At 61.7% G+C, this 57324-nt stretch carries 56 protein-coding genes and 2 riboswitches (2 of these 58 running past the window's edge); of the genes, 28 read left to right on the forward strand and 28 right to left on the reverse strand.

Annotated elements, in window-relative coordinates; all coding sequences use genetic code 11:
* On the forward strand, nt 1-552 hold the 3' portion of the coding sequence (locus OHD58_RS22195; protein WP_263805671.1) for a cobalt-precorrin-6A reductase. The gene continues 216 nt to the left of window position 1, outside the view; the window shows 552 of its 768 coding nt (coding positions 217-768); its start codon lies off the left edge, out of view; its stop codon occupies nt 550-552.
* Here the strand turns inward: OHD58_RS22195 and OHD58_RS22200 are convergent.
* Genes OHD58_RS22200 through OHD58_RS22230 form a run of 7 tightly spaced genes read right to left on the reverse strand, consistent with a single transcriptional unit; the run spans nt 513 to nt 8958 of the window.
* Nucleotides 513-1280 (reverse strand): precorrin-3B C(17)-methyltransferase, encoded by a 768-nt coding sequence (locus OHD58_RS22200; protein WP_263805672.1) that lies wholly within the window; start codon nt 1278-1280, stop codon nt 513-515. The two genes, OHD58_RS22195 and OHD58_RS22200, sit on opposite strands and share 40 nt — an antisense overlap.
* A complete protein-coding gene (locus OHD58_RS22205) occupies nt 1277-2014 on the reverse strand; it encodes a precorrin-2 C(20)-methyltransferase (protein WP_263805673.1) in 738 nt (245 codons plus the stop codon). The genes OHD58_RS22200 and OHD58_RS22205 overlap by 4 nt, the downstream gene beginning before the upstream one ends.
* On the reverse strand, nt 2011-2643 hold the full coding sequence (locus OHD58_RS22210; RefSeq protein ID WP_263805674.1) for a precorrin-8X methylmutase: 633 nt from the start codon (nt 2641-2643) through the stop codon (nt 2011-2013). Before OHD58_RS22210 ends, OHD58_RS22205 begins: the two co-directional genes overlap by 4 nt.
* Nucleotides 2643-4037 carry a precorrin-3B synthase gene (gene cobG / locus OHD58_RS22215; RefSeq protein WP_263805675.1) on the reverse strand — a complete coding sequence of 465 codons (1395 nt, stop codon included), beginning with the start codon at nt 4035-4037 and terminating at the stop codon, nt 2643-2645. Before cobG ends, OHD58_RS22210 begins: the two co-directional genes overlap by 1 nt.
* Nucleotides 4034-7480 carry a cobaltochelatase subunit CobN gene (gene cobN, locus OHD58_RS22220; RefSeq protein WP_263805677.1) on the reverse strand — a complete coding sequence of 1149 codons (3447 nt, stop codon included), beginning with the start codon at nt 7478-7480 and terminating at the stop codon, nt 4034-4036. Before cobN ends, cobG begins: the two co-directional genes overlap by 4 nt.
* Before the next feature lie 15 nt (nt 7481-7495).
* Nucleotides 7496-8533 (reverse strand): cobalamin biosynthesis protein CobW, encoded by a 1038-nt coding sequence (gene cobW, locus OHD58_RS22225; protein WP_263805678.1) that lies wholly within the window; start codon nt 8531-8533, stop codon nt 7496-7498.
* Complete coding sequence (locus OHD58_RS22230) at nt 8530-8958, reverse strand: DUF1636 family protein (protein WP_263805679.1); 429 nt, start codon at nt 8956-8958, stop codon at nt 8530-8532. The genes cobW and OHD58_RS22230 overlap by 4 nt, the downstream gene beginning before the upstream one ends.
* Nucleotides 8959-9068: 110 nt before the next feature.
* A riboswitch (cobalamin riboswitch) is annotated at nt 9069-9275 on the reverse strand.
* 62 nt (nt 9276-9337) lie between these two features.
* Nucleotides 9338-9532: riboswitch (cobalamin riboswitch) on the forward strand.
* A gap of 36 nt (nt 9533-9568) precedes the next feature.
* Between OHD58_RS22230 and OHD58_RS22235 the strand changes: the two genes are divergently transcribed.
* The 4 genes from OHD58_RS22235 to cobO are packed head-to-tail and all read left to right on the forward strand — an operon-like array spanning nt 9569 to nt 11645.
* Nucleotides 9569-9748 (forward strand): CbtB domain-containing protein, encoded by a 180-nt coding sequence (locus OHD58_RS22235; protein ID WP_263805681.1) that lies wholly within the window; start codon nt 9569-9571, stop codon nt 9746-9748.
* 14 nt (nt 9749-9762) lie between these two features.
* Nucleotides 9763-10524, forward strand: a complete 762-nt coding sequence (locus OHD58_RS22240; protein WP_263805683.1) for a CbtA family protein — start codon at nt 9763-9765, stop codon at nt 10522-10524.
* The gene (gene cobU / locus OHD58_RS22245) at nt 10517-11032 is read left to right on the forward strand and encodes a bifunctional adenosylcobinamide kinase/adenosylcobinamide-phosphate guanylyltransferase (RefSeq protein WP_263805684.1); all 516 of its coding nucleotides are present in this window, start codon (nt 10517-10519) and stop codon (nt 11030-11032) included. Before OHD58_RS22240 ends, cobU begins: the two co-directional genes overlap by 8 nt.
* A 1-nt stretch (nt 11033) precedes the next feature.
* Nucleotides 11034-11645: a cob(I)yrinic acid a,c-diamide adenosyltransferase gene (cobO, locus tag OHD58_RS22250; RefSeq protein WP_263805685.1), complete on the forward strand. Its 612-nt coding sequence runs from the start codon at nt 11034-11036 to the stop codon at nt 11643-11645.
* 20 nt (nt 11646-11665) lie between these two features.
* Here cobO and cbiB read toward each other — a convergent pair whose 3' ends face one another.
* Nucleotides 11666-12631: an adenosylcobinamide-phosphate synthase CbiB gene (cbiB, locus tag OHD58_RS22255; RefSeq protein WP_263805686.1), complete on the reverse strand. Its 966-nt coding sequence runs from the start codon at nt 12629-12631 to the stop codon at nt 11666-11668.
* Between cbiB and cobD the strand changes: the two genes are divergently transcribed.
* The 9 genes from cobD (at nt 12630) to OHD58_RS22300 (ending at nt 21127) form a co-directional block, all read left to right on the forward strand.
* The gene (cobD, locus tag OHD58_RS22260) at nt 12630-13664 is read left to right on the forward strand and encodes a threonine-phosphate decarboxylase CobD (protein WP_263805687.1); all 1035 of its coding nucleotides are present in this window, start codon (nt 12630-12632) and stop codon (nt 13662-13664) included. The two genes, cbiB and cobD, sit on opposite strands and share 2 nt — an antisense overlap.
* Before the next feature lie 14 nt (nt 13665-13678).
* Complete coding sequence (locus OHD58_RS22265) at nt 13679-14194, forward strand: tyrosine phosphatase family protein (protein ID WP_263805869.1); 516 nt, start codon at nt 13679-13681, stop codon at nt 14192-14194.
* Nucleotides 14195-14276: 82 nt separating this feature from the next.
* Nucleotides 14277-14777, forward strand: a complete 501-nt coding sequence (locus OHD58_RS22270) for an anthrone oxygenase family protein (RefSeq protein WP_263805690.1) — start codon at nt 14277-14279, stop codon at nt 14775-14777.
* 205 nt (nt 14778-14982) lie between these two features.
* Nucleotides 14983-15969, forward strand: coding sequence for a sulfate ABC transporter substrate-binding protein (locus tag OHD58_RS22275; protein ID WP_263805691.1), 987 nt, complete (start codon nt 14983-14985; stop codon nt 15967-15969).
* A gap of 81 nt (nt 15970-16050) precedes the next feature.
* On the forward strand, nt 16051-16872 hold the full coding sequence (gene cysT, locus OHD58_RS22280; RefSeq protein WP_263805694.1) for a sulfate ABC transporter permease subunit CysT: 822 nt from the start codon (nt 16051-16053) through the stop codon (nt 16870-16872).
* Nucleotides 16873-16875: 3 nt separating this feature from the next.
* On the forward strand, nt 16876-17769 hold the full coding sequence (gene cysW, locus OHD58_RS22285) for a sulfate ABC transporter permease subunit CysW (RefSeq protein WP_263805696.1): 894 nt from the start codon (nt 16876-16878) through the stop codon (nt 17767-17769).
* Nucleotides 17766-18800, forward strand: coding sequence for a sulfate/molybdate ABC transporter ATP-binding protein (locus OHD58_RS22290; protein ID WP_263805698.1), 1035 nt, complete (start codon nt 17766-17768; stop codon nt 18798-18800). Before cysW ends, OHD58_RS22290 begins: the two co-directional genes overlap by 4 nt.
* Nucleotides 18801-19263: 463 nt before the next feature.
* Nucleotides 19264-19713 carry an RrF2 family transcriptional regulator gene (locus OHD58_RS22295; RefSeq protein ID WP_263805699.1) on the forward strand — a complete coding sequence of 150 codons (450 nt, stop codon included), beginning with the start codon at nt 19264-19266 and terminating at the stop codon, nt 19711-19713.
* 43 nt (nt 19714-19756) lie between these two features.
* On the forward strand, nt 19757-21127 hold the full coding sequence (locus OHD58_RS22300) for an FAD/NAD(P)-binding protein (protein ID WP_263805700.1): 1371 nt from the start codon (nt 19757-19759) through the stop codon (nt 21125-21127).
* Between the two features lie 39 nt (nt 21128-21166).
* Here the strand turns inward: OHD58_RS22300 and OHD58_RS22305 are convergent, their stop codons facing one another.
* From OHD58_RS22305 to OHD58_RS22315, 3 genes are all read right to left on the reverse strand, one after another.
* Nucleotides 21167-22258, reverse strand: coding sequence for an LLM class flavin-dependent oxidoreductase (locus tag OHD58_RS22305; protein WP_263805701.1), 1092 nt, complete (start codon nt 22256-22258; stop codon nt 21167-21169).
* Nucleotides 22259-22347: 89 nt separating this feature from the next.
* Nucleotides 22348-22491: a hypothetical protein gene (locus tag OHD58_RS22310; protein ID WP_263805702.1), complete on the reverse strand. Its 144-nt coding sequence runs from the start codon at nt 22489-22491 to the stop codon at nt 22348-22350.
* 164 nt (nt 22492-22655) lie between these two features.
* Complete coding sequence (locus OHD58_RS22315) at nt 22656-23549, reverse strand: DMT family transporter (protein ID WP_263805703.1); 894 nt, start codon at nt 23547-23549, stop codon at nt 22656-22658.
* Between the two features lie 89 nt (nt 23550-23638).
* On the opposite strand from OHD58_RS22315, the gene OHD58_RS22320 reads away from it, so the two are divergent.
* Nucleotides 23639-24562, forward strand: a complete 924-nt coding sequence (locus tag OHD58_RS22320) for a LysR family transcriptional regulator (RefSeq protein ID WP_263805704.1) — start codon at nt 23639-23641, stop codon at nt 24560-24562.
* A gap of 122 nt (nt 24563-24684) precedes the next feature.
* Here OHD58_RS22320 and OHD58_RS22325 read toward each other — a convergent pair whose 3' ends face one another.
* Nucleotides 24685-25293 carry a helix-turn-helix transcriptional regulator gene (locus OHD58_RS22325; protein ID WP_263805705.1) on the reverse strand — a complete coding sequence of 203 codons (609 nt, stop codon included), beginning with the start codon at nt 25291-25293 and terminating at the stop codon, nt 24685-24687.
* A 268-nt stretch (nt 25294-25561) separates the two neighbouring features.
* Between OHD58_RS22325 and OHD58_RS22330 the strand changes: the two genes are divergently transcribed.
* The 7 genes from OHD58_RS22330 to OHD58_RS22360 all read left to right on the forward strand — a co-directional run bounded on the left by OHD58_RS22330 (nt 25562) and on the right by OHD58_RS22360 (nt 32918).
* The gene (locus OHD58_RS22330) at nt 25562-27487 is read left to right on the forward strand and encodes a BTAD domain-containing putative transcriptional regulator (protein ID WP_263805706.1); all 1926 of its coding nucleotides are present in this window, start codon (nt 25562-25564) and stop codon (nt 27485-27487) included.
* A gap of 13 nt (nt 27488-27500) precedes the next feature.
* Nucleotides 27501-27911: a hypothetical protein gene (locus OHD58_RS22335; RefSeq protein WP_263805707.1), complete on the forward strand. Its 411-nt coding sequence runs from the start codon at nt 27501-27503 to the stop codon at nt 27909-27911.
* Between the two features lie 70 nt (nt 27912-27981).
* Nucleotides 27982-29145, forward strand: coding sequence for a YcaO-like family protein (locus OHD58_RS22340; RefSeq protein WP_263805708.1), 1164 nt, complete (start codon nt 27982-27984; stop codon nt 29143-29145).
* Between the two features lie 72 nt (nt 29146-29217).
* Nucleotides 29218-29895 (forward strand): TfuA-like protein, encoded by a 678-nt coding sequence (locus tag OHD58_RS22345; protein ID WP_263805710.1) that lies wholly within the window; start codon nt 29218-29220, stop codon nt 29893-29895.
* Nucleotides 29892-31037, forward strand: coding sequence for a hypothetical protein (locus tag OHD58_RS22350; RefSeq protein ID WP_263805711.1), 1146 nt, complete (start codon nt 29892-29894; stop codon nt 31035-31037). Before OHD58_RS22345 ends, OHD58_RS22350 begins: the two co-directional genes overlap by 4 nt.
* Before the next feature lie 158 nt (nt 31038-31195).
* The gene (locus tag OHD58_RS22355) at nt 31196-32008 is read left to right on the forward strand and encodes a DUF2189 domain-containing protein (RefSeq protein ID WP_263805712.1); all 813 of its coding nucleotides are present in this window, start codon (nt 31196-31198) and stop codon (nt 32006-32008) included.
* 211 nt (nt 32009-32219) lie between these two features.
* Nucleotides 32220-32918 (forward strand): metallophosphoesterase family protein, encoded by a 699-nt coding sequence (locus OHD58_RS22360; protein ID WP_263805713.1) that lies wholly within the window; start codon nt 32220-32222, stop codon nt 32916-32918.
* Nucleotides 32919-32948: 30 nt separating this feature from the next.
* On the opposite strand, the gene OHD58_RS22365 is transcribed toward OHD58_RS22360, so the two are convergent.
* The 9 genes from OHD58_RS22365 to galE all read right to left on the reverse strand — a co-directional run bounded on the left by OHD58_RS22365 (nt 32949) and on the right by galE (nt 43009).
* Nucleotides 32949-35288, reverse strand: coding sequence for a polysaccharide biosynthesis tyrosine autokinase (locus OHD58_RS22365; RefSeq protein WP_263805715.1), 2340 nt, complete (start codon nt 35286-35288; stop codon nt 32949-32951).
* 134 nt (nt 35289-35422) lie between these two features.
* Nucleotides 35423-36322, reverse strand: a complete 900-nt coding sequence (locus tag OHD58_RS22370; protein ID WP_263805717.1) for a UTP--glucose-1-phosphate uridylyltransferase — start codon at nt 36320-36322, stop codon at nt 35423-35425.
* A gap of 60 nt (nt 36323-36382) precedes the next feature.
* Nucleotides 36383-37336 carry a glycosyltransferase family 2 protein gene (locus tag OHD58_RS22375; protein ID WP_263805719.1) on the reverse strand — a complete coding sequence of 318 codons (954 nt, stop codon included), beginning with the start codon at nt 37334-37336 and terminating at the stop codon, nt 36383-36385.
* A complete protein-coding gene (locus tag OHD58_RS22380) occupies nt 37333-38280 on the reverse strand; it encodes a glycosyltransferase (protein WP_263805720.1) in 948 nt (315 codons plus the stop codon). Before OHD58_RS22380 ends, OHD58_RS22375 begins: the two co-directional genes overlap by 4 nt.
* Complete coding sequence (locus OHD58_RS22385; RefSeq protein WP_263805722.1) at nt 38277-39275, reverse strand: glycosyltransferase family 2 protein; 999 nt, start codon at nt 39273-39275, stop codon at nt 38277-38279. Before OHD58_RS22385 ends, OHD58_RS22380 begins: the two co-directional genes overlap by 4 nt.
* A gap of 20 nt (nt 39276-39295) precedes the next feature.
* A complete protein-coding gene (locus OHD58_RS22390; protein WP_263805723.1) occupies nt 39296-40474 on the reverse strand; it encodes a glycosyltransferase in 1179 nt (392 codons plus the stop codon).
* A 140-nt stretch (nt 40475-40614) separates the two neighbouring features.
* Nucleotides 40615-41463 (reverse strand): family 16 glycosylhydrolase, encoded by an 849-nt coding sequence (locus OHD58_RS22395; RefSeq protein WP_412177279.1) that lies wholly within the window; start codon nt 41461-41463, stop codon nt 40615-40617.
* Nucleotides 41464-41610: 147 nt separating this feature from the next.
* Complete coding sequence (locus tag OHD58_RS22400) at nt 41611-41988, reverse strand: hypothetical protein (RefSeq protein ID WP_263805724.1); 378 nt, start codon at nt 41986-41988, stop codon at nt 41611-41613.
* A gap of 28 nt (nt 41989-42016) precedes the next feature.
* Nucleotides 42017-43009, reverse strand: a complete 993-nt coding sequence (gene galE / locus OHD58_RS22405; protein ID WP_263805726.1) for a UDP-glucose 4-epimerase GalE — start codon at nt 43007-43009, stop codon at nt 42017-42019.
* Between the two features lie 362 nt (nt 43010-43371).
* On the opposite strand from galE, the gene OHD58_RS22410 reads away from it, so the two are divergent.
* Both OHD58_RS22410 and OHD58_RS22415 read left to right on the forward strand, forming a co-directional pair.
* A complete protein-coding gene (locus OHD58_RS22410) occupies nt 43372-44376 on the forward strand; it encodes a glycosyltransferase family 2 protein (RefSeq protein ID WP_263805728.1) in 1005 nt (334 codons plus the stop codon).
* Nucleotides 44377-44422: 46 nt separating this feature from the next.
* A complete protein-coding gene (locus OHD58_RS22415; protein WP_263805730.1) occupies nt 44423-45370 on the forward strand; it encodes a polysaccharide pyruvyl transferase family protein in 948 nt (315 codons plus the stop codon).
* Here the strand turns inward: OHD58_RS22415 and OHD58_RS22420 are convergent.
* Both OHD58_RS22420 and OHD58_RS30620 read right to left on the reverse strand, forming a co-directional pair.
* Nucleotides 45361-46374 carry a glycosyltransferase family 2 protein gene (locus OHD58_RS22420; protein WP_263805731.1) on the reverse strand — a complete coding sequence of 338 codons (1014 nt, stop codon included), beginning with the start codon at nt 46372-46374 and terminating at the stop codon, nt 45361-45363. The two genes, OHD58_RS22415 and OHD58_RS22420, sit on opposite strands and share 10 nt — an antisense overlap.
* Nucleotides 46375-46537: 163 nt before the next feature.
* Nucleotides 46538-46822 (reverse strand): exopolysaccharide production repressor protein, encoded by a 285-nt coding sequence (locus OHD58_RS30620; RefSeq protein WP_318528282.1) that lies wholly within the window; start codon nt 46820-46822, stop codon nt 46538-46540.
* 634 nt (nt 46823-47456) lie between these two features.
* On the opposite strand from OHD58_RS30620, the gene OHD58_RS22430 reads away from it, so the two are divergent.
* The 4 genes from OHD58_RS22430 to OHD58_RS22445 all read left to right on the forward strand — a co-directional run bounded on the left by OHD58_RS22430 (nt 47457) and on the right by OHD58_RS22445 (nt 51805).
* A complete protein-coding gene (locus OHD58_RS22430) occupies nt 47457-48137 on the forward strand; it encodes a sugar transferase (RefSeq protein WP_263805732.1) in 681 nt (226 codons plus the stop codon).
* 66 nt (nt 48138-48203) lie between these two features.
* Entirely contained in the window at nt 48204-49472 is a 1269-nt protein-coding gene (locus tag OHD58_RS22435; protein WP_412177280.1) for a polysaccharide biosynthesis/export family protein, read from the forward strand.
* A 17-nt stretch (nt 49473-49489) separates the two neighbouring features.
* Nucleotides 49490-50755, forward strand: a complete 1266-nt coding sequence (locus OHD58_RS22440) for an O-antigen ligase family protein (RefSeq protein ID WP_263805735.1) — start codon at nt 49490-49492, stop codon at nt 50753-50755.
* A gap of 24 nt (nt 50756-50779) precedes the next feature.
* Nucleotides 50780-51805, forward strand: a complete 1026-nt coding sequence (locus OHD58_RS22445; protein WP_263805736.1) for an acyltransferase family protein — start codon at nt 50780-50782, stop codon at nt 51803-51805.
* A 7-nt stretch (nt 51806-51812) separates the two neighbouring features.
* Here OHD58_RS22445 and xth read toward each other — a convergent pair whose 3' ends face one another.
* The 5 genes in view from xth to ligD are tightly spaced (at most 25 nt apart) and all read right to left on the reverse strand, a layout consistent with a single transcriptional unit that may run on beyond the window.
* Nucleotides 51813-52586, reverse strand: coding sequence for an exodeoxyribonuclease III (xth, locus tag OHD58_RS22450; RefSeq protein ID WP_263805737.1), 774 nt, complete (start codon nt 52584-52586; stop codon nt 51813-51815).
* 13 nt (nt 52587-52599) lie between these two features.
* On the reverse strand, nt 52600-53241 hold the full coding sequence (locus OHD58_RS22455) for an alpha/beta fold hydrolase (RefSeq protein WP_263805738.1): 642 nt from the start codon (nt 53239-53241) through the stop codon (nt 52600-52602).
* Complete coding sequence (locus OHD58_RS22460) at nt 53241-54329, reverse strand: tetratricopeptide repeat protein (protein ID WP_263805739.1); 1089 nt, start codon at nt 54327-54329, stop codon at nt 53241-53243. Before OHD58_RS22460 ends, OHD58_RS22455 begins: the two co-directional genes overlap by 1 nt.
* Entirely contained in the window at nt 54326-55201 is an 876-nt protein-coding gene (locus OHD58_RS22465; RefSeq protein WP_263805740.1) for a Ku protein, read from the reverse strand. The genes OHD58_RS22460 and OHD58_RS22465 overlap by 4 nt, the downstream gene beginning before the upstream one ends.
* A 25-nt stretch (nt 55202-55226) precedes the next feature.
* Nucleotides 55227-57324, reverse strand: the 3' portion of a protein-coding gene (ligD, locus tag OHD58_RS22470) for a DNA ligase D (protein ID WP_263805741.1). Its footprint extends 371 nt past the window's final position; 2098 of the gene's 2469 nt are visible here — the last part of the coding sequence; its start codon lies off the right edge, out of view; the stop codon is at nt 55227-55229.

Genomic DNA, 57324 nt, shown 5'->3' on the forward strand with positions numbered 1-57324 from the left:
ACGCATCCCTATGCGGCGCAGATTTCGCGCAACGCCGAAGCGGCTGCGCGGCTTTCCGGCGTGCCGGCTTTTGCGCTGCGCCGTACGGCCTGGGAGCCGGTCGCCGGCGACCGCTGGCACCTCGTCGCTGACGCAAAAGAGGCGGTGGCTGTTTTGGGCAACGAACCGCGCCGTGTCTTTCTGGCGCTTGGACGCCAGGAGATCGGCCCGTTCGCCAAGGCGCCGCAACACAGCTATGTCATTCGAAGTGTCGACCCGATCGAGCCGCCGCTCAATGTGCCCGACGCAGAATACATTCTGGCGCGTGGGCCGTTCGCCGAAGCGGACGAACGCCGATTGCTTGCCGAGCGGCGCATCAACACGATCGTCGCCAAGAACAGCGGCGGCAGCGCCACCTACGGCAAGATCGCGGCCGCACGGGAACTGGGCATCGACATGATCCTGTTCCGGCGACCGGATGTACCCGACATGCCGTCGGTCGAGACGGTCGCGGAGGCCGTCACGATGGTAGATCATCTCACCGCCTCCGCCACCAGGAAGCGTGGCGTATAGACCAGCGGACCGCGCTCGCCACGCTCGATGATACGCGTCTCGGGCGAACCGATGATGACGCAGGTCGCCATGTCAGCGCGCGCGGCGTCGGCTTCGGCAAGTCTCATCACCGCCATGCGCTCGTCCGGCCGGCCGGCCGCGCGGCCGAGGATCACCGGCGTTGTGCCAGGCAGGATCCGGCGCAAATTCTCGAACGCCTTGCCGAGTTGCCAGGGTCTGGCACGGCTGATCGGGTTGTAGAGCGCAATGACGAAACCGGCGCGAGCGACCGCTTCCAGCCTGGCTTCGATAACCTCCCAGGGCTTGAGATTGTCGGAGAGCGAAATGGCGCAAAAATCGTGGCCGAGCGGCGCTCCGATGCGCGCGGCGACCGCCAACATGGCGGTGACACCGGGAACGACGACGAGATCGATATCCCGCCATTCGGCCGGCCCCGCTTCAATCGCCTCGCACACCGCCGCGGCCATGGCGAAGACGCCGGGATCGCCGCCGGAGACGACGCAGACATTCTTCCCCTCGGCGGCGCGCTTCAGTGCGGCGGAAGCGCGGTCCAGTTCTTCGCGGTTGTCGGAAGCATTGCTGACCTGGTCCGGCCTGAGATTCAGACGATCAAGGTAAGGCGCATAGCCGAAGAACTCCTGTCCCTCCGCCACCAGCCGAGCAGCTTCCGGCGTCACCTGCTCCGGGCTACCGGGGCCGAGGCCGATGACGGCGATACGGCCAGTCACGGCTTGTTCCTCCAGCCGGGGACCAGCACAATGGCAAAGTAAGGCGCCTGGTCGTCGCCCTTGTCGGCAAGTCGCATCGACAGGGAATTTGCCATGGTTCCGCGTTCGACATAGATCGCGTCGGCAAGCTTGCCGGCGGCTTCCAGCGCCCGGCGGACTTTCGGCAGGTTGCGGCCGATCTTCATGATGACGGCCGCGTCGGTGTCGGCCAGCCGCCGTGTCAGTTCGAATTCGCTCATCGTGCCAGGCAGCACCGACAGCACATCGTCGCCCTGGACGATCGGCGTTCCGGTCTCCGACCAGCATCCCGACATGGCTGTCACACCGGGAATGACCTCGGTCGGGAAACGATGCGACAACCGCACATGCAGGTGCATGTAGGAACCGTAGAAAAGCGGATCGCCTTCGGACAGAACGGCGACAGTTCGGCCTTGTTCGAGGTGTCCGGCCACGGTGTGGGCGGACTCTTCATAGAAATCGGCGATCTGTATGCGGTAGTCGTTGTTTTCCTTGTCGATTTCCGTGGTCACAGGATAGAGCAGCGGCAATTCTATCCACGTCGGCCGAACATGAGCCTCGACGATGGCACGAGCATTGCTGTTGTTGCCCCGCTTGGCGAAATGCGCCACGACATCGGCCTCGGCCAGCGCACGCACCGCCTTCAACGTCAGCAATTCCGGATCGCCGGGACCGGTGCCGACGCCGACGAGGCGACCTTTTGCAAGCGAATTCAAAGGCCCGGCCTCGCCAAGGAGTTGAGGGCAGCAGCCGTCATCGCGCTGCCGCCCATGCGTCCGCGCACGATGGTGAACGGGATGCCGAGATCGCTTTCAGCCAGCGCCTCCTTCGATTCGGCCGCACCGACGAAGCCGACCGGCATGCCGATGATCGCGGCGGGCTTCGGCGCGCCAGACCGCAGCTTGTCGAGCAGGTAGAACAGCGCTGTCGGCGCATTGCCGATGGCGACGACGGAGCCTGCCAGCCTGTCGCCCCACAATTCGATCGCGGCGGCCGAGCGCGTGTTGTCGATTTTCGCGGCAATTTCAGACGTTTGCGGGTGTCGCAACGTGCAAACCACCTCGTTGCCGGCCGGCAGGCGTGCACGGGTAACGCCATGCGCCACCATTTCGGCATCGCAGAAGATCGGCGCACCGGACTTCAACGCAGCGCGCGCGGACGAAACGAAATCCGGTGAGAAAACAAAATGCTGCGCTGCCTCGACCTGGCCGCAGGCGTGGATCATGCGAATGGCGACATCGGCCTCCGCTTCGGTGAAGCGCGACAGGTCGGCCTCGGCGCGGATGATGGCGAAGGATTTTTCGTAAATCGCCGTACCGTCGCGAATATAGTCGTTTGCGGTCATCATGGTCCCTGAAAAGCTGCGGCGACACGTTGGACGCCGAGCCGGGAAAAACACGTCCTAGCATCTTCCCCCGGCCGCCGCATGTCGCGGTATAGGCCGGCAAGGCGCTGAAAACCATGCCTGATTTCGGCATTCGGGAGTCGCACATCGGCCACGTCCGATGCCGTGCCGCCGACGACCAGGCCGATGCCATCCGGGTAGCCGACAAATGTCAGGTCGGCGGTCGTCGGATGCGCGCAGCCCTTTCCGCAGCCTGATGCGTGGAAACTCAGCGAATTGTCGAAAAGCCCGGTGCCCAACGCCGCAAACTGCTCGGCCACGACGCGCGCCGCCATGTTGCCCGACGCGCAGGCAGGGCTGCCCGGACAGGCTGCGATGCAAAGCCGCGTATCGCCGGGGTCGCCGATGAAACCATGGCGTGGGGCGATATCACGCAGACCAGCGCAAACGGAAAAGTCGGATGCGATGGCGAGGAGCGCACGACCCGGTGCGAGGCGAAACTCACTGACGCCTGCGGCTTCGGCTTCGCGGCAGAAACCGGCGAGGCGCGAGGCCTCGATCTGGCCGAACGGCAACCCGACCCCGAGCGCGGCTCGCCCATCTCGAAGCTCGAAGACGCCAATCGGCAGAGCACTCTGGAGGCTGCCCTGGGGGCGAAGGACAACAATGTTGGACCCGGCGTCGTTTTCCGGTGCTTCCGGCGGGCCGGCAGGTGGCGGCTCCGAACCCGCCCAGGTCAATTGCCTGCGCAGGATCGCCGGCGCGATGTTCCGCCCCCGCGCCTTGAAACCCATCTCGGCGATCGCCAGGAGCGTGGTCATGACTGCATCGCAGGCATGTTTTTCGTCGAGCAGAGCGATCGGCGCGGCGGTCGCGGCATTGCCGCCAACGGAAAGCTGCCAGTCCACATTCTGGCCGCTTCGTACCGCCGCCAACCGAACATCGGCCTGCACGCCCGCCATGTTGAGACGACCGCCGCCGTCGACAATAACAGATACCTTCGGGCCGAGGCGTTGCGGCAGATCGGTTGCTGTGATTGCCCTGCTGACGGCGTCGACCAGCGCACGCGGATCGGCGACCTCGTGCGGATCGAGCCCTGCAAGCGGTCCCATTTCGACCGGCACACCTTCGCGCACGACGATGCCAAGCGCGTCGATGTCTACGGCAAGCGGCGCCACCGTTGCGGCCTCCAGCCCCCTGATCTGCAGGCTGCCGCGTCCGGTGACTTCAAGAATGCTGTTGCCGTGGCGAAAGGCGGCTTCGGCCAAACCGGCCAGAGCCGTGGGCGTAAAATAGCCATTGGCGGGGCTGAGACGTACCAGAAGCCCGTCACCGGTCTGCATTGGCGCGGAAAGTGCCGGACAAGCGCCGCGAGGCAACGGAAGCGCGTTCACGCGGCCTCCCTTACCCGTGCCTCTTCGATCAAGGCGGCGAGATCATTGTCGATGGAGTTGCGGTGCGAATGCCAGAGACCGCGCCGCCGGGCGGAAGCGAAGCGCTCGGCGATGGCGCGTGCAGCCGCCGGGTTTTCGCGCAGAATGAACGAACGGACCCGCTCATCGCCGAGATAAGCGTCGTGTACCGCTTCGATGAGGGCGGCAGGAATGGCTTCGGTGGTTTCGGCGAAGCCGATCAGCCTGTCGACCGTTTCGGCGAATTCGGTGGCGCCGCGCGGGCCATGCCGCAGCTGACCTTCGATGAAAATCGGATTGATGGCGCGGGCGCGCACGACGCGGGCGACCGCCTCGGTGACGGAGCGGGCGCGCGGCCTGGCCGGATCGGTGGTGTCAAGCGCGATAACGTCGGCGCTTCGACCGAGTGCAGCAACAGCCGCGGTGAACCCGCCGATAAAAGCGACGTCAGCCGAGCCTTCGAGAATGTCGCGGCCCGGATCGTCACCCGTGTGGATCAGCAGTTCAGCCTCGGCGATACGGCTTGCGAAGGCGCCGGGAGCCGCTTCGCCATCGCCTTCGGCACCGCCGTAAACATGCGAGCCTGCATCGAGATAGGCCTGGCCGAGTTCAGCGCGCGACTGCCATTCGCCGAATGCCAGCCGGTCCTCCAAGCCCGCACCATAGGTGCCGGGGGACGAACCGAAGACACGCGGCGGTACATGGCCGAGCCCGCGCGCATCCGCAGCCAACGGATTTTCCGAAGCGTCTTCGCTGCGTTCCCCGACCGCCTTGGCGGCGGCGTGGATCAATGCAATCTGCGCTGGGAACATATCGCGGAACAGGCCGGAAATACGCCAGGTCACGTCGACGCGCGGCCGCCCCATAGCGGCTGCCGGCAGCACCTCGACGGCGGTGACACGGCCGGTGGCAGCGTCCCATTGCGGGCGGCAGCCCATCAGCACCAGTCCTTGCGCGATCTCCTCGCCGCCGGTGCGCAACGAAGCGCTGCCCCAGAGATCGATGACCAGCGAGCGAGGCCAGTCGCCGTGGTCCTGCAGATAGCGGCGCAGCACCTCGTCGGCGGCTGCGCGACCGAGTTCGAAGGCTGTCGGTGTCGGCATGGTGCGCGGATCGGCGGTGAACAGGTTGCGGCCTGTCGGCAAAACATCGCTGCGGCCACGCGCCGGCGCACCCGACGGGCCGGCGGCGATGTGGCGGCCATCGAGTGCTGCAATCAGCGCCTCGCGCTCCCGGGCAGCACTTTCGCGGCGCAACGGATCGCTTTCAACGTCCGGCGAACGACCATAGACATGCAAGCCGTCCTTGACGGCGAAATCCTTGAGATCGCAGAGCCAGGCATCGATGCGCTGCAGGGCGGCATCCGGCGCGTCGTTGCGGCCAACGCCTGCTTCGGACGCCAGCCCGGTTTCCTGCGCCTTGGCGACGATCAACTTGGCCAGGCGGTCGCGGCGGCGGCGGTCGAGCCCGTCCGCCTGCACGTATTCGTCGACCAGGCGCTCAAGAATTTGCTGATCTTCGTCAAGCCCCGCCTCGGTGAGCGGCGGCGGCAGGTGGCCGAGCGTGACGGCAGCAATACGGCGCTTGGCCTGTGCCGCCTCGCCCGGATTGCTGACGATAAAAGGATATACAATCGGCAGAGAGCCGGTGACTATTTCCGGGAAACAATCGCCCGACAGCGCCACTGTCTTGCCCGGCAGCCACTCCAGCGTGCCGTGCGCGCCAACATGGACGATCGCGTGGCAGCCGAGTGTTTTTTGTAGCCACAGGCCGAAAGCGACGAGTGCATGGCGCGGCGGTATCGTCGGGTCGTGATAGTCGGCGCGGCGGTCGGCCGAACGGCCGCGGTCCGGCGCGAGCGCCACAGTGACGTTGTCGAAGGTGGCGGCGCGGAAGGGGAATTTCTGCGAGGGAGCTAGCTCGGGAGCCTTGGGCTCTGTGTTGCCCCCCTCTGTCCTGCCGGACATCTCCCCCGCAAGGGGGGAGAATGGCAGCTTTAACGGCTGCCCCTCCTCTTCATCTGCCGACCCCCACGCTGCCTCGACAGCCTGCATCGCCTTTGCCGGCACTGCGACGGCGAAGGAGCGATAGTCGTCCAGGCTCAGCCCTTCATTGCTCCGCTCCAGCAGATCCAACAACTCGCGCGGACTATCCGGAATATCGCCGACCGCATAGCCTTCCGCCTTCAGATCGTGCAGCATCGCCAGCACGCTTGCGGGCACGTCCAGCCCGACGGCGTAGCCGGTACGGCCGGCAGCGGCGGGATAGTCGGGGATCAGGACAAGAAGTTTGCGTTCGGCGCGCGGCGTCTGCTGCAACCGGACGAATTTTTCCACCCGCAGAGCCAGTTGTTCGATGCGGTCCGGCTCAGGGCGATTGAGGAAGCCACGAAAGCCGAGTTGATCATCGCCCTCGCCTTCAGCCTTGAAGGCGATCGCGCCGGCGTGGATGCGGCCATCGAGTTCAGGCAGCACGACGTGCATGGCGAGGTCGGCAGGCGCCAGACCGCGCTGGTTGTTGACCCATGCCTCGCGCCGCGTCGTGGCGACGATGGCTTGCAGCACCGGCACGCCGGCGCGGTCGAACAAGGTTTCCTCACCCGGCTCAGCCCCGCTGGCGAAGGCCGTGGTGGTGACGACCAGCGCCGGCGACAAATCTCCAAACGCCCGCTCGACAAACGCGAGCGATTCCCGATCCTTGAGGCTGGCGACAAAGATCGGCGCTGCCGCAATGCCCTTGGCCGTCATCGCGGCGCAAAGCGCATCGATGGGCGCAATGTCGGCGGCAAGCAGCATCGAGCGGTAGAACAACAGCGGCACGACCGGCGCGTCGCCGACCGCGACTTGTCGGATGTCCGCGAGATCGACAATGCCCTTACCGGGCAGATAGAAGCCGGCTTTCGGCACCGGAGCCGGTTCGGCCGCCGGCTTTTCATATCCGGCCAACGTTGCCAACCGGCCGACAAGTTCGCGCATGTTGGCCGGTCCGCCTTCGCGGAAATAGGCAAGCAGGCCGTCGAGTTCGTCACGCGAAAGGGTTGATGCTTCGATCAATCGTTCGTCGATTTCGCGGCATTCGCCAGGCAGCAGGGCGAGCTTGATGCCGCGTTCACGCGCCAGCGAAGTAAGCCTGTCGCAGCCGTAACGCCACCATTCGTAGCCGCCAAGGATGCGGACCAGAATCACCTTCGCATGCATGGCAACGCTGTCGATCCATAGATCGACCGACATCGGATGGCGCAGTTCGCGCAGAGGCGCCAGGCGCATCGACGGCAGGTCTTTCGAATCGGCCTGCCACGCCGCGGCGAGGCCGGCCAGATCGCTGTCGGTGAAGGAAAGCGCCACGACATCCGCGGGCGACTGCTTCAGATCGACCGGTTCGGCCAGATCTTCGAGCGACGCGGATGTGGTGGCGAGGATATGCACCCGAAGTGCTCCCTGTCAGCTCGCAAGAATGCGTTCGATCGCCGGGCGATTCAATCCCTTCAGGCCAATCACCACGAGGCGGCTGCGGCGGTCTTCGCCCGGCTCCCAAGCGCGATCGAAATGATGGTTGACGCGCGGGCCGACGGCCTGGACGAGCAGCCGCATCGGCTTGCCTGCAACATCGACGAAACCTTTCACACGCAGCACGTTCTCAGCCTCAGCAGCTTCCGAAACCTTGCGGGCGAGATCGGCGGGTGCCGCGATCGACGGCAGTTCGATGACAAAACTGTCGAAATCGTCATGCTCATGATCGAGTTCGTCGTCATGATGCGTCTTGCGGTTTTCGATGTCGTCCTCGACGGCAAGGCCAAGGCCGAGCAATACCGACGGATCGATCTTGCCCTGGCTGGTCGGCACGATCTTCACCGCACGCGACAGATGTTCCGACACGATGGCGTAGGCGCGCTCATGGCCGGCAGCGTCCATCAGGTCGCTTTTCGACAGGATGATGAGATCGGCGCAGGCGACCTGATCCTCGAAGACTTCCTCGACCGGGTCGTCGTGGTCGAGCGAATCGTCTGCGGCGCGCTGCGCCTGGAGCGCGTCCATGTCGCTGGAAACGCGGCCTTCGGCCAGCGCGGGCCCATCGACAACCGCAATGACGCCATCCACCGTCACGCGGCTCTTCACCGAGGGCCACTGGAAGGCCTGGACCAGCGGCTTCGGCAGTGCGAGGCCGGAGGTCTCGATGAGAATGTGGTCGACCCGCGGCACGCGCGACAAGATCTGGTCGAGCGCCGGCACGAAATCATCGGCGACAGTGCAGCAGATGCAGCCATTGGCCAGTTCGACGATGTTTTCTTCCGGACAGGCATCGACGCCGCACCCCTTCAGGATATCGCCGTCGATGCCGACATCGCCGAACTCGTTGACGATGATGGCGAGGCGCTTGCCGGCAGCATTTTCGATGACATGTCGGAGCAGCGTGGTCTTTCCCGCACCGAGAAAGCCGGTGACGACAGTGCAGGGGACGCGTTCAGGCGATGCGGTCATTTTGTTTCTTTCGTCAGATCCAGGGGAGGGATACGGGCAATCAGCCCGCGTTTCAGACTGTCGGGCCGGCCACGCCACGGGATCAGCCCGTCCGTTGAGCCGGCAAAAAGATTGGCGCCGGCGACAAGGTCAGCGCCACTGTCCATCGCGAGGTCGCCGAACACGTAACTCCAGGCGCCGGGCTTGATGATCGCGGCACTCAGCCGCCGCTTGCAGTTGCCGAGACAGGAAACGGTGGCAACCCTGACGTACGAACCTTCGGCGGCACGGCATGTATCTGCGGCAAGGCTTTCGCCGGCGCGCGGATAGGCATCGGAGCCGGTCTCGTCGCGACAGCTCTCGCAGACGACGATCGTCACCGGTGCCGAATCGGCATTCGCCGCTTCGCTCGCTGGCTCATCCTCGGGGTTTACGCTGACGTCCAAACATTGCACTCCGTGGCCTGTGGCCAGATTATCGGGGTGCACGCAGGTGCGATGGCGAATCAACGCCTATCGCAAACCTGATTCCGACCCCAGGGCACCCCGCCCGGTTCCGGCATTGCTCGTTCGACGGCAGGTCTCCTGGCTTGCGGGTCACCGCCTTCTCCCGCCTTCCCGGAGACCAGTCTCCAGTGGCATTCGGTCGAGGCTCGTCGCTTACAGTTGCGGGGACAGCTGCGGATTGGAAACCAGGGTTTCGCACCGCATTCCCTCTTCGCCCTTCGCGTTGCCGTGAAGGGACCGTCGGCGACGCGAAATTACGCGTTCGCGGAGGGCGATGTCAACGCGGGGAAATTCGGTTTGCCGCCTGCTGAACTTCGTTTATAGTCGCACCGTCGTCGGTTTTCGATGAGAACCGAAAGAGGGAATGCGGTAAGAACCCAACTTCGAAGCCGCGGCTGCCCCCGCAACTGTATGCGGTTAGCTCCTCCCCAGGTGCCACTGGAGAAATCCGGGAAGGCGGGGAAGGAGTAGCGATCCGCAAGCCAGGAGACCTGCCGGCGACGAAACTTAATGCCAAGGGCCCTCGGGTGGAGGGCGAGAGGACAAGACCTTGACCACAACGATCCAAACAAACACCACCGCCGCATCATCGGCTTCGCGTGCTTTCCAGCTCAGCCTTTCGGCTCTGCTCGGCCTTTTCGTCATCGGCTTCGTCGGCTTCTCCCATATGGAGATCGCCCACAATGCCGCGCACGACTATCGCCATTCGATGGCGTTTCCCTGTCACTGACGAAAGCAAACATCATGACACTTTTTCGTAACGTCGTGTTCGTCGCGGCGATCGCCGGGCTTTTGGCTGGCATCGTGATGACGGCGATGCAAGCCTACGCCACCGTGCCGCTGATCCTGCAGGCGGAGACATTCGAGAATTCCGAGGCAGCCCCGGCGCATGACCACTCCGCCCCGGCTGACGCTGCAACAACCACCGAAGCCGCGGCGCCGGCTGCACATTCGCATGATCACGGTGAAGGAGCCTGGGCGCCCGCCGACGGCTTCGAGCGCTATGCCTATACGGCTGCCGCCAACATCGTGACAGCGATCGGTTTTGCGCTTGTTCTGGTCGCCGTATCCGAAGCTTTCGGAGGCATCGTCAACTGGCGCCAAGGTCTGTTCTGGGGCTTTGCCGGCTTTGCCGTGTTCACGCTTGCCCCCGGCCTTGGCCTGCCGCCGGAACTGCCGGCGATGCCGGCCGCCGATCTTGCTGCTCGTCAGGTCTGGTGGATCGGCACCGTCGCAGCGACGGCCATTGGTCTGGCACTCATCGCCTTTCGCAATTCGGTGCCGCTTGCAGTTGTCGGCCTCGTGTTGATCGTGGTGCCGCATATCATCGGCGCGCCGCAGCCGGAAAGCCATGAATCGCCGATACCGGAAAGCCTGCATCATCAGTTCGTGGTGGCGGCAACGATAACGAGCCTGATCTTCTGGGTGGTGCTCGGCGGCCTGGTCGGGCTGATCCGTGGCCGCTTCCTCGGATCGGAAACCGAACTGCAGCGCAGCTTTGCCTGACAATGGACGGCTGACCCTGCTGCTTGGCGGTGCGCGCTCCGGCAAGAGCACGCATGCAGAGCAACTGGTAACCGCTCATCCAGCGCCGTGGACCTACATCGCCACGGCGCAATCCTTCGATGCAGAGATGGATGAGCGCATTGCGCTGCATAGGGAGCGGCGTGCCGACGGCTGGGAAACCATCGAGGAGCCGCACGATCTCGCTGGTGCATTGGCCAACATCCCTGAGGGCAGGCCGGTCCTAGTCGACTGCCTGACCTTGTGGCTTACCAACCGGATGCTGGCGGAAGCCGATCTCGAAAAGGAATGTACGCAATTGGAAGCGGCTCTGACCGCGCCGCGCGGACCCTGGTTCGTCGTCAGCAACGAGGTCGGGCTGGGTATCGTGCCCGACAATGCGCTGGCCCGGCGCTTCCGCGACGCCGCCGGACGGCTTAACCAGCGCATCGCCGCCAAGGCAGACCGTGTGCTGTTCATGGTCGCCGGCCTTCCCATGCAGGTGAAATGACATGACCATCGACGACAAGGACAGCGAACGCCACCGGGCCAAGATGGCCAAGCGCAAGGCGGTTCAGGACAAGGAAGTCGCTGAAAAAACGATCGAAAAGGGCCTGTTGATCGTCAACACCGGGCCAGGCAAGGGAAAGACCACTGCTGCCTTAGGGCTCGCACTGCGCATGCTGGGTTACGGCAAGAAAGTTGGTGTCGTGCAGTTCATTAAGGGCGCCTGGCACACCGGCGAGAAGGACGCTTTCGCCGCTTTCGGCGAGCGTGTCGTCTGGCACACGATGGGCGAGGGTTTCACCTGGGAAACGCAGGATCTGGCGCGCGACATCGCGGCTGCCGAGCGCGCCTGGGCCAAAGCGCTGGAGTTGATGAGCGACCCGTCGATCAGCCTGATCGTGCTCGACGAACTGAACATAGCACTGCGCTACGACTACCTCGATCTTGGCAAGGTGGTCGACGCGCTGAAGGCGCGGCGAGCCGACCTGCATATCGTCGTCACCGGTCGCAACGCCAAGCCTGCACTGGTCGACGCCGCCGACCTGGTGACCGAAATGACGGTGGTGAAGCATCATTTTTCCGCCGGCGTAAAGGCCCAGCAAGGCATCGAGTTCTGATGTCCTGCCGTGCTCCCGCCTCAAGCGAGCAGGAACAGCGCCAGAAAGCCGAACAGACCCATCAGCAGCCAGTCGGCGAGGCGAAAGAGTTTCAGTGCAGCGCGGATATCCGCGGCACGCGCATCGCGCCTGCCACCCGCGCCCATCGTCGCGTCTTCGACCATGATGCCGCCATAGACGCGCGGACCGGCAAGCGCCAGGCCCAGCGCCCCGGCCATCGCCGCCTCCGGCCAGCCGGCATTCGGCGACCGGTGCTTTTTCGCGTCGCGCCAGACGGCACGCCAGGCGTTTTCAGCCGAAGCCCCGGAGACGAAAAACGCCGCGCAGACGATCAGCAATGCCGTCAGCCGCGAAGCCGGCAGATTGATCAGATCGTCGAAGCGTGCCGACGCCCAGCCGAAGTCCTCATGTTTTTCGGTGTAGTGGCCGATCATCGAGTCGGCCGTGTTGACGGCCTTGTAGGACGCCCCGCCGGCGAACCCACCGACGGCCAGCCAGAATGCCGGCGCAACGACACCGTCGGAAAAATTCTCGGCGAGACTTTCGATCGCTGCCCGGCTGACGCCAGCTTCGTCGAGCTGGTCGGGATCGCGTCCAACGATTTGCGAAACCGCGACACGGCCGGCTTCAAGGCTGCCGGTATCGAGTGCGTCGGCGACGGCGCCGACATGGCTTTGAAGGCTCTTCTGCGCCAGGAGGCAGCTTGCCGCGATTGCAGTGAAGGCAAAGCCGAACGGGAGGAGCGAAAATATGCCGGAGACCACGCCGGCGATTGTCACTGGAATAAGGATAATGACCGCCAGCGCAACAACCCCATTCAGCCGCCGGCGCGACGGGCGAAGGGACGGACGATTCAGACGGGCATCCAGCCAGGAGATCAGATTGCCGATCCACATCACCGGATGGCCGATTGCCTTCAGCAGCGGCTGGGGATAGCCGATGAAGCGTTCGATCAAAAGGGCGAGGAAGGCAACTAGGACTGACATGGTTTCCGAAGGCGACGGCAAAGCGGCGGTAACGGATCACGGCGGCAGCCTTGACCGCGCACGCGCGCTGTTTCCAGATGCGCCGCAGCCCTGGATCGACCTTTCGACCGGGATCAACCCGCACCCCTACCCGCTTTTCGAGCTGCCTGCCACCGCCTTTTCCAGACTGCCGGAACCCAGCCGCAACCGCGACCTGGCTCATGTCGCAGCCGCCGCCTATGGCGCGGCGTCCGCAAGCAACGTCATACCTGCACCGGGCACGCAAATCCTGCTGCCGCGCGTGGCTTCTCTGGTGCAACCAGGCCGCGCTGTCGTGCTCGGCCCGACCTACGCCGAACATCGCCGTGCCTGCGCCATAGCCGGACACGCCGTCGAAGAGACCGGCGATTTCGACAGGCTGGCGGAGGCCGACATCGCCGTCGTCGTCAACCCCAACAATCCGAGTGGACGCGTCGTTGCCCGGCAAGATCTGCTCGATCTTGCCAGCAGGCTCGCATCGCGCGGCGGACTGCTGGTGATCGACGAAGCGTTCATGGATGTCGGTCCGCTGCAGGAAAGTCTTGCGGGAGATGTCGAAGGCAGCGGCATCGTGGTCCTGAAGTCGTTCGGGAAGTTTTTCGGCCTTGCTGGAGTAAGGCTCGGTTTCGCCATCACCTCCTCGGAAACCGCGGCAAGACTGGATGACCAACTCGGGCCGTGGGCGGTCGCCGGTCCGGCGCTGGAAATCGGAATTCGCGCACTTGCCGACAAGCACTGGCAGGAGACCATGCGCCAACGGCTTGCGGAAGCGACGCTACGGCTTGACGCCCTGCTCTCTCACCACGACATTCCGGTGATGGGTGGCACCAGTCTCTTCCGTTACGCACACCTGCCCGCTGCCGGCAGTCTGTTCGAGGCGCTCGGCCGCCATGGAATACTTGTACGGAATTTTCTCGAGCGTCCGGACCATTTACGGTTCGGCCTGCCGGCGGACGAAACCGAATGGGACAGGATCGGCCAGGCGCTGAGAGCCTGGCGCGACGGCCAAATCTGAAAGAACCGGAAATGATGATCCATGTCTGCTCGTTGACCCGCCTTCATTCCACTGTGGCCGCCACTGGTGCGGGTCGCGTAGTCTCCCTTCTCAGTGCAGGCACTGCGGTCGAGCGGCCGCCCAGCATCGCCGAAGCCGACCATCTGCATCTCTCCATGCATGACATCATCGACGAACAGCCCGATCTGGTTTTGCCCGGACGCGCGCATGTCGAAAAGCTGCTGGAATTCGCCGCCGGCTGGGACCGGACGAGACCGCTGGTCGTGCATTGTTTTGCCGGCATCAGCCGCTCGACCGCGGCCGCCTACATAATCGCCGCTGCATTGTCGCCGGAACGCGATGAGACGGAACTTGCGCAGGCTCTGCGGAAAGCCTCACCGTCGGCAACACCCAATGCACGGCTGGTCGCCATCGCGGACGAACTGTTGGGACGTGATGGCAGGATGGTTTCAGCGATCACCTCGATCGGGCGCGGCGCAGACGCCATGGAGGGCATACCGTTCCTTCTCGAAATCACGCCCGCGGCGTAAGCCTTCGAAAGCAGGCCTGGAATTTCGGAACTCTCCTCCCGCAGCATCGTTTTCGAACAACTAAGGTGCCGGAGCCGCTCCGATGTTCGAAATACTGCAGATCGTCACGCTCCTGCTCGTCGCAATCGCGATGGCGCTATCAGTCGCCCATGCGCTGGAATTTCCCGGCAAGTTGCGGCTGTCCAGAGAGCATTACCTCGCCATCCAGCCGATCTATTATCCGGGTTTCACCATTGGTGGAGCAAGTGAGCCAGCCGGCATCGTCGCACTTCTCTTGCTTTGTTTCTTCACTCCAACCGGCACACCGCAGTTCTGGCTGACAGCCTGCGCGTTTGCCGCGCTTGCTTTTGCACATGCGATCTACTGGATGTTCACGCACCCGGTGAACAATTTCTGGCTGAAGGATTTTCAGCTGAAGAGGCTTGGCGCCGGGTTTTTCGGCATTGGAAACAGTGACCAAAAACAACAGGCCGAAATGCCCGAATGGACCGAACTGCGCGACCGTTGGGAATTTTCGCATGTCGCGCGCGCTTTGTTTTCGATGTTGAGTCTGGTGCTGTTGACGACAGCACTCGTTATCTGAGGCCGGGAAAATCTAGTCTTTCCGTTAGAAAGAAATTATCCGACCGTTCAAAGGTGGGAAATATTTTTCTCCAACCTCCAGTTAGCGATACGATTCTTCCAGCCGCACACTAAATCGAGGCAGCGGCGTACCTCGTGACCTGGCTGCCTTTCAGATTAGGTTTGAACAAGGCAATCCAAATTTCCAAATTGCGGGGACTTCCAGAATGAAACGCTTCTTGCTTATCGGCACGACGATCGCCGGGTTGTTGGCCGGGTCGGCCTCGGCCTGGTCTGCCGACAAGATACTCAACGCCTCCTATGACGTGGCGCGCGAACTGTTCGCCGATGTCAACAAGGGCTACATCGCCGCGCATCCGGGCGTAACCATCGACCAGTCGCACGCCGGCACCTCAAAACAGGCACGCGCCATCGTCGAGGGACTCGAGGCCGACGTCGTTACCTTCAACCAGATCACGGACATCGATTTCCTGGTCAAGAACGGCTTCGTCTCGGATGACTGGCAGAACGATTTCGCCAACAAGTCGTCGCCCTTCTACTCGCTGCCGTCGTTCCTGGTGCGCGCCGGCAACCCGAAGGGCATCAAGGACTGGAACGATCTCGTACGCGACGATGTCAAGGTGATCTTCCCCAATCCGAAGACATCCGGCAATGCGCGCTACACCTATCTCGCCGCCACTGCCTACGCGAAGGAAGCCTTCAACAACGACCCGGCGAAAGTCGCCGAGTTCGTGACCAAGATTTTCGACAATGTGCCAGTGTTCGACACGGGCGGCCGCGCCTCCACGACCACCTTCGTGGAGCGTGAAATCGGCGACGTGCTGATCACCTTCGAATCCGAAACCACCGGAATTCGCAAGGAATTCGGCGAGGACAAATTCGAATCCGTCACGCCGTCGGTCAGCCTGCTCGCCGAATTCCCGGTCGCCATCGTCGACAAGGTCGTCGACAAACGCGACTCTCGCGAGTTCGCCAAGTCGTATCTCGATTTCCTCTACACACCGGAGGGCCAGAAAATCGCGGCCGAACACGGCAACCGTGTCAACGACGAAGCGGTTGCGGCTGAATTCAAGGACAAGTTCCCGGAAATTCGGCTGGTGACCGTCGAGGACGTTTTCGGCGGTTGGCCAAAGGTGCAGGAGGAGCACTTCGCATCCGGCGGGCTGCTCGACCAGATCTTCGGCGAACGCTGACCGTTTTCGGAATAATCATTGTAGAACGGGAGGCTGCCGGTTAGACAGCCTCCCGTTCGGTTTTCGCAAAGGTGGTCATCGGTGGCACGCCGCGTTCTGCCCGGGCTGCCTCTGGCGCTCGGAATTACCCTCGTCTACGTGTCGATCATCGTCGTGCTGCCGCTCGGCGCGCTGATCTTCAAAGCGGCGAGCCTTGGTCCGGAGGACTACTGGCGCATCGTTTCGTCGGCCCGCGCCGTTGCAAGCTACCGTGTCACGGTGCTTTCCGCGCTTGCCGCCACTGCCTTCAATCTGGTGTTCGGCATGGCGCTCGCCTGGGTTCTGGTGCGCTACCGTTTTCCTGGCCGGCGTTTCATCGACGCGCTGGTCGACCTGCCTTTCGCGCTGCCCACCGCTGTCGCCGGCATCGCGCTGACCGCGCTGTTTGCTCCAAATGGCTGGTTCGGCTCGATCCTCGGTCTTGCGGGCATCAAGGTCGCCTATACACCGCTCGGCATCATGATCGCCATGAGCTTCACCAGCCTGCCCTTCATCGTGCGCACCGTGCAGCCTGTGCTGGAAGATCTCGACCCGGCGCTCGAGGAAGCGGCACAGTCACTCGGCGGCAGCGACGTTTCGATCTTCCTGCGCGTGATCCTGCCCCTGTTGGCGCCAGCACTGCTGGCCGGGCTCTCACTGTCATTCGCCCGCAGCCTCGGCGAATTCGGCGCGATCATCTTCATCGCCGGCAACCAGCCCATGGAAACCGAGATCACGGCGCTGCTCACCTTCATCAGGCTCGAGGAATACGACTACCAGGCAGCCGCGGCGGTCGCCTCGGTATTGCTGATTACCGCGTTCCTGATGCTCGCGATCACCAACATCCTGCAGGCACGCGCGCTGCGCTACACGGCGAGGGGCTGAGCCATGGCTGCCACCCGCTCCAAGAAACCACCGCGCGTCGGCGATCATCCAATCTTCCGCCTCGGCCTGCTGGCTGCGGTTCTGGTGCTGACTGCCCTTGTCGTCGTCGCGCCGCTGGTGGTCATCGGCGTCCAGGCATTTTCGGCCGGTGCCGATGTCTTCGTCGCAACGATCACCGATGCCGATACCCGGCATGCGATCTTCCTAACCGTCGCCACCGCGCTCATCGCGGTGCCGATCAACACGGTGTTTGGCGTTGCGGCCGCCTGGGCAATCACAAAATTCGATTTTACCGGCAAGCGCCTTCTCCTGATCGTCATCGAGATCCCGTTCTCGATCTCGCCGATCGTCGCCGGCGTCGCCTATCTTTTCGTCTATGGCCTGCAAGGGGTGTTCGGCCCGGCATTGGAAGCGGCCGAGATCAAGGTGCTCTTCGCTCTGCCCGGCATCGTGCTCGCCTCAATGTTCGTCACCGCCCCCTTCGTCGCACGCGAACTGATCCCGCTGATGCAGGCTCAGGGGCGCGACCTGGAGGAGGCCGCCACTTCGCTCGGCGCCAGCGGCTGGCGCACCTTCTTCTCGGTGACCTTGCCCAATGTTCGCTGGGCGCTGCTCTACGGCGTGGTGCTGTGCAATGCCCGCGTGATGGGCGAGTTCGGCGCCGTTTCGGTGGTGTCGGGCAACATCCGCGGCCAGACCAATACACTGCCGCTGCATGTCGAATTGCTCTATCACGACTACCAGACGGCAGGCGCCTTCGCGGCGGCCTCGATCCTGGCGCTGCTTGCCGTTGTCACCCTGTTCGCCAAGGTATTGCTCGAGCGGCAAGGCGCCGGGCGCGCCGGACGGCCGGCTCTCGCCGCCCCGCAAACCATCAAGACAGAGACTCTCACGTGAAAATCCGCCTCGACAATGTGATCAAGACATTCGACACGTTCCGCGCCGTGCATGGCGTTTCGCTCGAGATCGAGAGCGGCGAACTCCTGGCGTTGCTTGGCCCCTCCGGTTCCGGAAAGACGACAATCCTGCGCATGGTGGCAGGCCTCGAATTCGCCGATGGCGGCCACATCTTTTTCGGCGACGAAGACGCGACCGACATTCCCGTGCGCGACCGAGGCGTCGGCTTCGTCTTCCAGCACTACGCGCTGTTTCCCCACATGACGGTGGCGGAAAACATCGCCTTCGGGATGAAGGTTTCCAGGGTAAAGCGCGAGAAGGCAGCGATCGCGACGCGTGTCGAGGAATTGCTGCGGCTGGTTCGGCTGGAAGGCCTGGGTGGGCGCTTTCCATCGCAGATCTCCGGCGGCCAACGCCAGCGCGTGGCCTTGGCCAGGGCGCTTGCCGTCGATCCGAAGGTGCTGCTGCTCGACGAGCCGTTCGGGGCGTTGGACGCCAGCGTGCGGCGCGATCTGCGGCGCTGGCTGCGCGAAATCCACGACGAACTCGGTATCACCACGCTCTTCGTCACCCACGACCAGGAAGAGGCGCTCGACCTCGCCGACCGCGTGGTGATCCTCAACGAAGGCAGGATCGTCCAGCAGGGCACGCCGGAAGAGGTGTGCCGCGAGCCGAACTCGGCTTTTGTGGTCAGTTTCCTCGGCGACGCCAACCGGCTGCCGGCAAGTGTCTCGTCAGGCAGGGCCGATCTCGACGGTGCGCAGCTTGCCGCGCCCGAACTGGCCGACGGACCCGCGGAAGTCTATCTGCGCCCGGGAGATCTGGACTGGAGCACCACCGGCAGCGGCATTTCCGCGAGCGTCATCCGCGTCATCGACCGTCCCGATGCTCGACGTGTTCTTGTCCAGACCGAAAGTGGCCACGCGCTCGAACTCGATGTGCCCCCCGAGACCCGAGTGCAACCGAACGAACGCGGATTCGTCCAGATTCGCCGTGCGCGTATCTTCGCCAGGACAGCCGACCAAGCTTAGAACGTCCACAGCACCTCCTCGGAAGGTTGTTCTCCTGCGCGGTTCTCTTTCGGAACGCGCCCTCTCTAAACAGGCATCGAACAAGAAACCTGTTCCAAGGCAATCCGGCCAATGTCCACTAGTCTAGCGGAATGCGCGGAGGAGATTCACAGGGTGACCGTCACTTCGAAGGCTCTGTCGCTGCAATCTCGTATTGCCCGGAAGAACCGACTCGGCTGCCACATAATTCGTGGCGCTTATCGCCTCGAAGCATGGTCTTGCCGATCTTTGGCGAGAAACAGTGTCCAGCAGGACACGACGGCCTGAAAAGTGACGAAAAATCAACGAGTTTGGTCTTCTATATGATGTCGCTCGATTTCATTTCCGATAAATATGGCGACGCGGAAGGTGCGTTCCGCCATCATTTGCGCACAAACAGTCGCCACAGGCGTCCATATCGAACGCCATATGAACTGTCTCGGGCATGCTTACTAAAAAAGGCAAATACGGGCTCAAGGCCCTCGTCCATCTGTCGGAACTGCCGCAAGGTCAGCTCGCGTTCGTTAATGACATCGCGGTCGCCAACAATATTCCAAAGAAATTCCTCGACGCCATTCTGGGCGAATTGCGCAATGCCGGCTTCGTACAGAGCCGCAAGGGCAAGGACGGCGGCTATCGGCTCGCCCGACTGCCGGCCGATATCAAGATCGGACATGTCGTCCGTGTGCTCGATGGACCGCTCGCTCCCATTCCCTGCGCGAGCCGCACGCAGTATCAACCGTGTGAAGATTGCGATGAGGCCACATGCCAAGTCCGTCACATGATGCTGGAAGTGCGCCAGGCAATCGCCGAGGTGCTCGACAACCGCAGCCTCGCGCAGATGCGCGACGCCGCCAACGACGACGTGCTTGCCGGTATAAAGTACCAGATCTAGCCAGGTCGCTTTTTCCCCACGAACAGCAGAAATGGTGCGGACTATGAATGAACGCGCCTCTGGCAGGCTTGCGATCATCATTGTCGGCGGCGGCGCCAGTGGCGTGCTGCTTGCCGCGCATCTGCTGCGCAACCGCGAAGCGGATATTCGCATCACATTGATCGAGAAGCGGCAGGTCTTCGGTCAAGGCGTCGCCTATTCGACAGAGTTGGCGGACCACGTGCTGAACGTCAGCGCGCTTGGCATGAGCGCCTATGCGGACGACCCCGAGCATTTCCTGCACTGGTTGATCGAGCGCGGCCTGGCGACAGCCGACAACCCGCGAGTCTATGTGCCACGCAGCGTCTATGGTGAATATCTTGCCGAGGTGCTTGGCGACCTCCGCGGCTCGGAAGGCGAGCAGGGCCGCCTGCATCTCTTGTCGGAGGAATGCGTGTCGGTCGCGACCACCACAGCCGGTGTCGAGGTCAAGCTCGCAAACGGTGCCAGCCTGGTGGGACATATCGCGGTGCTTGCCGTTGGACACGAAGAACAGCCGTCGATCGAAAAGACCGTCGCCATCCGGCCCGGATCGCCTGGCGATACGCCAATAGATCCAGACGATCCAGTACTGATTCTTGGCACCGGTCTGAGCATGGTCGACACTTTCCTTTCACTGACCGCCGGCGGGCATCGCGGCAAGATCACCGCGCTGTCGCGCCGCGGTCTGGTGCCGTCGATCCATCAGGCAGGCAGACCGATCCGGCTCGATGCCGCCGACGTGCCGCTCGGTACCGACCTCTCCTATTTCGTCCGCTGGTTCCGCCAACTCGTTCGCGACACCGAACGGAACGGCGGCGACTGGCGCGATGTCGTCGATGGCATCCGGCCATTCAACCAGCGCATCTGGCAAAGCTGGCCGCATGGCGCCAAGCGCCGTTTCATCGAACACACACGCGCCTGGTGGGATATCCATCGCCATCGCATGCCGCCCGAACTGCACGAACGTGTCATTCGGGCAATCGCCGAGGACGAACTCGAACTTGTCGCGGGAAAACTTCTCGAAGCGAAGCGCGTGGGCGACAGGTTCGAGGCGAAGATCCGCCGCCGGCACGTACCGGCGATCGAGACGATCTCCGCTGCCCGTATCTACGATTGCACCGGTATCACCACAGATCTCGCCGCCGGCACCAACCCGATCGTACGTTCGCTGATCGATCGCGGCCTGGCGAGGCCAGACCCTCTACGAATCGGGCTCGACGTCACGCCGCAATGCGCGATGTTGGGATCTGATGGCCAACCATCGGAACGTCTCTTCGCGATAGGGCCGCTGACGCGCGGCGCCTTTTTCGAGATCGAGGCGATACCCGACATCCGCGTCCAGTGCGCCGGGCTTGCCAGGCAGTTGGTGTCGCGAGCCGGAATCGCGGCTTAGTTCGCGCTACTCGCGAATGCAATCTTCAAGCTAGGGCGGCTAAGCGGAGTACCGCCGAACAATCGTGTCGGTGGCCGGCATCGCCTCGCCGTAGGGTTCCGCCCTATGCGCGTCATGACGCGCAATTGCACGGCGAACCAGCGGCGCGACGGTGTGACCGAACGCGGCGAGCTCGTCCGCCGTTTCGAAACCGTGCAGATGAAAATCCGACACCCCGATGTCGGCATAGTCAAGAACCGCCAGTGCGACCTGTTCGGCGGAACCGGCCACCGTTGTGGCCGATTTGCTCGGGGCGTCCGGATCGCGTGCCAGATTGTCTGCAGCCAGCCGGCGAAGCCGCTCATCGTCGGTCCATCCCGAGAAACGGTCGGCCACGAGGAAGGTCCTGCGTTTTATCCCGTTTCCTGCCTTGTTGGCGGTACGGCCCAGCTTCTCCCATGCCTCTTCCCGCGTTGCCGCGACCACCGGACGCACCGGATAGGAAAAGCGGATGGCATCGGCGCGGCGATGACATGCAGCCGCGGCACGGACCCGCGCGATCGTCTGACGCGTCTCGTCGACGGTCGCCGCCGGTAGCGCGAAGATGTCGGCATGGCGGGCAGCCACCTTGATCGCCGTGCCGGAAAGGCCGGAGAGCGAAAGTGGTATATGGCTGCGCTGGAACGGCTTGGCCGCGCTGAAAGCGCCGGTAATGCTGTAATGGCTACCTTCGTGATCGATGGGCTTTTCGTTGGCCCAGAGCCGCTTCAGGAGCACCAGATACTCGTCGACCCGGGCAAGACCTTCTTCATGCCCCTCGATGCCATCTGTCTTGTCGGATTCGAACTGGACCCTCACCCGTCCGCCGCTCAACTGATCCAGGGTGGCGAGATGCTGCGCGGCGATCGTCGGAGCCACGGCACCTATGCGATGGTTCAGGAAAACGCCAAGGCTCGATGTGTTGTGCAGAATGTAGGATGCGAGGGCGGCCACGTCCTGACCGGCGGCAAGGCCGCCAACGGCCAGTCTGTCGATGCCCGAGACTTCGGCCAGCCTGCCCAGCCGGCGAAGGCCATCACGGTCGACCTGAGCACCGGCTTCATTTGCAGAAAGCGTCAGGTTTGCGGTGTGTCCGATGAATTCGATCTGCATGCAATCTCCTCCATTTGTTACGCCGATACGCAATACGCTTGAAATGCCGTTATTCTCCAGATGGAGCTGTCGCCGGCAGTGCGACGCGTTCAGTGGCCTATGAAGCCGAACACCAATGCGGCTGAAAATCCGACCGCCAGCAGGAAGGTCGCCTTGCAGGCGACGTCCCGCCACGAGGAGACGCGTGGGCGGGCAGTGACTTGACGATTGCTCGCCTGGGAAAGGAACGTCATATGGACCTCCGTATTCCCTTTAATCTACCAATTTACTAGACTTTGTCGATTTCAAATTTCGACAATTTCGCGGCAAACCGTTCCACCCCGACCGCCTCAAAATAGAAATCGAATCCCCTCGCACAAACATTGCGCGAGGCGGATTCAAAAAATCGGCGAAAAAATCAGCGTTTCAGATTGACCACGATGACGCCGCCCAGCGCCAATGCACCACCCAGGATGCCGACCATTCCAGGGACCTCGCCCAGCCAGAGGAAACCCATCGCCGTGGCGACCGGGGGCACGCAATACATGAAGTTCGAGGCGCGGGAAGCGGGCAGGCGCGAAAGCACGACGGCCCAGGTGCCATAGGCAACGAGGCTCGGCACGATGCCGAGATAGACTGCAGCAAACAGCGCCTCGCTATTGGCAGCCGCCACCTGGTCGAGCCCGCTGAGCAGGACAGGCGACAGGAAAACCGCTCCGATAACCATGTTCCATGCTGAAACCGTGAGCGCCTTGTGGCGCTTGAACAGCGGTTTCTGCACGATCGTCGAAAAGCTGTTGCAGAACGCAGCGCCAAGAATGAGCAGGGCGCCGTGGTCGACCCGCAATCCATCGCCTTCACCCAGCGCGATAAGCCCTATCCCGGCGAAGGAGACGAAGGTGCCGATCCATGCAAGCAACGGAAAACGCTCGCCGAGCAGCATCATGGCAAGTGCCGCCGTGATGATCGGATTGACGTTGATGATGAAACTGGCGGCGCCTGCCGAAACGGTCAGTTCGCCGAAGTTCAGGAGAACCGTGTAGAAACCGACGAAGACGATGCCTCCGAACGCGAAGCGCCAGATTTCGTTGAGCGCCGGCAGCGCCGGGCGCATCGCAAGAAGAAAGAGAGCGGCAGGCACGGCGGCAATGGCGAAGCGGACCGCACCGAGTTCGGCCGGCCCGAATGCCGTCAGTCCCGCCCGGATTGCCGGAAATGCCGACGCCCACGCCACCACCGTCACTACGATGGCGATGGTGGTTGTCATATCGAACGATCGCGCGGTCGGAGTTGCCAGGGCATTTACGGTCATGAAAAACTGATCCTTGAGTTTGTGTTGGCAGGAGTAGGCTCTTGCCCGAGCTGATTGACAATCGAATAATTCGATGGTCAGCTGTGAGCATGGATCACAGCTTGGCACCCGTTCTCCCACTCGAAACATTGCGTGCCTTCGAGGCCGCCGCCCGTACCGGAAGCTTTTCTTCCGCCGCCGAAAAGCTGAATGTGACGCATGGCGCGGTCAGCCGACAGATTGCCAAGCTTGAGAGTTGGCTGGGGCTGCGGCTGTTCGAACGCGGCGCGCGCGGCGTCGTGCTGACCAGCGAAGGACAAAGGCTGTTTCTTCGCACCAGCGAAGCGTTTGCGCTGATCGCCGACACTTCGGACCGCTGGAGCGAACCGCGCGGCGCTGCCGTGGTGCGTGTCAGTTCGATCCCGTCTGTGTCAGGCCTCTGGCTGATCCCCAGGCTGTCGCGCTTCGAGGCAGGCTCTCCGCCACTTCGGATCGTCCTGCATGTCGACCACCGCCAGACCGACCTCGGCGACGAGGGTATCGACCTGGCGATCCGCTGCGGTCGCGGCGCCGTCCACGGCCGCATCTCCTTGAAACTTTTCGAGGAATGGTGCTTTCCGATCGCCACGCCGGAGCTTTCTGAAAGGGTCGGCGACGGCGCGCCCGCGCGGTTGCTGGACTTCCCCTTGATCCACGATTCAGATGCGTCGGGGTGGCGGGCGTGGTTCGGTGCTCGGCAGATCGATTACCGGCCGAGGCCGCAGGACCGGCGGTTCGAGGACTACAATCTGGTGCTCGACGCCGCCGCGCACGGCCTGGGCATAGCCTTGGCCAGGCCGCCACTGACAGAGGAATTGCTGATGTCTGGCCGACTGGTCAGCGTCGATGCAAATACCGTATTGAATCCAGTGTCCTACTGGCTAGACCGTCCCGTTGGCCAACCGCGGCAGGCAGCGATGGAACTGGCAAGGCGGATCGGTGCGGAGGCAGGCTTAGACCCTCGCAAGGTGGAAAATTTCCTCTCCGGAGGCTGAATGGCCGCCATTTGAAATTGCGAAACCTGTCAATCCAAAGCGTTTTCAGGCCTGTTTCTTCAGAAACCCACCGGATTTTGAAGGTTTGGCCGTACGTTTCGCCAGTCTGCCAGCCGTTTTCGTCAACAGAGCGAGACTATCTGACGAACCAGATCGGCCTGCCGGCGGCAGCCAGATTTTGCCAGCACGGTCTTCAGACGCTGGCGGACGGTAGAGAGGGCCGCCTTGCGCCGATCAGCGACATCGGCAAGCGTCTGTCCCTGGGCGAGCGAGAAGACCAGTTCCGCCTCGGCCGGCGTGAATTTGAGGGCGTCGGAAAAGGCGGCGACCTGCTGCGCGCTCGGCGTCTTGTTGGTCCGGCCAATCTCCACGAAGATTATCTCCGACGCTATTTCGGCCGCATCCAGCGACCGTCGCAATACCTCACGATAGAGGCCCTGTGGATTATGGATCGTCACCGCGAACCAATCCATTTCGCAACTGCCGGCGAGGACGAACACTTCCTCCTCTGTGAGGGAAGTCCGGAGTTTCTCCAGCCCGGTGAAATATTGCTGATTGTGGCGCGGATCTGTGAAAATCAGGCGGTTGCCGAAGACGCTTATCGGTGCTCGCGCTTCAAGAAACGCCAGAGCCCGCCAGTTGGCGTAGGCGATCTCGCCATTCCGCGCGTCGATGGCGAGAGAAGCCTCGCGCCAATCGGGACAAGCCAGCGCCAGAACCTCCCTACCCATTCATACTCCCTGTCTCACCTGCAGCAAACAGCGCAGCCGAACCGCCGCCTCGCGACGGATTTCCGAGTCAGAGACACGCCAGCCAACGTGACACGTTCGTGACTCCGGGCGTTGCCGACGCGCAGTCGGGATTGCGAAAAATTCAGTTCCGGGGTGATTTTGCCGGATGGCTTTTTTAACCAGCGTGGAGTTACAAAACCGGGTACCGTCGGCGAGTGATTGGCAGACCTTTTTTGCCCTGGATTCAAATAACAAGAACCGGTCCGATATGCAGGATGAGCAGGTATTTTCCCTGAAGCTGTTTGGCGCACCCGCGTCAAGCCGGCCTCAGGCCGGCTTTGCCTTCCCCGCAAAGGGCTATCAACTCATCGCGCTGGCCCTCCTGTCGCCTTCCCGGCGTCTCACGAGACAGAAGGCAGCGTCGCTGCTATGGGAAAACGCCGGCGAAATCGAAGCATTCGCCAATCTTCGCCAATTGCTGGTGCGCATTCGTCGTGCCTGGCCGCCGGAACGTCCGCTGATCGAGAGTGAGGGTCCACTGCTGATCGCCGGGCCGGGTGCGGAAGATTCCGATCTCGCGGTGTTTCTCAAAAAGCACCAATCGCAAGCCGTGGAAGAACTGGTCAATGCGATCAAGATCTTCGACGGCGACCTGCTTGCCGGCGCTAGCGACTCGAATGGCGAGTTCCATTTGTGGTTGCTCGGTGAACGCACCAAGCTCAAGGACCGATTCTTTTCAACGGTCGCGACTGCCCTGCTTGAACTCACCCGCTACGGACGCGCCAAGGAGGCCGATCTGCGGACGATCGCGGAGCACGCGCTCGCCGCCGAACCGGAACGTGAACAGACCTATCGCATGCTGATCGAAGCTTATGGCCGCAACGGACTGTTCGAGCCGGCCAAGCGCCTTTACACCAACCTCACCGAACTTTTGAAGCGGGAGTTCTCCGCAAGCCCCTCACCCGAGACGGCTGCGGTGGCACGGCGCATCTTTGCTTCGGCGCGCGACCATATTGAGACCGCAGTTTCCGCCGAGCGCAATCCCCGCACACAGCCGCGCGTGGCGTTCCTGCCCCCGGAACTACCGCGGGAGGGAGCCAGCCCGGAGTTGATCCCGGCCCTGGTGCGCGAAGTGGCCAACGAGTTGTCGCGCTACCGTACCTTCAAGGTGATCGCGCCACATTCGAGCTTCCAGATCGTCCAGCCGGACAGCGCCCCGGATTTCAACCAGGTAGGCGCGCAATATGCCGTCAGCGCGATGCTGATCCCATATTCAAAGGTGCTCTCCTGCCGCCTGGCCAGAACCGACACGGGCGAAATCATCTGGGCCGGCGAATTCCCGGCTGACGACCAGAAGCTGGCGCATGCTTTCCGCCTGCTTTCTCACCAGACGGCGGCATCGATGGCACATGCGATCGAGCGCGATCGGCTGGACGACAACCATCGACAGCACGACGGCGCCGCCTATCTGCGTTATCTCGAGGGCCAAATCAGCCTGCAGAACTGCGATCTGCCCCGCCTCAGACGCGCGCGCTCGTCATTTCGCGAAGCTGCCGCCACCGATCCCGATTTTTCGGCAACGCGCGCGAAAATCGCCCAGACCTTCCAACTCGAATGGCTGATGCTTGGCGGCAACGACCCCGATCTTCTGCTGAAGGCGCGCGCCGAGGCACGGGCCGCCGTCTCGCTCGATCCCGGCGCCGGCGCCGGCCATTGGATGGACGGTGTGGTCGCGCTTTACCAGCGCGACTTCGACAGTTCGGCGGAGAGCTTCGCGGTCGCCGAGACACTCAACCCCCACGCACCCGATTTCCTCGTGCAATACGCCGACGCGCTTTATCTGATGGGCGAAGTCGATGCCGGGTGGGAGCGCTTCGAGAGCGCGGTGGAACTCAATCCGCTGGCACCCGATCACTATTGGTGGGTCGGCGCCAGCATCCTCTTCAACAAGCGCGACTTCAGCGGCGTCATCGAAATGTGCGGACGTATGAAGTCGGACGAACCGGTGATGCGCGTGCTGGCCGCCACGCACGCTCTTGCCGGGAATCTGGAAACTGCGCGGCTCTATGGCAAGCGATTGATGGAAAACTATCCGGGAACCACCGCTGCGGCTTTGGCATCGGTACCGCCATACAAGCACGAAGCGGGTAGGCAAATGCTTCTGGAAGGTCTCCGATTGGCGGGGATCAAGTAGCGAGGGGAATCCCATGAGCGACGCAAAAATGTTCGTCATCGGAGACAGCGAAAGCGGGCTGTATCTGATCAAGACCAAACCGGTAAAGATCGTACGCATCACCAAGGATGCGATCGAGCAATACGCACAGAAAAAGGGGATGTCATACGAGGCGGTGTTCGGGCTGCTCGCGGCTCGCACCCGAAGGATGGTCAATCTGGGTCAAAATAATCCGCCACCACTGCCGGACGACCCAGCTTTCTTCGACACGCTCGGCTTGGCGGTCGCCGGCGGAACCACCCTTTCCGAAGCGGAATTCTGCTTCGTCGCCGACGTCGACAACGCGCTCTACCAAGCGACGCGCGACAAGGTCGACCCGATCAAAGGGGCGTTGACCAAGCTCAATACCGGGCCCTCGGGATATGAGGATGCCGATTTCGACTGAGCTGACAGAAACGAACATTTTGCCAGGACGCGGCAAGCCGCGTCCTGTTTTGCATGATTGGAACCCGACATTGCTGGCTGACACGGTCGCTCGATGTCTGGCGCCCGATTTTCTGAAACGGCTCGGCATCACGCGGGTCGGCGACTTGACCGGGCTGGACACGATCGGCCTGCCGGTATGGTTTGCCGTCCAGCCCAATTCCCGCACGCTCGCAGTGAACCAGGGCAAGGGCCTGACCCACGACCAGGCGCGCATCTCAGCGGTAATGGAGGCGGCAGAATCGGCGATCGCCGAGCGACCTGAACGGTTGGTGGACCGCTATTGCTCGCTCAACGAGCTGATCGACGCCGGCGAGCAAGCGGTTCCACTTGGCCGCATGAGCGGTTGCATCTTCGATGCCTTCGACCCGGAGCGAGAGCGGGCCTGGGTGCCCGGCAGATCGTGGAAGACCGGCGAGCGCGTCTTTGCGCCCTACGAACTGATCGGGCTCGACATGAGAGTCGACGCGCCATGGGATCGCGACGCATTTCGTATCTCGTCGATCGGATTGGGCGCATCGACCAAATTCGAGCCTGCGGCATTGCATGGACTGCTGGAGGTGGTCGAGAACGACGGGATCGCTCCGCTCGAAGCCTTTGACACGCTGGACGGCTTCGCGCGGCCGCTGAAATATCGTGCCGGGGTCCACGCGGGTCTCGATGAGGCGGTTGCCAAATGCGCCGCCGCGGGTTTCCAGCCGCTTTTCTTCGACCTGACCGGCAATGTGCAACTACCCGTCGCCGGCTGCTTTGTTCCGCGCGACGTGACCGGCAAAGCAGGACCTGGAACCCGCTATTCCGCCGGCTTCGCCTGCCGCTTCGACGCGTACGAGGCCGCACTTTCCGCATTGCTGGAGGCGGTTCAATCGCGGCTGACTCACATTTCCGGAGCACGCGACGATATCGATCCGCCCGATTACGTGCCGTTTGCCCGGACCATACCGGCTCCACCGGCCGGTGTGCCGTCCATTGGTGAATTCGCGGCTCTATTCGAGACACAACGAGGCCCCACATTCGACACCGCCGCCAGGCTTGTCTGCCAATCCGGCGCAGAAGACATTTTTATCTTTCCGCTTTCCGGCGACAGCGAAGGCGTGCATGTCGTCAAAGTGCTGGTACCCGGCCTGATGGCGGTATTCGACGATGGCCTCGTGACCGCCGACGCCGGCATGATCGCCCGGCTGCTCGAGGATTAGGCGATGGCAAAAATCGTCTTTGCCGGCCCTAGCATATACGGAGTTGCCGCTGCCGAATTTTCCGGGCTGGATGTGCGACCGCCGGCCATCCGCGGCGACCTGCTCGCTGCGGCGTTCGAGAAACCGGAGCACATCGCGCTAATCGACGGATTCTTCGAAAACGCGCCTTCTGTCTGGCACAAGGAGATCCTGTACGCGCTTTCGCAAGGGATTGTCGTTTCCGGCGCGTCCAGCATGGGCGCGCTGCGGGCGGCGGAATGCGCCTCCTTTGGCATGGTCGGGGTGGGGAAAATCTTCGACGACTACCAAAGCGGACGGCGCAGCGCCGACGCCGATGTCGCGGTGACCCACGCACCGGCCGAACTGGGGTTCCGGCCGCTTACCGAGGCGCTTGTCGATGTCGAGGCGACGATCCGGGCGCTTCGGATCAATGGGCGGATCTCGGAAGCTGAAAGCAAGGAATTCGGGAGGGTCGCCGCGGAGCTGCATTTCAGCCGGCGAAGCTGGCCAACCATCCTGAATGCCGCAGAACTGCCGGAGATGCGGCGCGATGAGCTCAGGCATTTGCTCAAGAACGCGCGGCGCTCGCAAAAACAGGACGATGCGCGGGCATTGCTATCGGCACTGCGGCAGGGGGCGATCATCCGACCGGCCCATGCGATTGCCGCCTCTCAACTGGCACGCACGCCATTCCTGGAAAATCTCAAGGACGAGATCCGCGCGCGGCCCGCGAGAGCACAGAACCGATGAGCACCGGTTCACCGGCTGTCTCGAGGCTGGTGCCGGATTGCGGCGGCGCCATCGAAGAGATCGCCATCGCGGTAGTGCCGGGATGTTTCGGCGACAACCTGCTTTTTCGCGCGCTGCTGGAAGCGCATGGCCAGTTCGCTAAAACCCTCCCGGAAAGCGTTCTGCTGCGCGTGCTCGGCACCATGTCGACGCGGGGCCGTATCGAGCGATGGCTCGACGGGCTCGGTCTCGCCTGCCGAACGGCTTTCGTGGAAGCGGACTTGAGCACTGCGGCCAGTAGTTCGGAGTTCTGGATGCAGGATCCGCTTCTTGTCTTTGAGCGTGCAGGCGGCGGGAAATATCTGCAGCAGGAATGCGAGAACCCCGGCGACCATGCAACCTGGTTGTCACGCGCCACCGGGGTTGCCGTTGAAAACGGGCACTTTCACCTGCCGGGTGGCAATTTGCTGGTGGGACCGGATTTCTGGCTGACCGGCCAGGACAGCATAGACCTGACCCAGGCAATCATCGATCGAAATGGAGAGACCGACACAGCTTTCGAGCGGCTGTCGGCGATCGACTCGCGACCGCTGTTCGTTGCAGGTTACGGCCACGGATCGCTGGTGGACGAGACGCCCCGCGCCGGGGTCTGGAACGACCCATACCGGTTTCGCCAATATGGCGGCCATATCGATCGGTTCATTGCCGTAACCGGGCTGACCGCCGAAGGACGGCCTAAGATCGTCGTCGCGGATGCCAAGCTCGGACCGGGTGGGCAGGCCGCTGAACTCGGTCCGGCGCCACAACGGCTCGACCGGACCGCTGAGCGGCTGGAATTGCTTGGCTTCGAGGTTCTGCGCAATCCGGTGCCATTCGTGCCGGCCATTGGCGACCGCCAGCTCAGGGCGCGACTCTACAACAATGTGCTGGTCGAGAACGAGATACGGAAGGGGCGCTCGAAACCGCTGGTGTGGCTGCCGCAATATGCCGATGCGGAGCCGGAACTGGCATGTTTCGACGCCGAGAATTCAACGCTGTGGGGGGACCTCGGCTTCGAACCGGTTGCAGCGCGCGGCTGGAGCAAATTGACAGTGGCGATGGGTGCCGTGCGGTGCGCGACAAAGGTCCTGAAAAGAAACCCCTCTTTCCGCTTCACGCCATGAACGTGGAAACTGCTCCCGCAGTTCCTAAGGGCGCGACAAATTGTCCCGGAGTGTGTATCATCACCCTTGCAATGCATGGTCGCGTCCCGCGTGACCGGCCGTTCTCACGGCACAAGCGTGGCTCGCGACCGCTCCGAACCCTATGGGAGAAAATGGTCATGGCAGGCTTTCACGTGATTGCAGGGGCTAGCGAGACACTGGCCCACCCCAACGTGCGGAAAATCGGCGTCGCCGACTTGATAGACGCGCTTCACAAGGGGTTCGACGATTTCTGGGAGAAGCCGTCGCACTATGTCTTTCTGTGCCTGATCTATCCGCTGGTCGGCGTCGTTCTGGCCGCATGGACATCCGGCAACAACGCCCTGCCGCTGCTATTTCCGCTGATGTCGGGTTTCGCGCTCCTGGGACCTTTCGCTGCAATCGGTCTCTATGAAATCAGCCGCCGGCGCGAAGCCGGACTCGACAGTTCATGGTGGCATGCGCTGGAAGTGAAGGATTCACCGGCACTTCCTTCGATCGCCGCCGTCGGAATATTCCTGCTCGCCATCTTCGTCGCCTGGCTGCTCGCCGCGCAGGCGATCTACCAGTGGTATTTCGGCGCTTCGGCACCCGAATCACTCGGCAGTTTCATCAGCGACGTGCTCGGTACACAGCGCGGCTGGATGCTGATCATCGTCGGCAATCTAGTCGGGTTCGTTTTCGCGGTCGTAGTGCTTGCCACGACGGTCATCGCCTTCCCGATCCTGCTCGACCGCGATATCGGTGCCTATGACGCAATCTACACATCGGCGAAGGCCGTCATCGCCAACCCGGTGACGATGGCGATCTGGGGACTGATCGTCGCCGCGCTGCTGGTGATCGGCTCGATACCGCTGTTTGCCGGGCTTGCGGTGGTCATCCCCATCCTCGGCCATGCGACCTGGCACCTCTACCGCAAGGTGGTCGAACCGCCAGCGCATGCAGGCCAATAACCACTTCAGAGAAGACAGAAGAAAATCAGCCGGCTGCGAAGCCGGCTGATTTTTCTTTGTGCGGGCGCGCCCTCTCCCCGTCGTTGCGCTAAGAGGCTAAGGATGGCCAGATGCTGCCGGCAAGGAGAACCTATTGATCAAGAAACTGGCCAGCTTTCTCAAACTGGACAGACGAGCCGGGCGATCCAAGCGTGCGCGTTTGCATTTGGACATGACTAACCTGGCGGTCTACGCCATCGGCGACGTGCATGGCTGCCATGACGAACTTCTGACGCTGGAACGGAAGATCGTTGCCGACGCTGCCGGCATAGAGGCGCGCAAGCTGATCATCATGCTGGGCGACTACGTGGACCGCGGACCGGCTTCCTCCCAGGTGATCGAGCATCTGCTGGCACCGCCTCCGGCGGGCTTCGAGCGCATCTGCCTCGCGGGTAATCACGAACTGATCATGCTGGAGGCACTCGACGGAAGGATCGGTCTGCGGGAATGGAACGATCTGGGCGCGGCAGCGACACTGCATTCTTATGGCATCGATTACGACCATCTGCGCCGGGCCTTGTCACCAGACGAACAACTGCATGTTATTCTGAGCGCGATCCCGCCGACGCATATCGCATTCATCCGATCGCTGCCCATCCTGATCGATTCGGATGACCATGTGTTCGTGCATGCCGGGATCCGGCCTGGGATCGAGATCAAAAAGCAGATGGATCACGACCTGCTATTCATCCGGTCGGAGTTTTTCGAAAGCGCGCATCTCTTGAAAAAGTGGGTGGTGCACGGCCATACGCCGGTGGAACGGTCGCGGCTCGACGGCAGGCGCCTCAACCTCGATACGGGCGCCTTCCAGACTGGAAGGCTGACTGCTGCCCGCATCTGGGGGAACAAAGGGCGGATATTGTCAACCTGATTTCGGCAAGGAAGCAGGTGGCGGGGCTTGTCAGGCCTTGGCACCGATCGACGACTGATCGACATAATAGCCGGCGTATTTTTCGATGTATTGCTCAGAACCACCGAATGATCCGTAGCGGCCAAGCTGCTTGATGTCGGTCTTGTTGAGGATCAGACCCAACACCTTGGCGGCAATCTGGGGCTCCGCCTGGAGCACCGAGCGCACCAGTGCGCGAGGGGTCGCACCCCATTCGGTGATGAAGATGAAGCCATCGGCCATATGGGCGAAGGCCTTGGCGTCGACCACCGGGGCAAGGGGCGGAAGATCGACGACGACGTAATCGAACTTCTCGCGCGCATTCTCGATGATCTTGCGCATTCCCTGCGAGGAGAGAAGCTCGCTGGTATGGGAAATCCGCCCGCGAACCAGCGCCGGAAGGATGGCCAGCCGCGTCTTGCGGTCGACCTTGACCGCACTCGGCCACGGCACCTCGCCCATGATCGCTTCGACAAGCCCTTGTTCCGGCGCGGTGGACAACATACGGCTCAGGCCCGGATTGCGCAGATCGCCGTCGATCAAAAGGGTCTTCGAACCATTGGCGGCGAGCAGGCCGGCGAAATTCGCGGCGACCGTCGACTTGCCTTCGTGCGGCAGCACCGAGACGATGCCTATGACCTTGCTGTCCTTGCCCTGCAGGACAACGTCACTAGCGATGCGCGCGTTGCGCAGCGTTTCGGCGAAGGACGAGCCCGGCGCATCGATCGCCACCCGCATGATGCTCTTGAACGCAGGTTCGGCATCGCCCGCAGCAGTTGCATCCCGCTTCTGTTTCCTGGCCTTCTCCAAGGCCGAGCCACCGATGATAGGCAGATAACCGAGGAATTTCACGCCCAACTGGTCCCGGACCTCGTCGCCCAGGCGGAAGAAGCGCTCGCGGAACTCCTGCAGCGCGCCGATGCCGGCGCCCGCGATGAGGCCGAGCACCATCGACAGTGCCAGTACCATGGATTTTTTCGGGCTGGACGGCGACACCGGCACACCGGCCTCCGATATGACCCGCGCCTTGGCAATCGGGAAGGAACGCTGTTGCGAGGCCTCCTCGTAGCGCGCGAGGTAGGTCTCGTAGAGTGTCTTCAGCGCCGATGCCTTCTGCTCCAGGTCACGCAACTGCACCAGCGCCTGGCTGGATTCCTGGGTTTGACCTGCAACTTTCTTGATGTTTTCGCGAAGAGAGGCTTCGCGTGAACGCGCCACCTCGTATTCGTTTCGGTAGCTCTCGGTCAGTTGCTTCAGTTCCTGGAATATCTGGCGCGCCACGTCTTCCTGTTCGCGCCGCAAGCTGACCGCCTGGGCATGATCCTCGCCGAAACGGTTGCTGATTTCCTGCTCGCGCTTGGTGATCGAGAGATAGCGCGTCTTCAGCGCATCGATCACGGAGTTGGAACCGACCTCCTTCGAGGAAATCGTGGCGTTCTTGACCGCATTGGCTGCCCCGCTGTCAACGATCGATTGGTACTGTGTGTACCGCGCCGAAGCGCTTGCGGTGTCGGCCTGGGCCAAGATAAGCTGGCTGTTCAAGTCGGACAGCTGCTGTTCGGAAATCAATTCACCGCGCGCCGCGGTCAGACCGTTTGCGGCGCGGAAGTGCTCAACCTCGAGCGCCGCTGCTTGTGAACTGTCGCGAAGTTCGGTCAGTCGCCCTTGCAACCAGACCGTGGCACGCTGGGTAGCGTCGAAATTGGCATCGAGCTGATCGGACAGATAGGCATTGGCGTAGGCGCGCGTGATGCTGCCGGCAAGCTGCGGAACATGCGAGGTGTAAGAAACGTCGATCACGAAGCTGCGGCCAACGCGCTCGACGTTGAGCCCCTGCTGCAGAAACGCCGCAGCGCGCGCGCGGCGACTGTTCTTGAGTGCCGTCTCGGACACCTCGGGACCGAAGAAATCGAACAGCCCCACCACCGCCTTGATCCGCGACTTGAACCAACTGACCGGCGACTGCGGCGGGTTCATGAACGCTTCGTTCTCGTCCAGTTTTTCCCGGTCGACAACAACCAGCGCGAGCCGCGTCGATTTCAGGATCTCGACTTCGGTCAGCAGATTGGCGTCGCTTTTCATGTTGCTCGCGGGTGTCGCCGCTTCTTCCTGCGCGAATTTGGTGAGGTTCTCGTCGAGCAGAATTCGTGTTCCCGCCGTGTAGCTGGGAGCAGCAAACATCAGGTAGACGACGCCAAGCGCCAGACCGATGGCGGCGCAGAGTGCCACCACCCTGACACGCCGGACCGCCATCTGGAACAGCCGCTCAAGATCGATGAACCCATCCGGGTCCCCGTTGCCGGCCGACGGTATCGCCAGTCTGCCGTTGAAGGGAAGATTTCTTTGATTCATCGATCTCGCCGAAAAAATTTTGGTCACTCGCCCGCCCTGCCGGCTGGCGTCATCATGAAATTCGGTGTCGCCCTACCAAACCGATAGGGCGACAATGCGTTCGCGGTTGAAAACCGCAGTTCTAGCCCGCAGAATCAGGCCGCCTCCCGGCGGCTCTCGTGAGACAAAACAATCTCCTTGATCGGCTCGAACACCAGATCGCCGATATCGGGGCGGGACAGTGCAAAGGCCACATTGGCCTGGATGAAACCTTCCTTTGAGCCGCAGTCGAAGGTGCGGCCCTCGTACGGATACGCAAAGAATTCCTGCTGCGCGGCAAGCTTCAGCATTGCGTCGGTGAGCTGAATCTCATTACCGGCACCACGTTCCTGGGTGCCGAGGATGTCGAAGATTTCGGGCTGCAGGATGTAGCGCCCATTGATGTAGAAATTCGACGGCGCTACCGACGGGGCCGGCTTTTCCACCATCGACATGACCGAAAACCCATTGCCGACCGTGGCACCCTTGCCGACGATGCCGTATTTGCCGGTTTCCAGTGGATCGCATTGCTCTACCGCGATCACGTTGTTGCCGCCAACGTTGTTGTAAAGCTCCATCAGACCGGCGAGGCAGCCGCGTGAGCCGAAGGACACCATATCCGGTAGCAACAACGCGAAGGGGTCGTCGCCAATGATGTCACGCGCGCACCAGACGGCATGACCTAGACCGAGCGGCGACTGCTGGCGGGTATAGCTCATTGCGCCGGCGACAGGCAGCATGGTCTCGAGCGAGGCGAGTTGCTCGACCTTGCCCGAGCGGGTCAGCGTTCCGAACAGTTCCGGCTGGACGTCGAAGTAATCCTCGATCGCCGTCTTGTTGCGGCCGGTAACGAAAACGATGTGCTCAATGCCCGCTTCAAGGGCCTCGTCGACAGCATATTGAACCACCGGCCGATCGACGATCGTCAACATCTCCTTCGGCATGGACTTGGTTGCCGGCAGGAAACGTGTTCCAAGTCCGGCCACCGGTATTACTGCTTTTCTGACCTTTTTCATCGCACACCCTGTTCGTTTTTATACCCGCCGCCCAAATCCAATCTTCGATCCGCCATCCGCTCATGCTTTCAGCTGAAGCTGCGGAGCAAACCTTCTCAGTCGCGCTGCGATCGGCATTTTCAGGTGCCGGAGCGCCACCGGGTCGCGGAGCGCCGTGGCAATCGCTCGCAGTGGCGCCCGCGCCTTCAAATGATCGACAAGCGTCAGGAACGACGCTGCCTGTTGGAGACTGCGCGTCCGCCGCGCCTGCGCAGCATATGCCGGCGCATCGAGGTGGTGATCCCGCAGGAAGTTCGTATCCGCTTTGAGCATCGCCTTCACATGGCCAAGCTCGAGCACACGGGAGATCGAACCGTCGCGAATGTGGTAGACATAGCCGGCAGTCGGCTCGACGACACAACGGCCGCCCTTGGCCAGCGCGGAGGCAAGGAAAATATAGTCCTCGCCAATGCGCAGCGCCTCATCGTAGCGCAAGCGATGTTCTTCGAGAAATCGCCGCTGGAAGACCGGCTTCATGTAACCGAAGGAGAAGGTAGTCTCGAACATGACGTTCGACGCGATGAAATCCGCAAGCGTGATTTCCGGGAATCTGGCCAGCAGGGTTTTCGGAAACATCGTCGTACGAACGGCTTCACCATCCCTGGCCACATCGAGATTGTCGACGACGATTTCGGCGCCGGTCGCTTCGGCGCGCGCGATCATGCGGGCAAGGCGATGCGGATGGACGGTGTCGTCGGAATCGAGAACCGCAATCCACCGCCCGTGTGCCGCGGCCAGCCCGGCATTGCGGGCGCCGCCAGGCCCGCTGTTCTTCGGCAAAGTGACGACGCGGACCAGGTCCTGCGGGAAAGCCTGCGCAACTTTGGCTGTCGCGTCGCTCGAGCGGTCGTCAGCAACAATCACTTCGACGCTGACGTCCTGCTGTGCCAGGGCGCTTTCGACGGCACGCGCGATTGTCGCCTCGGCGTTGTAGGCGGCTATGACGAAGGTGACGTCCGGCTGGGGTGCGGTCATCGTGTGGTCGACCCCAACTGGCCATAAAGCTGGATTTCACGGATGCCGGCCAGCCCGCTGACCACGCCGGCATGCATGATGCCACGCAGCAGATGGCGATTGCGGTGCCCTGGAGAAAACACGGTGAGCGCTGCGAAACCAAAACAATAGGCGGCCTTGCCCGCGGCAAGAACGAGGTGGCCAATCGTGGCGATCCCCGATGACTTGTCAGCGACCAGTCGGCCATGCGTCTGGCCAACGCGGAAACGGCGCTTGGCTAACCAGGAAAAGCGTGCGCGATTTTCCGGAACGGGTTCGAACGCCCAGGCTTCCGGCGCGAAGGCAATATGGCCGCCGGCTTCATGGAGCCGAGAGAAATATTCGGTGTCTTCGCCACCGGTGCGGCCAAGTGCCGAGTTAAAACGGCGGCGCCCCACACTGGAAGAGGCACGGCGCAAAAGCACGTTGCCGGTGTAACCGGTGCGGATCTCGCCGCGCACGAAGACGGGATGCGTCGAGTGGAAATCGCCGCGCTTCATCCAGAGCGGAGCCGCGTCGGAATAATAAGCGCGTACTGGCCCGAGCACAGCATCAGCCCCAGTGTCTTCGGCCACGCTCAGAAGTTCCGAAAGCCATTCGGCCGAACAGGTCGTATCGTCGTCGAGATAGGCGAGGAAGTCTCCGGAACCGTTGTCGAGGCAGGCGTTGCGGGCGATCGAAATGTTCGATTCCGGGCAGTGAACATAGAGGATTTCGAACGGGATTTCCGCGCGCAGCCGGTTGACGCGCTCCCTGGCGCTTGGCGTGGTGTCGTTGTCGGCAACGATGACCTTAACCGCTATGCCTGCCGGCACATTCAGCCCGGCGACTGAGCGCAGCGTGTCCTCGAGTTCGACGCGGCGGTAGGTGCAGATGCCGATGTCGACCTGCAACTTGCCGGATTCCCTGTTCGCAAGGCCGTTCATGGCGTGGTGGTTCCCCGCTTGCGAAAATCCAGCAACTGCATCCAGAAACCCGCCGACCAAGCGAGATGCATGACCATCGCCGAGAAGGCTGCCAGCGGCCCGTAAGGATTGCGGTGCCCCACCGCCATCCAGACACCGTAGCCGATGCACGCCGCCATCCAGACGCCAGCCGGCACGAACGCCGCCCAACTGAGGAAGGCGAGCGAGGCGCCCGCCACCACCGGCGCAACCATCAGGGGCACCATTTGCCGGAGTTTTGGCAATGCCCGGTGCTTCACGATGTTCTTGGCGCGGCCGCGGCCATAGTTGAGGTACTGACGGAAAAGTCCGCCGACCGAAGCGCGCGGGTAGTAGGTCATCATCGTCTTGTCGGTCATCCAGATGCGGTAACCGGCTTCGTTCAGCCGATAGTCGAGTTCGGCATCTTCGTTGTGACTGAAGCTCTCGTCATAACCGCCGACCGCCTCAAACGCGGAAATGCGCATCAGCGCGTGATGGCCATGATCGGTCCAGTGGCCCTTGGCGCCCTGGCGGTGCTTCGAGCCGCCATTGCCGAGCCGTGAATTCTGGGCGACGGCGGTGGCCTTCTGGAAAAGGCCGAAACCTTTCGTGGCCATTGCCACGACCACCGAGTCCGCGCCGGTGGCAATCGCCTCCTCGACAAGCCGCTCGCAGTAGTCAGCCGGATAATCACCATGCGCATCTATGCGGATGAAATAATCGCGGCCTTCGCCACATTTCTCCACAGCCAGATTGATCGCAGCACTCTGTATTTTTTTCTCGTTATGAAGCAGCGAAACACGGGAGTTCTTTTCCGAAATCTGCCTGACGATTTCGCGGGTGCCGTCGGTGCTCCCGCCATCAGCGACGATGAGTTGCATGTCGAGCGCTTCGACCGCACCGCTCAACCGCTCGATGAGCATGCCGATATGGCTCGCTTCGTTGAGGCAGGGAATAATGACGAGGCTGCCGTTTTTTGGTGAATTGTCGCTCATCGGGATCGCCCTCATCTCCGTCATGCCGCTGCCCGAAGTGGCACTGCCGCATGACGGCCGGCCGTCAGCGCCGCCAATCGCTCGACCAGCACCCGGCAATCATCTTCATCGCAGACCCAGCTCTTGGGATCCTCGACAGTGACCGAACGCGAAAGGCCCCGATATGTTTCCGCGTCCATGCCGCCAATCAGCGAAATCAGGGCGCCGGTTGAGGGCTCAGCGAGCAGAGCACCTATGCCACGACCGGCGAGGAAGCGGCCGGTCTCGACGTCGCGCATGGCAATCGGCACCACGCCATGGCGGCAGCCTTCATAGAGCCGGTTGGGCAACAGCCAGTTGGAGTTCAGCCCGGCTTCGAAAAAGTCGATCGCCCAGGAAAAGTGAACGTCGGCATAGATATCCGCGAGGTCTTCGGGATTGCGGTAAGCGCCGTGGAAATCCATGAATGGTTCGGCGGCGACGAGCCGGTCGAAGTCGTCGAATTCGGTATAGGCGGGCCGGCCGCGCAGCACGATGCGGAAGCGGCCTTCCATACGGCGCGAAAATTCGGCGAGCAGCTTCAGCGAACGACTGCAGCGCAAGGCACCAAACCAGCCGATCTTCCACGGCGTCCCTGGGGCGGGAGCCGAGGCGGTCGCCACCGGTGCATGGACTTCGCGGCCAAGCGAAAGAATCTTGTTTTCCAGCAGCACGACCGGCGCATCGATCTGCCCGTATGGCTCAAAATAGTGCCTGACGAAGGCCGGCGAACTGGTGAGCAGAAGGCTGGCTCCGCGGCCAAGCCGCCGCTCGGCATGACGGAGAGCCTTGCCCACCGGATCGTCGCGCAGCAGGAGCCGGTGGATGTCGAGGCATTCATAGACGATCGGCACATCGCCGCCGAACAGTGTGTTGGCGCGGTTCGCCAGTGCCAGCATTTCAAGGTTGCGCGCGATAATGACGTCAGGCCTTGAGATCCCACGCAGCCTGTCGGCAAGCGAAAACGCGGCTTGGGCGACTGCCTTCAGACGTTGAGCGAACTTGCCGTCGCGCGTGGCGCCAAGATCGACGGCTGTCAGGCCCTCGATCCCATCTGCCGGAGTATCGCCGCGACGGAAACCAGCCAGCGTGATCCCAGCGCCGCCGCCCTGCAGCATCATCACACGGCGCCGAACCGCAGGGTCCACAAGATCATGAACAAGGTACAGAACGTGCAGCATCAAAGCTTCCGTCTCTGGCCCCTCACAGGAGGCTATTACAGGTTGTGCTGCGCTGCAACAATTTATGCTGCGATGTAGCAATTTTTCGACGTGGCGCCGGTGACAGACGTATCAACACGCGGCGGACGGACTGGCCGGATCTACTGCGAAACGTCCAGTTCCACCTTGCAGGCGACCGATTCCGGGAACTGGCATGGCTCTCCGGGCGCCGTGAACGCGACGCGATCGATCTCTGCCGCAACATTCGCACCGGGGTCGGCAAAGCTGCCCATCCAGGACTTCAACGTGTCGCTGCCCCAAATGCTCAGATAGATTTTCGAGGCGTGGCTCGGCAGTTTCGCCGGATCTGTCTCTTCACCGACCAATTCACCGTTCAGATACCAGCGGATGCGGTTTTTCTCCCAGACAAAGGCGTAGTCGTTGAAACCCTGGTCGGCACCGCCGGCGACGTCGACGAGTTTCTCGCCTCCCACGCTCTTGCCGTCGACATATTGGTTGAGCTGAACTTTGGAAGGATCCTTGCCAAGCACCTCGAAGTCGATCTCATCATGCGGCTGCTTGTGAACCGGACCAATATAGCTGAAAAATCCGGTATTTAGCCCCGAACCCGCAGCGGCCTTGAAGCGCGCTTCATAGACGCCATAACTGAAGCGCCGGTTGGTCTGAATCTCGCCGCAGACATACTCGCGGTCCTTGAGCTGCTGCTTGGTAAAGCCGAGTTTGACGGTGCCACCGCCCACCGAGACCTGGTCCTTCGACCACGTGCAGTTCTGGTGGTCGCCGTTTGTCCAGCCATCCGAGACGAACCAGCGTTTACGGTCCAACTTATCGAAATTCTCGACGAAGGATTTCGATTTTGCCGCTGTTTCGGCATGGGCGAGAGAAATCCCTGCGGTGGACCCGGCCGCGCAAGCGCCAAGAAACAGCAATCCAAGGGATAGCGAGCCTAGAGAGATTCTCGCTCGGGTGGGGATGGTCAGTACGGAAATCACGCGGTCTGTAGCCTCATCTCTTGACGCCCGACGGGCGTTGCAGGTCAGTGCTGATGTTGCGCTGCACTACGACAGGGAGAAGATGAGAATGTGACGTGCGATCATAATCCTCTTATCAGCGAGGTAACTTTTTATGAGCGAGCGTTAACGCGAGCTACCTTCTGGAGCGGTCGGGCGGTTCGCGCCGATATCCAACTCGGTCGCGAAATCATCCAGCTTAACAAGCATTTCGCCGATGAATGCCCTTTGCTTGCCGAGCTCCGAAATGCGGCGGGAGTAGTTGATCAGGGTGCTGGTCAGGTCGTCGATACGCGATGAGATTCCGGCATCTCCGCGGCCATCCTCGTAAACCTGCTGCGAAAACGCGGCGTCCGTGGAGGCGGTTTCATATCGACGGCGCAAACCGGTCTCCTCTTTCGCAAGCTCGGTCCCGACGTCAAGCAAGGCCTGCCGCAGTTTCTCGATCCGGGAGATATCGGTCTGCCGGTCGCGGTCGGCGCCTCTGGTTCGAAAGCCCAGCATTATCGAGACCTTTCAGTTTGGTCCAAGCTCACGCCGCGGATCGTTCGCGCCACTGTTCGGAACTGTGCCAATTCCACGCCGTTTCGATGATCGCCGTCAAATCAAAACGTGGCTGCCAGCCGAGGACGGACCGAGCCTTGCCGTTATCGGCGACCAACATCGGCGAATCGCCCTCCCGACGTCCGACATATTCGACCGGAAAACTTTTGCCCGATACAGCCTCGATCGCCGACAGCAACTCCTTGACGGTAGTGCCATCGCCGGTACCGAGATTCAGCGCGACACTGTCGCCTCCGTCGAGCAGGTATTGCACCGCCCTCGAATGCGCGTCGGCCAGATCCAAGACATGGACGAAGTCGCGAACACAGGTGCCGTCGCGCGTATCGTAGTCCCAGCCGAATACCTTGAAATCCGAACGTCGGCCAAGCGCCGCCTCTATCGCCAGCGGAATTGCATGTGTTTCGGGAGAGTGCCACTCGCCGACGCGTCCCTCGGGATCCGCGCCGGCCGCATTAAAGTAACGCAGTGCGACAGAGCGGAAACCCTCGTAAGCGTCGAGGTCGCTCAACATCTGCTCGACGATAAGTTTACTTCGACCGTAGGGGTTGATCGGCGCTTGCGGATGCGTCTCGTCCATCGGCATCGCTTGCGGCAAGCCATAGGTTGCGCAGGTCGAGGAGAAGACCAGCTTGTCTATGCCGGCGGCCTGCGCCGCCGACAAAAGGGTAAGCGTCCCCGCCACGTTGTTTTCGAAGAAACCGGTCGGATTGCGAACCGATTCGCCGACTTCGATGAGTGCCGCGAAGTGGACGATCGCGGCAGGCTTGTATGTATCGAGCACTGCGTCGAGGCGGGCTCGGTCACGGATGTCGCCATGTTCGAACGGCCCCCATCTGACGAATTCGGCGTGGCCATTGCTAAGATTGTCGTAGACGACCGGCGTGAATCCCTTGCTCGCAAGATCGAGACAGGTGTGGGAACCGATGTAACCGGCGCCTCCTACAACGAGTATGTTGGTCAACGGATATCCCCTTTGGTGCTGGATTGGACTATGTGCCGGCGCTCGACGCGGGTGCAGCCGCGAACCGGTTGCCGGAACTTCGTGGCGAGAAGCGTCACGATCGTTTGCGCGACCGTCTGAGGCAAGGCTTGCCTGGCCAAGATCGGCACGGTGACAAACTTCAGCCCGAATGTGCTGGTCTTGGAACGAGCACTCCAGCCGACATTGTTTGTCACAGTTTTCAGGCTAATGGCGGGCGACATGGACAGGCACCGTATGCTTTCGAGCGGAGCTTTGCGATCATCCCGGCAGCCAGAACAGGTCACCGGGCGGAGCGGACAGAGAGACTTGGCGCTCTCTTAAAATTCACGAGGCACGAAAAAATGGCAAATTGCAGCGTTGTGATCCCGTACTACCAAAAAGAGCCCGGAATCCTGCTCCGGGCGTTGAAATCGGTGTTCGCGCAAAGCCATCGGGACTTCCATATCATTGTCGTGGACGACGCCTCGCCGTTGTCGGCGGATAAAGATCTGGAAACGCTTTCGCTCGAGGAGCGAGCCTCGATTACTGTTATAAAACAACCAAATGGCGGCCCCGGTGCGGCACGCAATACCGGCCTCGACCACATCTCCGAGGGAACCAGGTATGCGGCCTTTCTGGACTCCGACGACGAGTGGACACCTGACCATCTCAAGAATGCCGTGGCAGGGATGTCACTTTTTGATGCCGATTGTTACTGGGCTTCGATAACCGGCGGCGAGGACTTCTATTATCATTTCGGCATGGCGGAACTTGCCGAGACGACTGCGGTTAGCCGGCTTTCCGAGACGCCGCCCTACTACATGGAAGTCGCCGACCTTGCCAGTGCGATGCTGAAGAACTGGAGCTTCATGCACCTCTCCAGCATGGTGATCGGCGAGGCTCTGTTCCGCAAGGTTCGCTTCGAAGCCGCGCTCAGGCTGGCGGCGGAGGATGTGCTCTTCTTCTATGACTGCGTGCGTGCCGCAAAACGCTCAATCCTGTGCGATAGCATCGGCGCAAAGCGTGGTGAGGGCATCAATATCTTTCACGGCATGGACAGCGATTCTCCACTGTTCCTGAAGCAGCAGTTCAACACCTGGGTCGCACTCGACCGCCTGGAATCGCGATTTGCGCACGGTCCGAAAGACATCGAATCAATCGAACATTACAAAAAGACAGCACGCGACCAGGCGCTGTGGAGCCAGATGCGGCTGGTCCGCCGCCGCAAGGCCCCGCAATTCGGCCTTCTGGCCGAATGGGCGTGGAAGGATCCTAAGATCTTGCGCAATGCGCTGGAACTGGCGGCAGGCAAGATTGCCGGAAAACCAGGACAAACTTCGGAACCGCAGGGCAAGCAGAACCATTAAGACCACCGCTGTGGTCTATCCGACTTCGACCAAAAAGAGGGCACGTATGACCCCATTCTACTGGGAATCCGCTCACGGTAATTTCGGCGACGATCTCAACCTCTGGCTTTGGGATTTCCTGCTGCCGGGCTTTCGCGACGTCCACCCCGATGTGCTGCTGGTCGGCGTCGGCACCGTGCTCAACAGGGCACTGCTGCCAGCGGACGGCAGAAAACTCGTGATCGGCAGCGGCTTCGGCTATGGCGCGTTGCCGGACATGACCGACAAGGACCTGTGGGACATTCGCGCGGTGCGCGGTCCAAGGACCGCGGAAAAGCTCGGCATCGATAGCGGGTTCGGCATCATCGACCCGGCCGTCATGGTCGCGGAGATGCCGGAATTCCGCAACTTGCCGAAAACCAATGGAACAATCTTCGTTCCCCATTGGGAATCGACGATCGGCAGCATCTGGCCCGCAGTCTGCCAGACCGTCGGAGTTACCTATGTGGACCCGCGCGGTGAAGCGAAAGCGGTCATCAGGGCGATCGCCCAGTCGGAACTCGTGATCGCCGAGTCGATGCATGCGGCAATCCTGGCCGACGCTTTCCGCGTGCCGTGGGTGGCGGTGACGACATCCCAGGAGATCAACGGCTTCAAATGGAGCGATTGGGCCGACACGGTAGAGGTCGCCTATCGCCCGCGGCAAATTCCAGTGTCGTCACGCAACGAGGCGATGCACAAGGGCACGCGCTTCTGGGGCGTGCGCTTCGAGAAAAGATGGCGGACCGTGGAAGACCCGAACAAACGTGGCGGTGACAGCATGGTAGCGGCGAAGGCAGAGCCGCGCCAATCGACGATGCGGACGATGGCCAAGCAGGTTCTCGCGGCGCCCTCGGCGCTGGCACTCCGGCAGGCAAAAAAAGCGACACCCCAATTGAGCTCGGACACGGTACTCGCACGCCGCAAGGAACAGTTTCTTGAGGTGATCGCCGGGGTACGGCGCGACTATTTCTGAGTGTTCTGGCCGGGCTGGAGCAAATAGCGGAGGCTGCCGGATTCCGCCGACACGGGAGGTCGGCTTGCGCGTAGTGCCGCCAGTTTGTCGGAAGCGACCCCGGCGACAATCGATGGGAGCGCCTGCGGGTTCTGCAGCGCGTGAACCATAGCTGATACCAGCCCTGCGTTGGACCTGACGTCGAGAAACCGGCGTAGTTCGTATTTCGCCCTGATATGCTGTTCGTGTTGGCGGAGCGCGGCGGCCCCACGCGGCGGCAGATCGGCTGAAGCGAGGAGAGCCTGATCTGCTTCGTAAAGACTTTTCAGGTCTTCGGTGCGGTGACGGCCGCTGAGTGAATTTCCACGCACCGTCGCTCCGTAACCGCAGTGATGGATGACCATGTAGCGCGCGCCCTTGGCCAGAGCGCGGGCGTAAAGGTCGTAGTCCTCGCCAAGGCGCATGTCTTCACGGTAAGTCAGTTGATGCGCCTCCAGGAATGAACGGCGCATCACCGGCTTCAGGAAGCCAATCTCGCCACGGTCGGCACCGCGCCTGGAAATATTGCCATCGACAAAGCCGGAAAGGTCGAGGAGGAATGGTTCGTTCGGAAAACGCGCGATTTCCTCCTCCGTCGGCTCCGCCCGGCCTTCGTCGACAAAGACGATGTTGTCGGCGATAAAATCCCAGCCGCTGCCCGCCAGAAGATGGCGGAAGCGGCCTTCAATGAAAAAATCGTCGGCATCGAGAATGCTGATCAGTGGAGCGCTCGATACCGCGATCGCCCTGTTCCTGGCGAAGGACGGGCCTCGATTCTGTTCGAGCCGGACAATTTTTAACCTGCCGGAGCCATCATCCACGCCAATCGCGGCGCCGGCCGTATCGTCGCTCGATCCATCGTCGACAACGACGATTTCGGAAACTTCAGGCTCGCGAAGCGCCGAGCGGACTGCGGATTGGATGGTGGTGGCCGCATTCATGGCGGCGATGACGACGCAGACGCCATTTTCTCGCGGAAGAACCAATTCGCACCTCTGCCTGCCGCCGAACGCAGGATCTGCCCACGCCGGCGGGATGCCGGCGGCTCGAAGCGCCAGCATGAAACCCGAGAGTGCGGCGGATTTCAGTCCAATCAGACAATATAATGAGAGATGATCTGATGGCCCTCATATCGGGTGTCGATTGCCATCAGAAATGACGCGGGCGTTCCGTTCCCGGCAAGGGCCGAACCTTGCTTGCGGGCTTTTCGTCCACCGGGTTTTGCACGGGAGCTCTGCTCGCTTCATCCTGCTTCCGGTCCTTCGAACGCCAGACCATGAAGAGGACAGCGGCGAAGTAGCCGATCTGGATGAGCACGGCACAAAGCAGCGTCTGGATGAAGGTCGTCCACGCCGACTGGGTCGCGAAATACGTTGCGACAGCGAAGACGAAAAGTACGCCGAGCATGCCCAGCAAGAAGCGCGGAAGCGACATTGGCGCTATCCTACGCGAAAGAAACCGTTGAACGCCATGATCCCAAAATGCCTCCCCATTCAGGCACACGCCTGAATTGCCCGATCAGCATGCCCGCAAGAACTGATTGGAACTTTCTTCTCGCAAGGTCAAACATAACTTGCGGGCAAAACGAATATATTGGACCGCGTCACACCGCGCAACACATACGCAAATCTTCCATGTCCTTTCGTTCCTGGGCCAGTTCCCGACTCCACTCCGTGCATATTGCAGCGCAACCAAAAACAACAAAGCCTGAACGAGTTCGGCCATTGCAGCGGCGGTGGATACGTAAAATACTCTCGGGCGGTTCTGTTACTTTTGTAATTTATAAATTGAATATCTTTGTACATGTAGTAATATAAAAATATTTTCGTTATAAATTTTGCGAATGTCAAAATATCATTTCGATATACGTGGCTTTTCCATCGTCACAAAGTCGACATCAATGTTACGATTTGTATCACTCGGTCACAAAATATGAATTTTATACCTATATCGGCCAAACTTTGATCGCAAATTTAAAGCGTTTATGGCGCCCGCGTCGAACAACATGTTGCAGCGCACAATTTTTCTGGTACCTTATGTCAACCTTTTTATTCACTGGAGCCGCGTCATGAAGAATGTCGCCAGATTGGCCAACCCGACCTATTCGGACCAACCGGCTACAAGAGATCATCCCCCGATCGGTGGCGCCCTCAAGCGAGGCTTCGACATTATTGGCGCGGTTGCGGGACTGATGCTTCTCAGCCCGCTCTTCCTGATGATCGCGGTGCTGGTAAAATGCTCCGACGGCGGCTCCATTTTTTACGGGCACCGGCGTGTCGGGCGCAGGGGAGAGTTCTTCCATTGCCTGAAGTTCCGCACCATGGTTCCGAATGGCGACCAGGTGCTCTCGGCCTATCTTAGCCGCAACCCCGAAGCCCGCGCCGAATGGAAAGCAAGCCGCAAGCTGCAGAACGATCCGCGGGTGACGAAGGTGGGCGCGGTGCTGCGTAAGCTCAGCCTCGACGAACTGCCGCAGATCCTCAACATCCTGCGCGGCGAAATGAGCATCGTTGGACCACGGCCAGTGGTGATGGACGAGCTGGAAATGTATGGCGGCTCGGCGGATTACTATCTGAAATCGCGTCCAGGTCTTACTGGTCTGTGGCAGGTCAGTGGCCGCAATGATGTCTCCTATGAGACTCGTGTGGCATTTGACCGGCACTACGTCGAAAACTGGTCACTGGCAGCCGATGTCCGCATCATCCTGAAGACCATCCCGGCGGTCTGCCTGTCGCGCGGCAGCTACTGACGCCATCGCCCCAGGTGGTTCGCCCTGATCGGGCGGTCAATTCGGATTGATATTATGATTGAATATATGACCCGCCGTGCATTGCAGGGCCCCCGCCGCGTTTCGGCGGGCATTTCGCTTATTGCGGCTTTCCTCTGCCTGCTGTCGCCAATCGGCGCATATGCTGATGACTATAAGCTCGGCGTGATGGACAAGCTGAGAATCCGGGTCGTCGAATGGCAGACCGCCGAAGGGACTTTCCGCGATTGGGGAGCGATCACCGGCGACTACACAGTCGGGCCTTCGGGCAACCTGTCGGTTCCTTTCGTCGGCGAAACGGCCGCAGCCGGCAAGACGACCACCGAGGTCGCCAAAACCATCGGCGACCAGCTGCAGCAGAAGTTCGGCCTTCTGGACAGGCCCGACGCTTCGGTCGAACTCGCCGAATACCGCCCGATCTTCATCGCCGGCGATGCGCAAACTCCGGGACAATACCCTTACGGGCCCAATTTGACGGTGCTGAAGGCCGTCAGCCTTGCAGGTGGACTGCGCCGAACGCCTGATGGGCTCCAGGGAGTAGAGCGCAATTTCATCAACGCCGACGGCAACCACGAAGTCTATGTCGCCGAACGTAATAGGCTTTATGCCAAACGTGCACGGCTGCTCGCCGAACTGCAGGGCAAGCCGCAGATCGAAATGCCGAAAGAACTCGCGGACGTGGAGGATGCCCAGGCGCTGGTCGCGGAGGAAACGGCGATCATGCAGGCGCGCGAAAAGCGTATGCGCCTGCAACTGACGGCGATCGAAGACCTCAAGAAACTGCTCGAGAACGAAATCACTTCACTCGACAAGAAATCGACGACGCAGACGCGGCAAGCCGATCTGGCGCGTGAAGAATTGAAGGGTATCGGCAATCTCGCCGATCGCGGGCTGGTGGTGAATTCGCGCGTGCTGACCATCGAACAGAAGATTGCTGATATGGAAGGCAAGATTCTCGACCTCGATACGGCCTCGCTGCGCGCCAAGCAGGACATCAACAAGGCTGTCCAGGACGCCACCAACCTGGGCAACGACCGAGAAGCGGAGCTGGCCGTACAGCGCCAACAGGTCGAAGCCGACATCGCCGGTCTCACGCTGAAAATCGAAATGTACCGCAACCTGATGTCGGAAGCGCTGTCCAAAGCGCCCGAAGCGGCAGCGCGCAGCGCCGCCGCCAAAGGACCGCCACAGGCGACTTTCAGCATCGTCAGAGAGCAGGAAGGCAAGACCGCTGAAATTCCGGCGGAGGAAAACACGCCAGTGCTGCCGGGCGACGTGGTCAAGGTCACGGTCGCCGGGCTTCCGCCGACCGACTAGTCGTTGGGCTGTTCGCTATGAGGATCGCAAAGTCGCTGCTGGTAACCCCCGGCCAGAATTTCTGGTTCGGGATTGCGGCCGTCACCGTTTCGATCTTCGTCTTCGCCTATTCGGCGCGTTTCGGCCAGATTTCCATCCTGGCCTATTACGCGCTGTGGCTGCCGCTGGTGCTGGTGAACTACCGCCAGGTGCTCGGCAATTATGCCAAATATTGGTGGATACTGGGCTTCGGCCTGTTTGCCTGCCTTTCTATCTTCTGGTCGGCCGCGCCAGGCGTGACGGCGCGTGCCGGCGTGCAATATTTCTCGCACATCGTCTGCGCACTGATTATTGCCCGCACCGTCGACATCCGCACGCTGACGCTCGGCGTGCTCGGCGGCATTCTGCTGGTCGTGGTCTATTCGCTGCTGTTCGGCGTTCATCACTATGACCCAATCGACGGCAGCTACAGTTTCGTCGGCGCTTTCTCGTCCAAAAACCAGCTCGGCTTCTACGGATCGCTAGGCGTTTACTTCGCCTTCGCGGCACTTTTCATCCTCCGTATGCCCGGCCTGTGGCGACTGTTGGCGCTTTGTGTTGGCGCGCTTTCAACCTACGCGCTGTTTGCCTCGCAATCGGCCACCTCGATCATCGCCACGGCGGTGACACTCGCCGCAAGCGCCTGCATCGGGCTCGTGCTGATGCTCGCGCCGCAAAGCCGGAAAATGCTGTTCCTCGTCGTGACGGTTCTGCTGACCCTCGGCGTTGCGGGCGCACTGAATGCCGGTGCGATCGATCTGGTGCTCGGCGCATTCGGCAAGGACGCCACGCTCACGGGTAGAACCTATCTCTGGTCGGAGGGCTTGCGCGCGGTCGGAGAGGCTCCGCTGGTCGGTGTTGGCTACCAGGCTTACTGGGTGCAGGGCTTTTCCGAAGCCGAGCGCCTGTGGGAGGAGTTTTATATTCCGACACGCAGCGGCTTCCACTTCCACAACACCTACATCGAGGCGCTGGTCGAACTCGGTTATGTCGGGCTGGTATTGATCACGGTGACGATGATCGGCGTCATTGGCGGACACCTGAAGCGCCTGCTGTCGGAGCGGCACAACGAGGAGTCATTCCTGCTGCTTGGGATCGGGCTGATGCTGGCCGTGCGCTCCTTCTTCGAAGTCGACGTCATGCATCCCTACGCGGTTGGTTCGTTTCTGCTCTACTATTCCGCAGGTCTTCTGGCGACGAGGCGAGAGCAGAACAGTCGAACACCGGTGCTCAGCCGGTTAGAACACAGATTTGGTGAAACTTGACGCGACTTGAAGTCCTGCGCGCCGATGAACAAACTTTATGGAATCCAATACCTACGTGGTTTCGCTGCATTGGCAGTCGTCATCTTCCATGCGGCGGAGCGGGCTGGCCACCACTTCACCATCGGCGCTGCCGGCGTCGACGTGTTCTTCGTCATCAGCGGATTCATCATGTGGATCATTGCCGATGGCAGGATGCTGACGCCGGGGAAATTCATTGCAGACAGGCTGAAGCGCATCGCGCCGCCCTACTGGATCGTCACTCTCATCATGGTCGCCGGCGGGCTGGCCGGATTGTTCCCCAACCTCGTTCTTTCCTGGCAACATGTGGCGGGCTCCCTGCTCTTCATCCCGTCCCGCTCGCCGAGTGACGGCCAGGTTTGGCCGGTTCTCGTCCAGGGCTGGACGTTGAACTATGAGATGTTCTTCTACGCAGTTTTCGCGCTTTCGCTGTTTCTCCCGGCCAGATCGCGGCTGCTGGCGATGACAGGCGTCTTCTGCGCGCTGACGCTGGCTGGCATGCTGTTTTCGCCGCAGGACCCGGCACTCGCTACCTACACGCGGCCGATCATGCTCGAATTCCTGCTTGGCGCCTTCATCGGCACATGGTGGCTAGCGGGAAAATTGCCGCCACGGGCCTTCGGCGTCGCGGCACTGCTGGCTGGTCTTGGCGGATTTGCCTTTATCGGCATCACCGGCATGGGTTTCGACGAGTGGCTTTGCGGCCCGCTCGCGGCGGCCCTTGTGGTCGGCGCTCTGATCCTCGAACGCGACGGCACGATGAGACGGAGCGCCGCCTTGAGCTACCTCGGCGACAGCTCCTACTCGGTCTACCTCTGGCACACGCTGGCGATTTCAGTGGTGATCAAATTCGGCACTCTGCTTGCCGTGCCGAACCCGCTGCTCGTGGTTGCCGGGGTGGTTTTCGGTGTCGCGTTGGGGGCTGTGGCCTACGAACTGGTCGAAAAACCCATCGCCCGTATGCTGAAAGGCAGCGTTCTCTGGCCGCGTCGCAAGATGGCGCTTCAGGGCAGTCCCGGCGGCGAAGGCTGACAGCCTATCAGTCCTTGATATCCGCCCACACCGGCGCATGGTCGCTGGCGCCTTCGAGTCCGCGGACGTCCCGGTCGACACCGGCATCAATCAGCCGGCGCGCCAGTTTCTTGCTCAGCAGGATATGGTCGAGACGCAAACCTGCATCGCGCTGCCAGCGGTTCCGGCGATAATCCCAGAATGTATAGATCGTGTCTTCGGGATGCACCTTGCGCAGTGCGTCGGTCCAACCCTGGTCGAGAAGGGCGCGGAACGCGGCGCGGCTCTGTGGCTGCACCAGCGCGTTGTCGTCATAGGAACGGGTCTCGTAGATGTCGCGCGGTTCCGGCACGATGTTGTAGTCGCCGGCCAGCACGACTGGCAGGCCCGTCTTGAAGAGCTCGGCGGCATGCATCCCGAAGCGCTCGTGCCACGCCAGTTTGTAATCGAATTTAGGCCCAGGCTGCGGATTGCCGTTGGGACCGTACAGGCACCCGATCAGGACGCCGTTCACCGCCGCTTCGATATAACGGCTCTGGCTGTCGGAAGGGTCGCCAGGCAATTCGTTACGGGTCATCACCGGCTCGCCGCCGCGAGCCAGAATGGCGACGCCGTTCCAGGTTTTTTGGCCGCGCCAGACTGCGCCATAACCCGCCGCCTCGATGGCGGCACGCGGGAAATCCCTGTCCGCGGCCTTGAGTTCCTGCAGGCAGACAACGTCCGGCCTGGCGACTGCCAGCCAGGCGAGCAGAATATCGAGCCGGCTGTTGACGTTGTTGATGTTGAAGGTAGCGATCTTCATGCCGGCCGCATGTTCAGCGCGTGAGGGTCTTGGTCCAGTCGGCGACCGTGTCGGCGAGCGTCTTCAGATGATCGGCGGTGGAGAAGCCGGAGATACTTTTGCGCGGCTTCAGATCGTGATCGCCATCTTCCAACCAGAGGATCTCGATCCGGTCGGAGAGTGTATAACCCGCCACTTCTTCGCGAGTGCCAAATTCGTCGCGGGTGCCCTGGCAGATCAGCGTCGGCGTTTTAAGGCCAGCGAGGTGCTTGGTGCGCAATTGCTCGGGTTTTGCAGGCGGATGAAACGGGTAACCCAGGCAAAGCAGGCCGGCGATCTTGCCGGCGGCATGAAGCTCGTCGGCAACCATGCTGGCGACTCGCCCGCCCATCGACTTGCCGCCGATGATCAGCAGTCCTTTGGCGCCCAGTGCCTCGACTGCCGCCACATACTCCGTATTGACGGTTTCGGCGCGCGGCGGCGGCTTGCGATGGCCATAACGGCGCGCAGCCATATAGGCGAACTCGAAACGGGCGACGCGAAAGCCGGCTGTGGCAAGCGCCTTGGCGGTCGCAGCCATCGACGCCGAATCCATCGGAGCGCCGGCGCCATGCGCGAGAAGGATCGTGACGGCGGCGTCTTCCGGGCCATCGAAAAGAAAGTAGGTCTTGCTCATTAGCTCGCTGTCTTCTGGGCGAAATGCAGGTCGACGAACTGAATGCCCCGCACAGCGGTCCGCGCCCATTCGGAGATGGCGTCCAGCTCCAGATAGCGAACCCACCAGCGTCGGGCGCTGTTGAGATCGCCAGCGTCGAACTCCAGCTTGGCAAGATTGAAAATCGCGTCTGCGTAATTTGGATCGAGGGCAATCGCCTTGACCAGGTGGCGGCGAGCGGAATCGTTGCGGCCGCGATCAGTCATCAACCCCGCAAGATTGAACCAGGCTTCGACGAAGCCCGGATCAAGCTTGATGGCACGTGCATAATCATGTGCTGCCTCGACCTGCCGCCCCGCCGCCCGCAAACAGTTGGCGCGATTGAAGGCGGCGACGGCATCGTCCGGATCCATGGCGAGGCACCGCTGGTAGAGAGCCACCGCGTCGTCATTGCGACCCGCTTCCTCGGCGGCTTCCGCCTCGGCGAAAAGTTCTTCCAGTTCTGCGTCGCCAGGCGTCCCCAGATCGAACAGCATCTGGCCATCGAGTTCGCTCAGTCCTTGGTCAAGGCGCGCATAGATGGTGTCGGAACCTTCGACATGCAGCGACTTGGCGGTGAGCGAGGCGACCGGGCCGTAACGATGCACGGACCGCGCGATGGCGCTCCAGTTGGCGCCGCTCGCGATCAAACCGGCGTATTTCCTGGCGAGGATCAGATCACGGAAGGAGTAAGGTTCGGCATCGTGTTCGAAGGCATCGAACAACGAAAGAAGATCAAACGCGTCGGGTGTCAACCGCGACTGTTCGAGCAGCGACTGGCGCGTCATTGCCGACGCGTCCTGAGTCTTCACAAGGCCGAGAAGGCGCAGAAATCCGTTCTCGCTGAGCAACCTCCGGCCGGCTTTGCGCTCTGCCTCGAACCGCGTTTCGATCCACTTGCCGTCAGACTTGGCCAACAGCGTGCGACCAAAAACCAGATGCGTCGTACGGCGGGTTACCCCGCGCATCAGAAGGCCGTGCTGCCGCTCGACCTCCCGTACCGCGAGTCGCCGCGGGAACGCCGCCAGCGCGCCCACTGTTCCGAATGTCTTGCCGGCGGCTGCCGTCACTTCCTGGCCTTGGCGGGCGCCTTGCCCGATCCACCAGCCGCAGCCTTGGCCGCAGGCTTCTCGACCGGCTCTGCCTTGCTCTTGCTCTTCGCCGGCGGCTTGGCCTGCGAAAGGCTGGCCTTCAGCGCGTCCATCAGGTTGATGACATTGCCGCGCTCGGGCGCCGCCGCGATGATCGGCTTGTGCCCTTTCAGCTTCTCCCGGATCATGTTCATCAGGGCGATCTCGTAACGATCCTCGTAGTTCTTCGGATCGAAATCGGTTTCCTTCTGCTTGATCAGCGCTTCGGCGAGCTGGAGCATTTCGGGATCGGGGGTGCCGACCGGAATGTTGCCGAAATACTCGGCGGTGCCGCGCACTTCATTCGGATTCCGCAGCGTGCAGACGAACATGCCGTTCTCGCGCGAGCCTATGGTCACCACCCGCTCGCGGCTGGACAGCACAAGGCGCGCGATCGCCAGCTTGCCGGATTTGCGCATCGCCTCCCGCAGCACCACGAACGTCTCCTCCGCCATGGCGCCATCCGGAGCCAGATAATAAGGCGCATCCAGATAGATCACATCGACGGAATCCTCGTCGACGAACGCCTCGATGTTCATCGTGTGGTTGGATTCAATGCGCACCGCCTCGAGATCGCTGTCGTCGATGATAATGTACTGCTTATCCTCGTATTCGTAACCCTTGACGAGATCGGAGCGCTCGACCAGCCCGAGTTCCGGATCCACCGGCTTCATGTTGATGCGGTTGTGGGTCTTCTTGTGCAGCTGATTGAAGCTGATGCGCTCGCTGGCGCTGGTGGCCGGATAAAGCCGGACCGGACAGCTCACGAGACTGAGTTTGAGATAACCCTTCCAGCTAGCCCTGGGCGCCATAAACGTCTCCTACGCAACAACACGACTATTTCCCTAATGGCGACAATACCGGCAATTCCGTTGCGAAATCATCAATTTCGGCCCACGGGTCGCCGGATGCCGCCAAGAGTCCCGGGAGCGAAGAATAATTCAAATCTTCCGGAGCGTCGATGGACTCAAGATCGTTCCAGTCAAGCGGAGCCGAAGCAGGCAGATTTGTGCGGGCCCGCAACGAGTAAGGTGCGGCCGATGTGTGGCCGCGCGCGTTTCGGTGAAAGTCGATGAAAATCAGCTTCTTGCGGTTGTTCTTGCCCATCGTCGTCGTAAACACATCCGGTGCACTGGCGGCCAGACGAGTTGCTATGGCGCTGGTCGCCTGATGCGTCTTCTTCCAGTCGAGTTTCGGTTTCACCGGCACCACAACGTGGATTCCTTTGCCTCCTGACGTCTTGACGAAAGGCGTGAGGCCGATCGCCTGAAGTTCGCCGCGGATGTGCACGGCAGCCTCGACCACCTCGCGCCACGTTATGCCCTCTCCCGGGTCGAGGTCGAAGACCAGGCGGTCAGGTTTTTCCAGGCGTTTGCGCGTCGTCCCCCAGGTATGGAATTCAACAACGCCGAATTGTGCCAGCGCCAGATACCCCTTGGCACCCTCGACCGAGAGATAGGATTTTTCCTCGCCTTCCGAATTGGCGACCATGAACTTTTCCACCGAGGCCGGCATGCCGGTGAAGGCGTGACGCTGGTAGAAGCAGTCCTGAGGTTTTCCCGTCGGGCAGCGGACCAGCGAAACCGGCCGGTTGGCGATGTGGGGCAACATGAAATCGCCGACCAGGGCATAATAGACCGCGATGTCGAGCTTGGTCGGCCCGGATTTGCCGAACAGCCGCCGCTCCGGATTGGTAACCCAAATGGTGGCGAGATCGGCCTCGGAGATCAGCCGCTTGCGTGGTGCGATGGCCGGAGCCGACAGTTCAACGTCGCGCAGGCCCTTGAATACGGCATGGCGGAGTGCATTGTCGGCAGTGCGATTGGCGTAGTGGATGTGCGCCGAAAGCAGCGGGCGAACCCAGATCATCTCCTTGGGTGTACCATCGAGCTGGATCGCGCCGGCGCGAAGCGGCTCCAGCCGAGCAAGCAGCGCATGGGCCGTTCCCGCATCGAAGCCAGTCCCGACTTTGCCCCGATACTGCAACTCACCATCCACCCACTCGCCAAGCCCCAATGCGGCAAGGCCTTCGGCGGCTTGCGAAACCGTGTAACCGGCAATGACGAAGTCCCCGGTCTCCAATGCCTTGGTCTTGGTCCACGTCTTCGAGCGCCCGGGCTGGTAAAGTGCCGTGGCGCGCTTCGAGACGATGCCTTCCAAGCCCAGTTCCGAGGCGTGTTCGTAAAGCGGCCTGCCATCACCGACAACGTGATCGCTGAGCTGGATGGCGGAGCGCTGGGTGACATGACCGGCGAGAAATTGTGCAAGCAACTGTTTGCGCGCCTCCAGCGGCACCCTGGTCAGATCCCAGCCGTCGAGGTGGAGAAGGTCGAAAGCGTAGAAGATCAGCTTGTTGCCGGCGCCTTCCGACAGAGCGTCCTGCAGCAGGGCGAAGCGGCTGATGCCTTTGCCGTCGAGGACGACGACCTCGCCGTCTATGACGGCGGCGCGGCACGGTAGCCGGCGAAAAGCCTCGGGCAGGTCGCCGTAACGTTTCGTCCAGTCAAGGCCACCGCGGGTGATCAAGCGGACGGCGCCGTCCGCGACATGCGCCATGGTGCGGTAGCCGTCGAACTTGATCTCGTGCAGCCAGGTTTCTCTTGTGTCGTCACCATGCGGCGGGCTGGCGATCTGTGTCGCGAGTTGCGGTTCGAGGCGGGCGGGAAGCGGAGCTTGTACCGCACCGGCAAGCACGCCGGGTTTCAGCGCGGCCGGATTTGGAACCGGCCTCGGTTTTTCGACGAGTTCCTCGATCAGGCGACCTGATTTCACACTTTCGGGACGCGCGGCGAGAATGTCGAGGCCGGCGTCGGCAGCCAGGTCGCGCTCCTTGAACAGAAGCCAGTTCTTCTTGTTGTCCTCGCCCGGCTTGGGTTTCAGCCGCGCCAGCATCCAGCCGCCGTTGAGCTTTTCGCCGGCCAGGCGGAACTTGAAG

The sequence above is a fragment of the Mesorhizobium sp. ZC-5 genome, from assembly GCF_025753855.1.
Taxonomy (GTDB): Bacteria; Pseudomonadota; Alphaproteobacteria; order Rhizobiales; family Rhizobiaceae; genus Neomesorhizobium.

Coding starts and splice junctions, on each gene's coding strand:
- OHD58_RS22210 (WP_263805674.1), bottom strand. CDS start 2,643: ATGACCGCAAACGACTATATTCGCGACGGTACGGCGATTTACGAAAAA.
- cobW (WP_263805678.1), bottom strand. CDS start 8,533: ATGACCGCATCGCCTGAACGCGTCCCCTGCACTGTCGTCACCGGCTTT.
- OHD58_RS22240 (WP_263805683.1), top strand. CDS start 9,763: ATGACACTTTTTCGTAACGTCGTGTTCGTCGCGGCGATCGCCGGGCTT.
- cobO (WP_263805685.1), top strand. CDS start 11,034: ATGACCATCGACGACAAGGACAGCGAACGCCACCGGGCCAAGATGGCC.
- cobD (WP_263805687.1), top strand. CDS start 12,630: ATGGTTTCCGAAGGCGACGGCAAAGCGGCGGTAACGGATCACGGCGGC.
- cbiB (WP_263805686.1), bottom strand. CDS start 12,631: ATGTCAGTCCTAGTTGCCTTCCTCGCCCTTTTGATCGAACGCTTCATC.
- OHD58_RS22265 (WP_263805869.1), top strand. CDS start 13,679: ATGATCCATGTCTGCTCGTTGACCCGCCTTCATTCCACTGTGGCCGCC.
- OHD58_RS22270 (WP_263805690.1), top strand. CDS start 14,277: ATGTTCGAAATACTGCAGATCGTCACGCTCCTGCTCGTCGCAATCGCG.
- OHD58_RS22275 (WP_263805691.1), top strand. CDS start 14,983: ATGAAACGCTTCTTGCTTATCGGCACGACGATCGCCGGGTTGTTGGCC.
- cysW (WP_263805696.1), top strand. CDS start 16,876: ATGGCTGCCACCCGCTCCAAGAAACCACCGCGCGTCGGCGATCATCCA.
- OHD58_RS22295 (WP_263805699.1), top strand. CDS start 19,264: ATGCTTACTAAAAAAGGCAAATACGGGCTCAAGGCCCTCGTCCATCTG.
- OHD58_RS22300 (WP_263805700.1), top strand. CDS start 19,757: ATGAATGAACGCGCCTCTGGCAGGCTTGCGATCATCATTGTCGGCGGC.
- OHD58_RS22305 (WP_263805701.1), bottom strand. CDS start 22,258: ATGCAGATCGAATTCATCGGACACACCGCAAACCTGACGCTTTCTGCA.
- OHD58_RS22310 (WP_263805702.1), bottom strand. CDS start 22,491: ATGACGTTCCTTTCCCAGGCGAGCAATCGTCAAGTCACTGCCCGCCCA.
- OHD58_RS22315 (WP_263805703.1), bottom strand. CDS start 23,549: ATGACCGTAAATGCCCTGGCAACTCCGACCGCGCGATCGTTCGATATG.
- OHD58_RS22320 (WP_263805704.1), top strand. CDS start 23,639: ATGGATCACAGCTTGGCACCCGTTCTCCCACTCGAAACATTGCGTGCC.
- OHD58_RS22325 (WP_263805705.1), bottom strand. CDS start 25,293: ATGGGTAGGGAGGTTCTGGCGCTGGCTTGTCCCGATTGGCGCGAGGCT.
- OHD58_RS22330 (WP_263805706.1), top strand. CDS start 25,562: ATGCAGGATGAGCAGGTATTTTCCCTGAAGCTGTTTGGCGCACCCGCG.
- OHD58_RS22335 (WP_263805707.1), top strand. CDS start 27,501: ATGAGCGACGCAAAAATGTTCGTCATCGGAGACAGCGAAAGCGGGCTG.
- OHD58_RS22350 (WP_263805711.1), top strand. CDS start 29,892: ATGAGCACCGGTTCACCGGCTGTCTCGAGGCTGGTGCCGGATTGCGGC.
- OHD58_RS22355 (WP_263805712.1), top strand. CDS start 31,196: ATGGCAGGCTTTCACGTGATTGCAGGGGCTAGCGAGACACTGGCCCAC.
- OHD58_RS22360 (WP_263805713.1), top strand. CDS start 32,220: ATGACTAACCTGGCGGTCTACGCCATCGGCGACGTGCATGGCTGCCAT.
- OHD58_RS22365 (WP_263805715.1), bottom strand. CDS start 35,288: ATGAATCAAAGAAATCTTCCCTTCAACGGCAGACTGGCGATACCGTCG.
- OHD58_RS22370 (WP_263805717.1), bottom strand. CDS start 36,322: ATGAAAAAGGTCAGAAAAGCAGTAATACCGGTGGCCGGACTTGGAACA.
- OHD58_RS22375 (WP_263805719.1), bottom strand. CDS start 37,336: ATGACCGCACCCCAGCCGGACGTCACCTTCGTCATAGCCGCCTACAAC.
- OHD58_RS22380 (WP_263805720.1), bottom strand. CDS start 38,280: ATGAACGGCCTTGCGAACAGGGAATCCGGCAAGTTGCAGGTCGACATC.
- OHD58_RS22385 (WP_263805722.1), bottom strand. CDS start 39,275: ATGAGCGACAATTCACCAAAAAACGGCAGCCTCGTCATTATTCCCTGC.
- OHD58_RS22390 (WP_263805723.1), bottom strand. CDS start 40,474: ATGCTGCACGTTCTGTACCTTGTTCATGATCTTGTGGACCCTGCGGTT.
- OHD58_RS22400 (WP_263805724.1), bottom strand. CDS start 41,988: ATGCTGGGCTTTCGAACCAGAGGCGCCGACCGCGACCGGCAGACCGAT.
- OHD58_RS22410 (WP_263805728.1), top strand. CDS start 43,372: ATGGCAAATTGCAGCGTTGTGATCCCGTACTACCAAAAAGAGCCCGGA.
- OHD58_RS22415 (WP_263805730.1), top strand. CDS start 44,423: ATGACCCCATTCTACTGGGAATCCGCTCACGGTAATTTCGGCGACGAT.
- OHD58_RS30620 (WP_318528282.1), bottom strand. CDS start 46,822: ATGTCGCTTCCGCGCTTCTTGCTGGGCATGCTCGGCGTACTTTTCGTC.
- OHD58_RS22430 (WP_263805732.1), top strand. CDS start 47,457: ATGAAGAATGTCGCCAGATTGGCCAACCCGACCTATTCGGACCAACCG.
- OHD58_RS22435 (WP_412177280.1), top strand. CDS start 48,204: ATGACCCGCCGTGCATTGCAGGGCCCCCGCCGCGTTTCGGCGGGCATT.
- OHD58_RS22440 (WP_263805735.1), top strand. CDS start 49,490: ATGAGGATCGCAAAGTCGCTGCTGGTAACCCCCGGCCAGAATTTCTGG.
- OHD58_RS22445 (WP_263805736.1), top strand. CDS start 50,780: ATGAACAAACTTTATGGAATCCAATACCTACGTGGTTTCGCTGCATTG.
- xth (WP_263805737.1), bottom strand. CDS start 52,586: ATGAAGATCGCTACCTTCAACATCAACAACGTCAACAGCCGGCTCGAT.
- OHD58_RS22455 (WP_263805738.1), bottom strand. CDS start 53,241: ATGAGCAAGACCTACTTTCTTTTCGATGGCCCGGAAGACGCCGCCGTC.
- OHD58_RS22465 (WP_263805740.1), bottom strand. CDS start 55,201: ATGGCGCCCAGGGCTAGCTGGAAGGGTTATCTCAAACTCAGTCTCGTG.